Source organism: Streptomyces sp. NPDC059695 (assembly GCF_042733785.1).
Classification (GTDB): domain Bacteria; phylum Actinomycetota; class Actinomycetes; order Streptomycetales; family Streptomycetaceae; genus Streptomyces.
In genome coordinates this window covers 48,960-106,226 of sequence record NZ_JBHWFF010000016.1, presented here as the reverse complement: position 1 = coordinate 106,226, position 57,267 = coordinate 48,960, and the positions used below count along the sequence as shown (strand labels likewise).

The window sequence follows — 57,267 nt, the reverse complement described above, 5'->3', positions numbered from 1 at the left end:
GGGCGACCGCGGCCTCGGCCAGGCCGAGGAGGACGAGCCACAGTCCGAGCAGCCGCGTCAGGGCCCGGGCCGACTCCGTCGGAAGCGCCAGGACCACGATGCCGGCGACGATGCCGAGGATCCCGACGGCCATGACGACGCCGCGGTGCGGCATGTTCTTGGTGGCGATGGCGGAGTAGAGGGTGACGATGCCGGAGACCAGCCACACGGCGCCGACGATCAGCGAGAGCGCGGCGATCGTCTGGAGCGGGTTCCTCAGACACAGCACTCCGCCGAGGACGCACAGGACGGCCACGATCAGGCCGGGCACGCGGTCGCCGCTGTCGCGGCCGAACACGGACACGAAACGGAAGACGCCGATCGCCAGCAGGTAGAGCCCGATCAGCACGGCCACGACGTGCAGGGTGACGTCTGGCCAGACGAGCAGCAGGATGCCGGGTACGAGGGTCGCCAACGCCGCGCCGAGGAGCCAGGTCCAGGAACGGCCGAGACGTGCCAGCTGATCCGCCGGGTCGGCCGCGGGAGTCCCCTGCGGGCCGGCGCCGGGTGCGGAGTCCTGTGGAGTGGTCATGCGTCCTCCTCCCGTCCCCCGGGTCCAGTACAAGTCTGCACCCATCGTCTGGGGGCCGCCTCACCTCGTGAGGAGCGCACGGGGCGAGGCCGGGCACGGACGGGAGGCCCGGACCGGGTGCGCCGGCGCCGGGCCCGGCCGACGCGCACCCGGGGTCGTCCGAACCTAGCGTGGAGGGTGGGAACCGACCGGACGGAGGGTCGCGAGCATGAGCGACGCCATGGACAAGGCCAAGGGCAGGCTCAAGGAGATCGCCGGCAGGATCACCGGTCACGAGCGCCTGGAGGCCGAGGGCAGGACGGACCAGGCGAAGGCCAGGTTCCGCGAGAAGGCGAAGAGCGTGCGGCACCGCGCCGAGGGAATCATGGACTCGCTCAAGCGGGACCGCTCGTAACCCTCGACCGCGCCCTCGGCCGCCACGCCCGGGACCGAAGGGACGGGCGGAACGATCCCGCGCAGCGGAAGGACGGACTCACTCCCGTGTCCCGCCGTGATCCCGAGGACGGCCGCCGGCCCGTCGTACGAAGCCGCCGTTCCACCGGCGACCCGCCGCCGGGCCGGTGGCGCGGGCCCCTCGGCACCTGGCCGGCCGTCGCCCTCACCGTCGCCGTTCTCGTGGCGGCCAACCTGCTGCTGCACACCTGGACCGGCGCCCTCCACCTGCTCGCGGCCGTCGTCGTCTCCGCCGTCCTCCTGGGTGTGCTCCGCTGGGCTGGCGGCACGCCGGCGGACGCGGGACTGGCGGCCGGGACACGGGCCCGCGGCGCCCGGTGGGCGGCCGCCCTGACCGGGATCGTCGCCGCCGTCTATCTCGTCGGAGCGCTGCTCCCGGCCACCCGCCCGCTCTTCGAGGACCGGCGGTACGACGGGATGACCGCGGGCGCGTTGATGGTGCGCGTCTTCGTGGTGGTCCCCGTCGGCACCGTCCTGGTGGAGGAGGTCGCGTTCCGCGGAGTCCTCTACGGGCTGGTGCGCCGGGTCCGCGGGACGGTCTGGGCGACCACCGTGTCGAGCCTGCTGTTCGGCCTCTGGCACGTCCTGCCGTCCCTGGGCCTGGCGACCGCGAAGCCCGCGCTGACCGGCGTCGTCGGAGCGTCTCCGCTCGGCTCCGCGGTCGCGGTCACCGCGGCCGTGCTCTTCACGGCTTCGGCGGGCGTCCTGTTCTGCGAACTGCGCCGCCGCAGCGACAGCCTGCTGGCGCCGATGGGCCTGCACTGGGCGGTGAACGCGCTCGGCTACGTCGCAGGCTTCCTGCTGCGCTGACCGCGGGCCGTGCCGCGCCGCGCGCACGGGATCAGCGGGACGGCTGGATGATCTCGCGCAGCCGGTCCAGGTCCTGTGGGGTGAAGCCCGACGGCCGCATGACGGCGTTCCAGCCGTCGACGTACGCGGCCTTGTACGTGTGACCGTGGCCGTCCGGCACGCCCGTGGAGAACGGGAGGTCCGCGGTCACCTGCCAGAAGGTCACGAAGGGGATCCAGACCATCGCGTCGAGCACGTCGCCGCCGGGAGCCTCACCGATCCAGTCGGGTTCGGACAGGGCCAGGTCGGGGCTCCACCAGACGATCGGATCGGACGGGTGCATGAGGTACAGGACCCGGGTCCCGTTCCACGGCACGTCCGTCGGAGGGATCCCGGTGGCCGGGTCGTCGGTGAACCGCACGGTCCGCCCCTGCCGGTAGACGGGTTCGATCTCCGGGCTTCCCGCGTCGCGGTGGTCGCTGAACTCGCGGAACAGGGTGTTGAAGTTCGGCGGACCGGCGAAGAGGGTGCCGGCCGTGCGGTTGCGCAGGTCGTACTCGCCGCTGAAGGCCGTCTCCGCGCCGAACGACCCCAGGCTCTCGCCGGCCACGAACAGGCGCGGGCGCTGGTCCTGGGGCAGCTTGGACCAGACGTCGTAGACCGCGTCGAAGAGCTCGCGACCGGCCTCGCGCGCCTTCGACTGGTCCACGAGGTAGGAGAGCCACGACGGCAGGTACGAGTACTGCATCGCCACGGTGGCCGAGTCTCCGTCGCCGAGGTACTCGAAGGAGTCCACGGCCGCGGGGTCGACCCAGCCGCTGCCCGTGGTGGTCGTCACGAGCAGGTTGGCGCGGTGGAAGCCGCCGGCGCGTACGAGGTCCGCGACGGCCCGCTCGGCGCGCGCCTCGGTGTCGTCGGCGGTCGCGAGTCCGGCGTAGGAACGCACGGGTTCCTGCGCGGGGCGGTGGGTGAAGGCCCCGATGTCGGCTGCCGTGGGGCCGCTGCCCGTGAAGGCCCGGCCCTGCCTGCCCAGCGAGTCCCACGGCACCAGCGACCCCGGCCCGCCGGAGCGCAGCGTCGACGTGGGCTGGTGCACGCCTTCGGGCGTCTCGGTGTCGCGCACGGAGAACGCCTCGTTGGCCGTGCTCACGAAGCCGGCCAGCAGGACCCCGCTGACGACGGACCACGCCAGACCCGCCACGACGACCCAGCCGACCACCCGGGCCGCGCGCGGTCCGATCCAGCGGCGGAGGAGTCCGGCGAGCCACCGGTACAGCCGCCGGAGTCCCCGGGCCGCCTGCAGCAGCAGCCAGAACACGAGCGCGGCGACGAAGGGGCAGGCGACGGTGGCCAGGACGTTGTAGTCGGTGACCCCCATGAGCCTGCGGATCTCGTGCTGCCAGTACTGGCCGAGACCGAAGGACAGGCCGAACAGGACGACGGCGCTGACGGCCAGGACCCGCCATGACCGGGGGGAGGCGCCGCGGGCCTCCCGGTCGGCGAACGCCCGCCACACGTAGGCCGCGACCACGCCGAGCCCGTACCCGATGGCCGCGCTGATGCCGCAGATCAGCCCCTGGAGGATTCCGCCGCGGGGGAGCAGCGACGGGGTGAAGGAGAGGCAGGCGAGGAGAAGGGCGCTCCAGCAGCCCGGGAGCGTGAGGCGGAGCGAACGACGGCGCGCCCAGAAGCCGGTGGCAGACCCGGCACCGCCGCCCCCCGGCTCACCGGGGCCGGGGGAGCTCTCCGGCTCTTGGGCGGCGGGGGTGTCCCCAGGCTGCCCGGGGCCGGGGAAGTCCTCCGGCTCTCGGGGGGTGGGGGTGTCCTCCGGCTGCCCGGGGCCGGGGGAGTGCTCCGGTTCCTGGGCGGCGGGGGAACGCTCCGGCTCCTCGGGGCCGGGAGCGTCCTCCGGCGGGGGTTCGTGCGGGTCAGGAGCCATGGGTGACCTCCCGGGGAAATGGTCCCAGGGCCGTACGGGCCGCGCCACCCGGACTCGGCCCGCTCGGTGTGCCGGACTCCCGGCCCCTGCCGCGGAAGGGGGTCAGCCGAGGATCCTGCGCTTCTGCTCCTCGAACTCGGCTTCGGTGAGCACGCCCTGCTCCTTGAGGTCGCCGAGCTGCTTGAGCTGGTCGAGCTTGCTCTCCATGCTGTCGGCGGGCTGCGCGGCGGGCGCCGGCGGGGGAGCCGCGGCGGGCGGCGGTTCGGCGGGCTGCTGCTCATAGCCCTGCTGGGCGGCCCATCGTCCCTGCTGGCGGCGCGACACGCGGTTGGACACGGCGGTCGCCGTACCCGCGACGACCGCGGTGCGGGCCACTCCGCGAAGTAGACCTGGCATCGCGTTCTCCTCTCGTGTCCGACGCGAAGGCGCCGGACGGCTTCCGGGCCCGCCGGCTCGGTGGCCGGGGGCAAGGGGGGTCAGGCCGTTTCCTCGGCCGCTTCGAGCGAGGCGAGGAGGGCTTGTACGGGCACGCGCCCGGAGGCGACCAACTGGGCCCCGCCGCGGCGCAGGGCGGTGGCGAACGGCGCGGCCCACACGTTCTCGTAGATCAGCAGTCCGGCGGAGTTGCCGGGCTCCACGGCCTCGGCGGCCTCCTCCAGGTCGTCCTGCCCGAGCAGCCCCGACTGGACGCCCTCGAAGACGGAGAGGTCGAGATTGCCGTCCCCGTCGAAGTCCGCGATCTCCAGCGCGGTCACCGATCCGTCCTCGTCCTTCCTGATGAACATCAGGTCGAGGATCCGGATGATGCCGCGGTCCACCAGATCGACCAGGAGCGGGAAGCCCTCGCCCGTCATGCGGTTGCCGGGGAACTCGACCACCACGTAGTCGATGGGCCCGATCTCGTCGAATTGCTCGGTCACAACGTCACCTCTGATCGTGGACGCCCCCGGTCGCCATTCCAACACCGGACGTCGCGCGGTGCATCCGGTACGGCCCCGCCCGCCCACGACCCGGACGCGTCACGATCCCGGGCCGCACGGACCCGGCGGCGGCACGGGCGGAGCCCCCGCCCGGATGTCCGGGCGGGGGCGCCGTCTCGTCTCACCCCACGGGGGCCGTGCGGGCGAGGGCGTCGCGCGCCGCCTCCTCGGCCAGGGCGCGGTCCTCCGGGACGAGGCCGATGCGGGTGCGGCGGTCGAGGAGGTCGGAGGTGTCGAGGGCGCCCTCGTGACGGACCGCCCAGACCAGTTCGGCGCCGGTGACGGTGTGGCCGGGGACGACGGGCTCGGCGAGCGCGGGATCCGCGAGGCCGAGCGCCTGGACGGCCGGTGCCTCGGAGCCGTAGCGCTGGACCAGACGGGTCGGGACGTCGAGCCCGGCGAGGGTCTGCGGCCGTGCGGCGCCGACGAGGGGCAGCGACGCGGTGCGGCACGGACCCGCGTCCAGGCCGCGGGCGGCCACGGCGGCGTCGACGGCGTCCTGGGCCATGCGGCGGTACGTGGTCAGCTTGCCGCCGACGACGGTGACGATCCCGTCGGCGGAGGTGAGCACGGCGTGCTTGCGGGAGATGTCGGCGGTGCGGCCCGCGGCGTCCTGGGTGTCGAGCAGGGGCCGCAGGCCGGCGAACGCCCCGACCACGTCGGACCGGTGGACGGTGACGTCGAGCGCGGAGCCGAGGACGTCGAGGAGGAAGCCGATGTCGGTCTCGGGGACCTCGGGCACATCGGGGACGTCGCCGTCGACGGGCTCGTCGGTGAGGCCGACGTACACGCGGCCGTCGCCCTGGGGCAGGACCAGGACGAAGCGGTTCGTCTCGCCGGGGATGGGGATGTGCAGACCGGCGGAGAGCGGACCGAGGGTCTCGGAGCGCAGCACGAGATGGGTGCCGCGGGAGGGCCGGAGGCGTACGTCGCCGACGAGGCCGCCCGCCCAGACGCCGGCCGCGTTGATGACGGTACGGGCGCGCAGGCGCAGCTCCTGACCGGTCGTCTCGTCACGGACGAGCGCTCCGTCGCCGTGGAGTTCCAGGGCGCGCGTGCGGGTGAGGATCCGGGCGCCGTGGGCGGCGGCGGTCCGGGCGATCGCCGTGACCAGGCGCGCGTCGTCGGTGAGCCGCCCGTCCCAGGAGAGGAGGCCGCCGCGCAGCCCGACGCGCCGGAGGGCCGGGGCGAGGTGGCGGGTCTCGACGGCGGACAGCGTGCGCGGCTGCGGCAGCGTCCCGCGCGAGGTGCGGGCGCCGACGCGGAGCAGGTCGCCCGCGAGGAACCCGGCGCGGGCGAGGGCGGCCTGGCCGCGGCTGACGAGCGGGGTGAGCGGCAGGACGAACGGCTGGGCGCGCACCAGGTGGGGGGCGGTGCGCTCCATGAGGATGCCGCGCTCGACGGCGCTCTCGTGGGCGACGTCGAGCTGCCCGGACGCGAGGTAGCGCAGTCCGCCGTGGATCAGCTTGGAGCTCCAGCGGGAGGTGCCGAAGGCGAGGTCGTGGGCGTCGATCGCGGCGACGGTGAGCCCACGGGTGGCCGCGTCGAGCGCGGCTCCGGCTCCGGTGATCCCGAGTCCGACGACCAGGACGTCGACGACGGCGTCGCCGTCGGCGAGCTGCTCCAGTTCGCGCCGGCGACGCTCGGCGTCGAGCGAGGATCCGGGGAGGGCGGTGCTGCTCGTGGGGTTCATGGGGTGAGGGTCCTCTCCAGCAGGGTGCGGAGCTCTCCGAGGAAGGCGGCTTCGCTCAGTTCGGGATCGGTCTCGTCGGCCATGGTGCGCAGCGAGAGCGTGAAGGACTGGACGACGAGCAGGAGGGACCGGGCCTGGAGGTCGGGGTGCACCCGGCGCACGGAACCGTCCTCGTGCCCTTCGTCCAGTGCGGTGACGAGCAGCCCGAGCAGGGCGTCCTGGCTGGCTCCCCGCCGGTCGAGCACGTACGGCAGGAGCAGTTCGGGGTCGACGTCGAGGATCTTCCGGAACAGCGGATGGGCCCGGAAGGCGGCGACTCCCGCCACCAGCCCCTCGACGATCCGCTCCCGTTCGGGGCGGTCGTCGTCGGAGGGCGGCATGGCGCCGGCGGCGGCGGCGATCCACTCACGGGTCATCAGGTCGCCGACGAGGGTGCGCACGTCGGGCCAGCGCCGGTACAGCGTCATCCGGGACACGCCGGCCCGCCGGGCGATGTCGGTGAGGGTGGTCCGCCGCACGCCGACGGCGAGTACGCAGTCGCGTGCGGCGTCGAGTACGGGATCTGCGTCCGCATGGTTGTGACGAATGGGCGTCATCTGTCACAGTGTAATGCCAGCGCAGGCCGAGTGGCAGCGCCGTTCGTGAAACAGACCGTGAGGAACCTCTCGAAGTGGACATGTTGTGGAGCGGCTGGGGCGACCCGGCCAAGGCGGCACCCCTGCCCGAATCGGTCACCGGCCTGCTGCGGGACCTGCTCGGCGTCACCCCGCGGGAGAACGGCCCGTCCGTCCTCACCGACATCGACGTACCCGCCCCGGCGCTGACCGGCGAGGCGGACCGTGCGCTGCGCGCCGCCGTCGCCGCACCCGACGGCCTCCGGGACGACGCCGAGAGCCGCATCCGGCACACCCGGGGCAAGTCGACCCCCGACCTCCTGCGCATCCGCGACGGCGAGGTCGACGACATCCCGGCCGCCGTCGTGCTCCCCGCAGGTCACGACGAGGTCCTCGCCGTCCTGCGGGCCTGCGCGGACCACGGCCTCTCCGCCGTCCCGTTCGGCGGCGGCACCTCCGTCGTCGGCGGCCTCGCGCCCACCACGAAGCGGCCGTTCGTCGCACTCGACCTCCGCCGCCTCGACCGGCTCCTCGCCGTCGACGAGGTGTCGCGCACCGCGACCCTGCAGCCCGGACTGCGCGGCCCGCAGTGCGAGGCACTGCTCAACGAGCGGGGCTGGACGCTCGGCCACTTCCCGCAGTCCTTCGAATGGGCCACCGTCGGCGGCTTCGCCGCGGCCCGCTCCAGCGGCCAGGCGTCGGCCGGTTACGGCCGCTTCGACGAGATGGTCCTCGGCCTGACGGTCGCCACCCCCGAAGGCACCCTGGAGACCGGCCGGGCCCCCCGCTCGGCGGCCGGCCCCGACCTGCGCCAGCTCGTCCTCGGCTCCGAGGGCGCCCTCGGCGTGATCACCTCGGTGACCGTGCGGATCCGCCCCCTGCCGCAGAAGCGGATCTACGAAGGCTGGCGCTTCGCCTCCTTCGAAGCCGGCACGGCCGCGCTGCGCCGCCTCGCCCAGGACGGACCGCGACCCACGGTGCTGCGCCTCTCGGACGAGTCCGAGACCTTCATCGGACTGGCGCAGCCGGATGCCATCGGCAGCTCCGAACTCCCCCAGAACCCCGGCTGCATGGCCATCGTCGGCTTCGAGGGCACCGAGGCCGAGACGGCCGCCCGCCGCGCCGCCGCGCGCGAGGTCCTCCTCGCCTGCGACGGCGAGTTCATCGGCGAGGAAGCCGGGGACAAATGGGAGCACGGACGCTACAACGCGCCCTACCTGCGTGACGCGCTGCTGGACGCCGGCGCCTTCGCCGAGACGCTGGAGACCGCGGCCTTCTGGTCCGCCGTTCCCGGCCTGTACGCGGCCGTGCGCGACGCGCTGACCCGGACCCTCACCGAGGCCGGCACCCCGCCGCTCGTCATGTGCCACATCTCGCACACGTACGAGAACGGCGCCTCGCTGTACTTCACCGTCGTCTCCGCACAGGGCGAGGACGCCGTCGCGCACTGGGCGCCGGCGAAGCGGGCGGCCAACGACGCGATCCTCGCGGCCGGCGGCACCATCAGCCACCACCACGGCGTGGGCACCGACCACCGCGACTGGTACGCCCGCGAGATCGGCCCCCTCGGCATCCGCATGCTGCAGGCCGTCAAGGCCGAGATCGACCCGTCGGACGTGCTGAGCCCCGGGATCCTGATCCCGGTCCGCTGAGCACCCCCCGAACGCCCCGAACACCCTCCTCCTCGAACCTCACCTTCTGCCGCCGGAGGCCAGATCCATGCGACAGTTCACCGCCGTCGTCAACCCCACCGCAGGGGGCTCCAGCGGCACGGCGAGCCTGCTCCCGCTGGCCCGGCTGCTGCGGGAGGCGGGCGCGGGGCTCGACACCGTCTACAGCCGCAGCCTGGAACACGCGCAGGACCTCGCCCGGGAGGCGGGAGCGAAGGGGCACGTCGTGCTCGCCGTCGGCGGCGACGGCATGGCCGGCACCGTCGGCGGCGCGCTCAGCGGCACGGACACGGTCTTCGGCCTGGTCCCCGCCGGCCGCGGCAACGACTTCGCGCGCGCCCTGGGGCTTCCCACCGACGCCCCGGGCCTCGCCGAGGTCCTGCTCGACGGCGAACCGCGCGCCGTGGACACCATCCTGGTGGAGTCCGCCCGGCACCGGGGGACCTGCGTCCTCGGCAGCGTGTACGCGGGTGTCGACGCGGTGGCCAACCGCCACGCCAACGCCTCCCGTCTGCTGCGCGGCGCCGCCTCCTACTACGCGGGCGGCCTCCGCGCCGTCGTCGCCTGGAAGCCCGCCGCGTACCGCATCACGATCGACGGGATCCGGCACGAGCGCACCGGCTACACCGTCGTCGCGGCCAACTCCGGCTTCTACGGGTTCGGAAGGAACATCGCACCGGGCGCCCGGGTCGACGACGGCCTCCTCGACGTCGTGGTCATCAAGGAGGCTCCCAAGCGTCTCTTCTTCGCCATGATGAACGAGCTGAAGACGGGCGTACACGTGAGCCGCCCTCAGATCGAGATCCTGCGGGGCAAGGAGGTCCGCATCGAGGCCGACCGGCCCCTGCCGTACGGCGCGGACGGCGAGGTCGACGCGACCCTGCCGGTGACGCTCAAGGCGATGCCCGCGGCGCTCCGCGTACTGGCCTGACCCCCGCGCGGCGTGCGCGACGCCGCACTCGGGATCAGACTGGACAGAGTGAGCAGTCGGACGGAACCGGGTCCACAGCCGCCCCCCGCGCAGACCGACGGGGGACGGCTCCCGAACCAGACAGTGGCACTCGCGGCGATGATGTTCGCGGTGGCGATGACCTTCATCGACCAGACGATCGTCTCCATCGCCGCCCCCGACATCGTGCGCGAACTGGGACTCTCCGGTTCGGGCATGCAGTGGGTGGTCAACGCCTACCTCCTCGCGCTCGCCGCGTTCTTCGCCCTCGGCGGGCGTCTCGCCGACCTGTACGGGCCACGGCGCGTCGTCGTCGTCGGGACCCTCGTCTTCGTCATCGCGTCGGTCCTCTGCGGCTGTGTCCCCTCCGGTGACTACGCCCAGCCCTGGCTCATCACCTTCCGGGCGGTGCAGGGGCTCGGCGCGGCGCTGCTCTTCCCCGCGGCGCTGGCCGTCGTCGTGGCGGTGTTCCCCGTCGAACGGCGGGGCAGGGCCCTCGCCCTGTTCTTCGGGATCTCCGGGGCGCTGACCGCCGTCGGGCCGCTGCTCGGCGGCTGGCTCACCGCCTCGTGGACCTGGCGCGCCGTCTTCTGGGTCAACGTCCCGGTCGCGATCGTCGCCCTGGTCCTCACCGCCCTGGCGCACATCGCGGACCGCCGGCGTCCCGGAACGCTCGACGTGCCCGGTGCGGCCCTCGTCGCCGTCGGCATGGGCCTGAGCGTCCTCGGCTTCCAGCAGGCGTGGTCCTGGGGATGGGGGAGCTGGGCGACCTGGCTGTGCGTCGTCGGCGGCCTCGCGATCCTGTACGTGTTCGTACGGTACGAGCGCGGCGTCCGCCACCCGCTGATCGACCTGCGGGTCTTCCGGGACAAGGCGTTCCGGGCGGACACGGCCGTGCTGTTCTTCGCCATGCTCGCGTTCGTGCCGGTGTTCTTCTTCTCCTCCGTGTACGCCCAGGTGTCCCTCAGCGCCTCGCCCAACCAGGCCGCGCTCTTCCTGCTGTACTTCTTCGTCGGATTCGCGCTCGCCTCCCAGTGGGGAGGCCGGATCCTCGACAAGCGGGGTGCGCGCCCCGCGCTGAAGGCCGGGACGATCGTGGGTGCGGTCGGCTTCGCCCTGTGGGCCAACGAACTGACGAACCTGTCCATGCACGACCAATGGCCGTACGCGGCCCTCGCCGGCGCGGGCATCGGGTTCATCCTGGCCCCGGCGTCGACGGACGCGGTCAACCGGGCCATCGGCGCCTCCTACGGCGAGGTCACCGGCATCACGCAGACCGTGCGCAACTACGCCGCGAGCATCGGCCTCGCGGTGTTCGGCACCCTGTTGTCCCGGGCCATGACCCAGAACGTGACGGAGACGCTCCGGGCGCGGGGCATCGCACCGGCGACCGCGGACCAGGTCGCCCGCGGCATCACCAACTCCGTCTCCGGCCACGGCGACGCCACCCCGCCGACCGGCACCGGCCAGGTCGCCGAAGCGACCCGCGACGCGATGTCGGCGATCCAGGTGGACTTCGCCCAGGCCAACCAGTGGGTCTTCTACGGCATGGCCATCGCCCTCGCCCTCGGCTTCCTGTGCGCCCTCCGCCACCCGGGCGACCGCGCCACCCCGAGGGACCAGGACACCCCGGCCCCGGCGGAGTGAGCGGCGGCCGCCACCGGGCGGCCCGTCGCGGGCGGACTTCCGGCCGATCGGCCGGGGACATCCGCATCCTCCCGTCCACGCCGTTGACCAGCGTCCCCTTTCACGAGGGAGACAGGGCCTTCTGCTCGCAGGCCGAGGAGAACCACCGGCGCACCCCAACGCCAAGGGCCGCGACATCCAGGCCGAGCAGGTGGCCGACGAGGTCGGGGCGATCCTCAACCGGTAGGCGGATCGCCCACCGGCGGGAACGGTGCCCCTCCCGCCGGCCCGCCCCGGCGTCGTGCTTCGGCCCCGGCCGCTCGTCCCCGGACGAATGGCCGGGGACGAGCCCGGTCGGTACCGTCCGGCGCCCGTCGCGCGCCGCCGTCAGATCCCCCCGGGGCGGACCAGTCCCGTCTCGTACGCGTGGACGGCGGCCTGCGTGCGGTCGCGGAGCGAGAGTTTGGAGAGGATCCGGCCCACGTACGTCTTCACGGTCTGCTCGGCGACCACCATCCGGCCGGCGATCTCGGCGTTGGACAGCCCCTGCGCGATGAGGGTGAGCACCTCGGTCTCGCGCTCCGTCAGGGTGCCCACCCGGCTCCGGAGCGGAGAGCGGGGCGTCGGGCTGAGCCGGGAGAACTCGGCGATGAGCCGCTTGGTCAGGTGGGGGGCGAGCAGCGCGTCACCACGTGCCACGACCCTGACGGCCTCGGCGAGTTCCTCGGCGGAGGCGTCCTTCAGCAGGAAGCCGGACGCGCCGGCGCGCAGCGCCTCGTACACGTACTCGTCCAGGTCGAACGTCGTGAGGACGAGGACCTTCACGGTGGCGTCGGCGGACGCGGTGAGGACACGGGTGGCTTCGATGCCACCGGTGCCGGGCATGCGGATGTCCATCAGGACGACGTCGGGGGCGAGTTCGGCGGTCCTGGCGACGGCGTCGGCCCCGTCGACGGCCTGGCCGACCACCCGGATGCCGGGCTCGGCGTCGAGGAGGACGGTGAATCCCTGTCTGACCATCACCTGGTCGTCGGCGATGAGCACCCGGATGTCCCGGCCGGACTCGCCGCCGTCGCTGCCGTGGGTCATGAACCGTCCTTCGTGTGCGCGGGGTCGTGGAGCGGGGCGGGCAGGGTGGCGGTCACGTCCCAGCCGCCGTCCGGGGTGGGCCCGGCCGCGAGTTCCCCGCCCAGCATCGCGGTCCGCTCGCGCATCCCGAGCAGCCCGTGGCCGGGCTCCCGGCCCCCTGCCGGGCGGAGGGAGCCGACCGGACGGGTGGCGGCGGTGTTGGTGATCCGCACGGTCAGTCCGTCGGCATGGTAGTGCGTCGCCACGGCGGCCCGGCCGCCGGGCGCGTGCCGCATGGCGTTGCTCAGGGCCTCCTGGACGATGCGGTACGCGGAGAGTTCGGTCCCCGGGGAGAGCGGCCGGGGTGCCCCGACGGTCTCGGCGGTGACGTCGAGGCCGGTCGCCCGGACGTTGGCGAGGAGTTCACCGAGCCGGTCGAGGGTGGGCTGCGGGGCGTGCCGTACGCCCGCCGCCGCATCGCCCGCCGCCCCGTCGCCGCGCAGGACGCCGAGGACGCGGCGCAGTTCGGTGAGGGCGTCGACCGCGTTCCGGCGGATGCCGGCCAGGTTCTCGCGGAGCTCGGGGGAGGGGTTCTCGACCAGGTGCGGGGCGACCTGGGCCTGGATCGAGATGACGGACATGTGGTGGGCGACGACGTCGTGCAGCTCGCGGGCGATCCGGCCGCGCTCCTCCAGCAGCGCGCGCCGGGCCCGTTCCTCGGCGGTCAGTTCCTCCTGCTCGACGAGCCGGGTGCGCGACACCCGGCTCGCGCGGAGCGAGGCCCCGACGACGGTGGCGGTGGCGAAGGCGGTGGTGCCCGCCCAGAGCGTGGGCGCGTGCGGAACGCCGCCGGGGCTGAGCGCCCCGAGTCCGGTGAGCAGCGTGATGCCGAGGGCCGTCGCCGAGGCGACGGGACGGACGCGGAGGGAGAGCAGCAGCAGCACGAGGGTGTGCAGGACGATGGCTCCGGCGTTCCAGGGCCAGTCTGCGCCGAGGACGGAGGAGGTGACGTTCACGGACACCATGAGCGCGGCCGTGGAGAGCCACCAGCCGGGGGTGGGCCGGGTGAGGGCCAGGAGGGGGGCGGCGCACTGGGCGACGACGAGCGCGGTGACGCCGCCGGGGGTGGGGTCCGTGAACCGCGCGTGGAGGTTCAGGGTCCACACGCCCGACATCACGGTGAGCAGGAGGAGATGGGCGTGCGGCAGCCAGCTGAGCCACCGGTTGCGCGGCAGCGGGTCGCGGCGTCCGGTCCACAGATCCGCCCGCAGGATGCCGGGCACCGCGCGCAGCGCGGCCTCCCACCGTGTGGCGTCCTTCACCGTGTTCCCCCTGGCGTGTACCCGGTCGTCGTCGTGATGGTCGTGCGGCGCGGCGTCGTGCCGCCGGTCCGCGGCCCGAAGATCATCGTGTCGCCCCAGCCTAGGCACGTCGTGCCTCCGTCCGGACGTCGGGCCGTGTCCCGTCCGGCCGGACCCCGCGCGCCGGGCGGCGCGTGGTCCGCTCGTACACGTGGAAGGCGCTCCCGCAGATCACCAGGGCACCCACGAAGAGGGCCGACCACCCGAGCCGGGCGAGGACCCACGCGTACCCGTCCGGGACGGTGTGGAGTCCGGTCACCGGCCCGCGACCGAGGAGCCCCGCGGTGAGGAGTCCGCCGGCGGTGACGGCGATCATCGCGGTCTGGTGCCAGAGGAAGACGGTCATGGCGCACAGGTTCAGCACCGCGACGGCCGCCCAGGCGGCGGGTCGGCGCAGCACCCGGCGGAGCGGACCGAGGAGCAGCAGGGCGCCGCCCGCCTGGGCGAGGCCGAAGGTGACCGCGGCGAGGGTGGGCGGGTTGAGGTTGGAGACGGGGGCGCCGGGCACGCCGACCATGGAGCCGGGGTAGCCGGCGAAGGCCACGAGGAGCCCGGTGGCGGTGGCCCCGCCGAGCAGCAGCGCCCAGGCGGTCCCGCGTGGCACGGGGCCTCGGCGGGCGAGCAGGGCGCCCAGACAGTACGGGACGAGCCAGCCCGCGGGCAGGTTGAGCCAGCCGAGCGCGTCGGGCCCGTCGAAGCCGAAGCGGACCAGGTCGACATGGGCGACGACGGCGAGCGGCCACAGGGGGTGGATCCGGGCGACGAGCGGGGTGGCGGCGGTGAGCGCGGCGAGCACCAGGAGGAACCACAGCGGGGAGAGCACCAGTCTGCCCAGGGTGTGCAGGGTCTGCCAGGGCACCCCGCAGGCGAGCATGACGACCGTCGCCAGGGTCCAGACGGCGAGCAGCGGGACCACCGGCCGGTACAGCCGCCGCATCCGGGCGGAGATCCAGCGCACGTGGCTCTCTCCGCGGGCGCGAGCGGCGGTGTGACCGCGCGCGGCGACGTACCCGCCGACGAGGAAGAAGACGGCGAGAGTCTGGAACACCCAGGACACCGGCGTGAGTTCGGGAAGGTGGACGAGCGGGCTGTCGGCGCGGAGAGCACCACTGTCGGTGACCAGGGCGGTGACGAGCCAGTGCCCGAGGACCACGCCCAGGATGGCGAGCCCGCGAAGGGCGTCGAGGGCACGGTCCCGCCCGGGCGGTGTGCCGGCCTCGACCCGCGCGACGAAGGCATGGAGGGGAGCGGCCGGGGAGACGCGCTCGGGGGTACGTGAGAGGGCACGGAGCCCGCGGGGCTCAGGCACGGCCGGGCTCCCGTCCGTCGGCGATCCGCGCGGTGTTCGCCAGGGGCACGGAACCCGGGACGAGGTAGTCGCTGTGGCCGCCGTCCCCGGCGTCGAAGGCGCGGGCGCCGAAGGCGGGGTCCAAGGGGTCCTCGCCGAAGCCGAGTTCGAAGCCGAGTGCGGAGCCGGGGAGCAGCGGGAGGCGGACGTGCGGGACGTCTCCGATCCAGTCGGCGGTACCGCGTCCGGCCCAGACGGCCGCCCGGGTGTGCAGGTCGGCCACGGTGTCGGAGCCGGTGCCGGGGCTGCCGTGGAGGACGAGAGCGTCGACCGGGAGGCCCGAGGACGCGCGGGCGCAGACCACGGAGCCGTAGGAGTGGCACACCAGGGTGATCCGGGCTCCGGGCTTCGCCGCGCGCAGCTCGCCCACGAAGGCGCGGAGGGCGGGCGCCGCACGCTCGGCGCGGCCGGGGGTGAGGGAGGCCGTGCTGCCGGTGGCGGGGGTGCGGTAGCCGAGCCAGGCGACGACGGCGGCCCGGGCGCCGAGTGCGCTCCGGAGCTCGTGGTGCAGGGCGACGGCGCCCGCGCGGAAGCGCCCGTAGCGGTCGAGATCGGTATCGGCCCCGGGCACGAGCACCGCGATCCGGTCGGCCCGGGCGAGGTCGCCGACGACCTCGGCGCCGCGCCCGCCGTCCCGCCCGTCGAAGGCGAGGAACTGCCGCCCGTCCGCGGCCATGGCGCGCAGCGCGGCGGCCCGTCGGTGCGCCCCGTACTCCTCCGCGCTCCGCTCCGCCGCCCGCACCGCCTGCCGTCCGGCCGCGTACCGCGCGGCGAGCTCGGCGGGCGTCGCCGCGGCCAGGGGCACCGCCGGAGCCGGTGCGGGCGCAGGCACGTCCACGGGCCGCGCGGCCCCCGCGACCGGGACCGCCACGGCGGCGGTGACGAGCGCGGCGAGCAGCGTGCGGCGAAGTCGTCCGCGAGAGGGTGCGCGGCGGGGACCACGCGGGAGGCGCGCCATGGGAGTTCCTTCCGTACGGGGGTTCGATCCGGTACCGAAGCTAGGCAGCCCGGCCTGTGGTCGGCGTCCCGCCATGGAGCCAAATCCATGGGTAGCTCTCAGGTATGACGGGTAGTCCGCTCGCGCCGACGACCGCCGGGGTCGGTGGCCGCGGCGCTGTGGCCGCACCCGGACACGGGCCTGCCCGGCTCCCGCGAGCCGACGAGTGCCAGGGCGAGCTCCACGCCTCTCCCCGACCCGGCACGGGCGCCCCGGCTGGCCGGGGTGAGTCGGCGGCGCGTAGCGTCGCGATCATGGAGACACGCATCGGAGCCCTCACCGACCAGGCCCCCGCGGACCCGGCGGCCACCGATGACATGCTGGCGACGCAGCCGGTCGGCTACTGGACCGGCCTGACCCATGCGGCCGTCACCCGGCATCTGCGGGACGCCCTGGCCAAGGTCGACGTCACGCAGCCGCAGTACTGGGTGCTCAACCGCGTGAACGCCGGTCCCACGCCGCCGAGTCGCGAGGAGACCGTCGCGCAGCTGACGCACCTCGCCGACGGGCCGCACGACATCGCCCGCGTCATCGACCAGCTGCTCCACCGCGCATGGCTGCGCATCGACGACGGGCAGCGCCTGCACCTCACGGAGGCCGGGGAGGCCGCCAGGGCGCGAGTCCGCGACCTGGTGACCGAGGTGCGTGCCGTGGTCCACCGGGGCATCAGCGACGAGGAGTACGTGGCCGCGCTCAAGGTGCTGCGCACGATGGTGGCCAACGTCGAGGGCGACGGGGCCTCCGGCCGTCCCGCCTAGGCTGTTCCCTTCGGGTCTCGCGCGGCTTGCCATACTTGCCGAGTGGAGATGCAGGCCGAGGAGGCGGCGCGGCGTTGGCTGGCTGATCAGGGCGTCAGCCAGGTGCGCGACGGGTGGGTGAGCGACAGGAATCCGGAGGCGTTGCTCACCGCCAACCAAGTGGCGCACTCCTGGGCCGGTGATGTGTTCGCCGACGACCTGCGTGCAGCCGACCAGGTGCGGTTGGCCTTCGGGCTGCTGGACCTCCTCGACGAGTACTGGGTCACGTGCGAGATCCGGTTCGCGAACGAGAGCGCGGAGGGTCCCCTGCCGGCCGACGTGCTGTGGGACGGCTACCGTCAGCGGCTGGAGGCGGACCGGGAATCCGAGGCCGTCACCTACTCGCTGTGGGTGGACTGGTTCGAGGACCACGCCACTTCCGCGACGGCCTTCGCCGAGGTCCTCGGCAACGACATCGACCGGGTGGCGGCCGAGCGATCGGAAGCCCTGCTCCGCCGAGCCCGTCGGGTTCTGGAGTGTTCGGGACCGGTGCGCTGGACGGTGAAGGAGCCGACGTACCGCACCGCCATGCGGCTCCCTGACCTGCACTCGGCCGTCTTCCGCGGCCTCCTGGCGAGCTTCCACGACGTCTACGGCGACCTGGAGCCGGCTGACGCACTGGCCCTCCTCGACCGGCTGGATCTTCCCACGAACACCCAGCACCTCGCCGAACTGCGCCACGTACTCGCCGCGGGGCACAAGAACCGCTACCGCAGCCCTGGTGCCTGGGACGATGCGGTGCGCTCCTGCTCCTGAGTCATGGGCCTGGCATACCGAAGAACGATTCCGGCGAGGTGGAGTCCGGCCAGGCAGATCGTCGCGGTCTTCTCGTAGCGGGTGGCGATGCCCCGGCAGGGCCGGCGCTCGGCCAAGGAACATCCCGTCGGCGGGGACGGGCAGTCGGGCGGGGGCGCCGTCGGCGGAATCGACTTGGCCCGTGCCCGCCCGGGCGATCATGATGGGGGCATGGCTGACCGACGATCCTCAGCGGCACTCCCCGTGGTGCGGCTCCCCGCGTACACGAAGACGGACCAGGAGGAGATACTCGGCGAGAGCGACGACCCCTTCGGTGTCGCCTCGGCGGGGCTGACCTGGCTGCCGAAGGACGAGCACTTCGGCATCAGGCACGAGGGCCGCCTCGTGGCACACGCCGGCCTGCTGCGACTGCCCGTCGCGATCGGCGCGACCAGGACCGAGGTGATGGGCGTCGGCGGAGTGGCCGTCGCGCCCGGCATGCAGGGGCGGGGCCTGGCCCGGCTCGTCGTCGCCGCCGCCCTGGCGCACGCCCGCGGCATGGGACCTCGGCACGCCCTCCTCTTCTGCCGCCCTCCCCTCGTGCCGCTGTACCAGCGCCTCGGCTGGCACCTGCTCGAAGAGGACGTCCTCGTCGAACAGCCCGAAGGCCGCCTGGTGCCCATGCCGCTGCGGACCATGACGACGCCCCTGCATGACGGTGCCCGTCCGGTCTCGGAAGCGGTACGGCTGTTCTCGCTGCCGATGTGACGGGCCCCTCCTCGGGCCTCTCGGTGACGCGTGGGCTTCTCCTGGTGGCACGTCAGCTCTCCTTCGGTGTGCGGGACTTCGACGCGAGCGCGCTCGCCGGCCCCGCGTCCGGAGGTCCCGTACGGGTAAGGTGATCTTGCTGGCAGGGCGCGGTCGGCTATGGGGGATGCGGTGGGGGAGCGGCTTGACTTCGGAATTCTCGGCCCACTCGTGGTCGGCGTCGCGGGGCGGACGCTGCCGCCCGGCGGGGCACGGCAGCGGACGGTGCTGGCCCTCCTCCTGCTGAGCCCGGGGCGCATCGTGCCGCTCGACGTGCTGGTCCACGAGGTGTGGGGCGACCAGCCGCCGGCGACCGCGCGCACCCAGATCGCCATCGTCGTCGCGGCCCTGCGCAAGGCCTTCAGGAGCGAGGGCGCGGCGGACGAGGTCATCGTCACCGCGCATCCCGGCTACCTGCTGCGGGCCGCGGACCACCGGCTCGACAGCACCGTCTTCACCGAGCTCGTCGCCGACGCGGAGCACGCGACCCGTGAGCGGCGCCCCGCCGATGCCGCCCGCCGCTACACCGAGGCGCTCGCACTCTGGCGGGGAGCCGCGCTGGCCGGTGTGTCCGGGCGGCGCGTGGAGGACGAGGCCGCCCGCTGGGAGGAGCTCCGCCTCCACGCGCAGGAGGCACTCACCGGGGTACGACTGGAGCTCGGCCACCATCGCGAGCTGCTGCCCGAACTGGCCTCGTCCGTACGGCAACACCCGCTGCGGGAGCGCGCCCGGCACCAGCTCGTCCTCGCACAGTACCGGTGCGGACGCCGAGCCGAGGCGCTGGAGACCTTCAGGGAGGGGCGGCGCCGGTTCGTCGACGAACTCGGCATGGAACCGGGACGGGAACTCCAGGACCTGCACGACGCCATCCTGCGGGACGACCCGGCATTGACGGCCGGGGCGACGCATCCGGCCGCGCATGTGGCGTCGGGTGCCCCGCACGTGGGGGCATACGCGGCGAGGGCCGTGGAAGGAGGCGTGGCCACGGGCGCGGCGACGCCCCCGGTGGCACCGGAAGTCTCGGCATCACCCGTGTCACCCGCTTCACCCGTATCAGCCGCGCCGTCCGCCTCCCGCCCCGCCGTCCCCTCCGAACTGCCCGCCGACGTACCCGGATTCGCGGGTCGCGAGAAGGAACTCGCCTCCCTCGACGCCCTGGTGGACGCCACCGACGACGACCGGAACGCGCCCTCGGTCGGGTTGATCACGGGCGTCGCGGGCGTGGGCAAGACCGGTCTCGCCGTCCGCTGGGCGCACCGCTCCACCCAGCACTACCCGGACGGCAGGCTCTTCGCCGACCTGCGGGGATACGACGAGCACCACGCCCCGACCGCCGCCGGGGAGATCCTGAGCCGCTTCCTGCGCTCCCTCGGAATGGCCAGTGAGGACGTCCCCGACGGCCTGGAGGACCGGATCGCGCTCTACCGCAGCGTGCTCGCCGACCGACGGGTGCTGCTCGTGCTCGACAACGTCCGGACACCGGAGCAGATACGGCCGCTCCTGGCCGGCGGTGGCGGCTGCACCGTCCTGGTCACCAGCCGCGAGCAGCTGGAACAGCTCGTGACCTGGCCGCCCTCCGCACGGATCCACCTCGGCCTGCTGCCCGAGGACCGCTCCCTGGAGCTGCTCGGCGGCATCGTCGGCGAGGACCGGATCCTCGGCGCGCCCGCCGAGTCGGCCCGCCTGGTCGAGCTGTGCGACCGGCTGCCGCTCGCCCTGCGCATCGCCGCGGCCCGGCTGGCCTCGAAACCGCACTGGACCGTACGGCACCTCGTCGCCCGGCTCGGCGACGAGCGCCGCCGCCTCGACGAGCTCAGCCAGGGCGAGCTGCGGGTCCGGGCCGGTTTCGCGGTCAGCTACCGCTACCTGGATCCGGACGCGGCCCGCCTCTACCGCCTGCTCGGGCTGCTCGCCGTACCGGACTTCACCACGTGGGTCGCGGCCGCGCTCCTGGACTCCGGCGAGATCGAGGCGGAGCGGCTCGTCGAGCACCTGGTGGACGCCCAGTTCCTGGGGGTCGCCGGAGTCGACGCCACCGGGCGGCTGCGGTACCGCTTCCACGACCTGATGCGCCTGTACGCGGGGGAGCTCGCCCGCGCGGAGGAGTCCGAGGCGGACCGATCGGCCGCCTGCGACCGGGTCTTCAGGGCCTACCTGACCATCGCCGAGATCGCCTACCGGCGCGAGCACGGCGGTGACGGCGGCAACCTGCGCGGCGACGTGCGGCGCAGGGACATCGCCCCCGCTCTGGTGGAGGAGCTGCTGCCGGATCCGATGGAGTGGTTCGAGGCGGAGCGGCTCTGCCTCGGCGCGGTCGTGGAGCAGTCGGTGCGCAGCGGTGCGCACGATCTGGCCTGGGACCTCGTCATGTCGATGCGGGTGTTCTTCGAGTCCCGCAACTACCTCGACGACTGGCGGACGAGCAGCGAGCACGCGCTCGCCGCGGCGCGTACCGCGGGCAACCTCAGAGGACAGGCCGCGATGCACTCCCAGCTGGGAGTGATCGGCCTGCGGCAGCGCGACGTACCCGCGGCGCTCACCAGCCACGAGACCGCCTTCGCCCTCTTCACCCAGGCGGGAGACCCGCACGGCCGGGCGCTGGTGCTGAACGACCTCGGCCTCATCGACCGGATCCGGGGGGAGTACGAGCAGGGGGAGAGGCGGCTGCGCGAGGCGCTGGAACTGTGCCGTCAGGTGGGGGACCACTCCATCGCGATCTACTCGCTGCACAGCCTCGCCCAGTACGCCCTCGACGGAGGACGGCTGTCGGAGGCACTGGACCTGAGTCGCGAGGCCGTCGAGGTCGCCGGGACCCTCGACGTCGTCGGGCGCAGCATGGCCCTGGCGACGTACAGACTCGCCGGCACCTATCTCGCCCTGGGGCGGCTCGACGAAGCCGAGGAGGCGTACGGCACGGTCGTCCGGCTCGTCGAGGAGAAGGCCGACCTGATCGGTCTCGCGTACGCGTTGATGGGGCTCGCGGAGACCCGGCTCGCGGCCGGGGCGGGCGAGGCCGCCGAGCGGACGTACCTGGAGGCGCTGGACTTCGCCAGGCGCCGGCAGACCACGCTGCTCGAAGGCCAGATCCGCCTCGGCCTCGGCCGGCTGCATCACGCGTACGCCCGTCCGGAGGAGAGCCGCGTGCAACTGGTCGCCGCACTGGCCGTGTTCCGCGCGATCGGCTCCCCGCCGTGGGAGGAGAAGGCGGCCGACGCGCTGGCCCTGGTGGGCGGCGAGGACAGCGCATGACCGGGCGGTGTACGGCCCGGCAGCGGACCGTGAGGGCCCGGCCGTCGCGGATATCGAGCCGATAGCCACCCCGTTGCACGGACCGATAACCGGTCGATAAGGCCGTTCCCTAACGTCGTCGCAGACGAGAGACCCCCGCGCGCCCCGGCAGCTCCGACAGCTCCGGCGACCTCGCGAGCTCCGACGGTTCCGCGAGCTTCAGAGCTCCGGGGGTTCCACTCGTCCCGACCCTTCTGGAGCCCTCGATGCCGCACACCACCCGCGCGCCCCGCCCGGGAACACACCCGCGAACACGCCCGGTAACACACCCCACCCCCGGAACCCCCTGATGCGGTTCCGGCACCGTGACGGCACCGCCGTCCATCTCGGCCACCTCACCGACGTACGGGAGGCCGGCAGCCTGGACGAGATCGTCGGCGGGCTCGCCGCGCACGCCGAGCCGGTCCGCCGGGCCGCCTCCGTGCCCGTCGTCGGCCTGGGTCTGCGGCTGCCGGCGGACACGGCGGCGGCCCTCGCGGCCGACCCGGGCGCGGTCGCGCGGCTTCGCCGGGAGCTCACCGCCCGAGGCCTGGAGACGGTGACCCTCGACGGCTCGCGCCACCGGACCTTCCACGCCCCCGTGGTCAGGCGGGCGGTGTACTACCCGGACTGGTCCGAACCGGCCCGTCTCGCCCACACCCTCGACCTCGCCCGGATCCTGGCCCGGCTGCTGCCGGACGACGCCGAGCGCGGCTCGGTGTCGACGCTCCCGCTGGCCTGGCGTACCGCCTGGTCACGGACCCGGATGGCTGCGGCGATGCGGCAGCTGGACGCGCTCGCGGCGGGACTGCGGCGGATCGCGGCGGAGACCGGCCGGACCGTCCGCGTCGCGGTCGAGCCCGAGCCGGGCTGCGTCGCCGCGACCACCGGGCAGGCCCTGGAGCTGCTCAAGGACGTCGACCACGACTGGATCGGCCTCTGCCTGGACGCCTGCCACCTCGCCGTCGCCCACGAGGACCCGGGAAGCGCCGTCGCCCGGCTGCGACGGTCCGGGCTCCCGGTGGTGAAGGTCCAGGCGTCCAACGCCCTGCAGGCCGAGGACCCGACGGATCCGCGGGTCCGGGAGGCGCTGGCCGGCTTCGCGGAGCCGCGGTTCCTGCACCAGACCACGGAGGCCGCTTCCCCCGGCGGCGGCGCCCCCGGCGACCGCCCCCCGTCGCTCGGCTCCGACGACCTGGCCACGGCGCTCGCCGGCGCCCTGCCCGGCCGGACACCGTGGCGGATCCACCACCACGTACCGCTGCACGACGAGCCCGCTCCGCCCCTGTCCTCCACCCGGACCGTGCTGACGGACACCTTGCGCGCCCTGTTCGCGGGAGACCGCGCCCTCACCGACCACGTCGAGGTCGAGACCGCCACCTGGTCCGCGCTGCCCGCGCACCACCGGCCGACCTGCGAGGACTCCCTCGCCGGGGCGGTCGCCGCCGAACTGGCGTGGACCGCGGGCGAACTGACCGGCCTCGGCCTGACCCCCGACGGCGGACGGCGGACGACACCCGCCGCACCGCCCTCACCCACCCCCACGGAAAGGATCAGTCACCCATGAGCACCGCACCGCGCACCACAGGCCTCGCACTGCGTCTGGACGGCGTCGTGAAGGAGTACGGGACGGCGGGCCGCGCCGTCCGCGCACTGGACGGCGTCTCGATCGGCATCGAACGCGGTTCGTTCACCGCCGTGATGGGCCCGTCCGGCTCCGGCAAGTCGACCTTCCTGCACTGCGCCGCCGGCCTCGACAGACCATCCGGCGGCTCCGCCTTCATAGGCGACACCGAGCTGGGCGGACTCGACGAGACCCGGCTGACCGAACTGCGGCGCAAGCGCGTCGGCTTCGTCTTCCAGGCCTTCAACCTCATCCCGTCCCTGTCCGTACGGCAGAACGTCGAGCTGCCCCTCCGCCTCGCCGGCGAGCGACTCGATCCCGCCTGGCTCGACGAGATCCTCACCCGCGTGGGCCTGGCCGGACGGGCCTCCCACCGCCCCGCCGAGCTCTCCGGGGGCCAGCAGCAGCGCGTCGCGATCGCCCGGGCCCTGATCACCCGCCCCGACGTCGTGTTCGGCGACGAACCCACCGGCGCTCTCGACACGATGACCGCCAAGGAGATCCTCGCGCTGCTCAGGTCCTGCGTGGACGACACCGGCCAGACCGTGGTCATGGTCACCCACGACCCCGTCGCCGCCTCGTACGCCGACACCGTCCTCTTCCTCGCCGACGGGCGGATCGTCGACCACATGCAGGCCCCCACCGCCGACCGCGTCGCCGAGCGCATGACGCACCTGGGAGCGTGGGCCTGATGCTGCGGTACGCCCTCCAGACCCTGAGCGCCCGCAAGGGCGGATTCACGGGCGCCTTCCTCGCGCTCTTCTGCGCGGCGGCCCTTGTCACGGCCTGCGGAGTCCTCCTGGAGACCGGGCTGCGCGGGACGATCGGCACCGAGCGCCACGCCGGGACCCCGGTGGTCGTCGCCGCCGACCAGAACGTGCACGAGGTCACCGTCGAGCACAAGGGGGACAAGACCAAGACGAAGGAGAAGGCCAAACCGCTCGGCGAGCGCGTCCGGCTGCCCGCCCGCACCGTGACCACGCTGGCCGCGGTGCCCGGCGTCCGGGCCGCGCTGCCGGAGATCACCTTCCCCGCCTCCGCGGTCTCGCCCGAGGGCCGGATCGTCCCCGGCGTCGACGCCAAGCCCTCGTACGGCCACTCCTGGACCTCGGCCCCCCTCACCCCCTTCACCCTGATCCGGGGCGCCGCCCCGGCCCGCCCCGACGAGGTCGTCATCGACCGGGAGCTCGCCGGACGCACCGGCCTGGCCCCCGGCGACCGGCTCACCGTCCAGTCGACGCAGGCCCCGCGGACCTACCGCGTGACCGGCGTCGCGGCACCGTCCGGCGGTGATCTGCGGCAGCAGACCTCGCTGTTCTTCTCGGACGCGGAGGCCGAGCGGCTGTACGGGCACGAGGGCGAGGTCTCCACGGTCGGCGTGCTGCCGGAGCCCGGAGTGGCCACCGCCGAGCTCGCCGCGCGGGTCGGGCGGGCCCTCGAAGGCTCGCGCGCCCGGGTGGTGACCGGCGGCGACCGCGGCCCGGTCGAGTTCCTGGACGCCGCCAACGCCCGGATCAAACTCGTCTCCATGGGAGGAGCCATCGGCGGCACCTCGCTGCTCGTCGCGATCCTCGTCGTCGTGGGCACCTTCGCCCTCACCATCCAGCAGCGTCACCGTGAGCTGGCCCTGCTGCGCGCCGTCGCCGCGACCCCCCGCCAGGTCCGGCGCCTCATCGGACGCGAGGCACTGATCGTCGGACTCCTGGCCGGTGTGCTCGGCTCGCTCGCGGGCCTGCCGCTCGCCTCCTGGCTGCACGGCCGATTCGTCGTCCTGAAGGCGATCCCGGAGACCCTGGACCTCACGTACAGCGTCTTCCCGGTCTTCGCCGCCCTCGGAGCCGCCCTCCTCGGCGCCTGGTCGGCCGCGCGCGTCTCGGCCCGCCGCACCTCCCGCATCCGCCCCGCCGAAGCGCTCTCCGAGGCGGCCATGGAGCACCGCCCCGCTTCCGCGGGCCGGATCGCGGCCGGAGTGGCGGCCCTGGTCGCCGGGACGGTCCTGCTGGCCGTTCTGTCCACCCTGCGCAGCGAGCCCGCGGCGACGCCCGTCACCTTCCTGTCGGTCGTCGTGCTGGCGGTGGCCGTCTCGCTGCTGGGCCCGCTGATCGCCCGCGCCGCCCTGGCCGTCCTCGGCGCCCCGCTCCGGACCTCCCGGGTGGCCGGTCACCTGGCCGCCGCCAACGCCCGCGCCAACACCGGACGCCTGGCCGCGGCGATCACCCCGCTGACCCTGCTGATCGGCATGGCCTGCACGGTCCTCTTCGTCCAGACCACCATGGGCGCGGCGGCCACCGCGCAGGCCCGGACGGGCAGCAAGGCGGACTGGGTCGTGGCCTCGGCCGGTCCGGGCGTGCCCGCCCGGGCCGCCGACACCCTCCGCCGGCTCCCCGGCGTGTCGGCGGTGACCGAGGTCGTCCGCACGTCCGTACGCGTCGGCCTGGTGAAGTACGCGACCCAGGGCGTCTCCACGGACGGTCTGACCCGCACCTGGGACCCGGGCGTCACCGCCGGCAGCCTGGACGGCTTCGGGGCCCGAAGCGTCGCGATGAGCGAGCTCGCCGCCGACGACCTCGGGAAGAAGCCGGGCGACACCCTGAAGCTGACCCTCGGCGACGGCACGGAGACCGAACTCACCGTCGCGGCCGTCTACGAACGCGGCCTGGGCTTCGGCGATCTGACGATGTCCCACGAGCTGGTGTCCCGGCACGTCGACAATCCGCTGGCCTCCAGCCTGCTGGTGAAGACGGAGGCGAACGACCGTCCCGGCCGGGCCGCATTGCAGAAGGCGCTCGGCGCCCTGCCGGGCGTGGCCGTCCTGGACCGCGACGAGGTCGAGGACCTGCGGGCCGAGGTGCAGCAGTCCAACGCCGAGGTGAACTACGTGGCGATGGGCCTGATCATCGCCTTCACCGCCATCGCGGCGGTCAACACCCTGGCCGTCTCGGTCGCCGACCGCGCGCGGGAGTTCGCCCTCCTGCGGCTCGTCGGCACGACGCGCCGCCAGGTGAGGCGCATGCTCCGGATCGAAGCCGCCCTGGTGACACTGATCGCCACCGCACTGGGCACCGGCATCGCGTACGCGGTCCTCACCGCCTTCAGCCTCGGCATGACGGGCTCGGCCGCACCGTCGATGGACCCCTGGACCTACCTGGGCGTCGTCGCCTTCGCCGCCGCGCTCGCCTTCCTCGCGACGCTGCTCCCCGGCCGCCTCGCGCTGGCGGGCCGCCCGGCGGACGTCATCGGCTCGCGGCAGTAGCGGGACGGGCGGAGGGAGGAGCTGTTCGTGGACGGGTCCGGATGCGATCATGATCCTTTGCAGGAGACCGAGTTGGGGGAACAGGTCATGGAGTTCGTGCTGGCGTTGGACGCCGCCGAGGCGACGCTGGAGACGGCGGGCGGCAAGGGAGCGGCCCTCTCCGAGCTCGCGCGCGCCGGGCTGCCGGTACCGGGCGGTTTCCATGTGACGACCGCCGCGTACCAGGAGTTCATCACCGCGACAGGCGTGGCCGACCGCATCCGCGCGGAGCTCGCCGCCCCGTCCGGACCGGATGACGAGAAGGGCACGGGCCCGGGCGCCCGAGGGGCCCGCATCCGGGCGCTCTTCGAGGAGGGTCCGCTGCCCGCAGCCCTGGAGCGGGCCCTCTCGAAGGCCTACGCGGAGCTCGGCGACGGCGCGCGCACGGTCGCCGTGCGGTCGTCGGCCACGGCGGAGGACCTGCCCGACCTGTCCTTCGCCGGCCAGCAGGACACGTATCTGAACATCAGCGGCGAGAGCGCCCTGCTGGCGGCCGTGCGGCGGTGCTGGGCATCGCTGTGGACCGACCGCGCCCTCGCGTACCGCGCGAGGGCGGGCATCGCGCACGAGGACGTCTCGCTCGCCGTGGTCGTGCAGGAGCTGGTCGCCGCGGACGCGGCCGGAGTGATGTTCACCGTCGACCCGCTCGGCGGCCGCGCCGACCGGCTCGTCGTCAACGCCGCCTGGGGGCTGGGCGAAGCCGTCGTCAGCGGACTGGTCACCCCGGACACCCTGGTCGTCGACCGGGCCGGGCCGACCGTCGTGGAGGAACGCATCGCCGTGAAGGAGGTGATGACCGTTCCGACCGCCGACGGCACCGCGGAGCGGCCGGTCCCCGCCGCCCTGCGCGAAGCCCCGGTCCTCACCCCCGCGGAGGCCGCCGAACTCGCCCGGCTCGGACTCGCGATCGAGGAGCTGTACGGCGAGCCGCGCGACGTCGAGTGGGCCCGGGAGGCGGGCGCGTTCCGCATCCTCCAGGCACGGCCCGTCACCACGGTCGCCGCGCCCCGCCCCGAGGTGTGGAACGACAGCACCGGCACGGACTCCCTCTGGACGAGCGCCAACCTCGGCGAGGCCGTCCCGGACGTGATGACGCCCGCGACCTGGTCGTTCGTCAAGGCGTTCATGGGCGACGTCATGGTGGGGGCCGTCCTGGAAGGACGCCCGATGTACGGGAACATCGGCGGCCGCTTCTACATGAACCTCAGCGTCACGGCGACCCTCGCCGCGGCGTTCGGACAGGGCCGCAAGTTCGCCCGGGCCAACGAGCTCGTCTTCGGGCGCCTGCCCGACGGCATGACGATCCCGCTGCTGCCCGCGTCCAGGCCGCGGGTCTGGCGGGAGACGATCGGCGAGGCCTTCGCGGTGATGAGCCGCATCCGCGCGAACGGGAAGCAGCTGCCGGCGTTCCTGGAGGAGGCCCCCGCACACTGCGAGGAACTCCGCGCCCGTGTCGCCGCCGCGGCGACCGCCGGAGACCTGTCGGCCCTGTGGGAGTCGGAGGTGGCACCGTACTTCCGCCGCTGCTGCCACATGCTCCAGGCCGCCACCCGTCAGGGCGGTGACTCCCTCGTCAAGGTACGCGGCACCCTGGAGTCCCTGGTGGGAGAGGCGGACGCCGACCTGATGACCACCGGCCTCGGCGACGAGGGCCGGCTGGCCAGCATGGGACCGCTGCTCGGCCTGGAGCGGCTCGCCCGCGGCGAGACCGACCGCGACACCTACACCCGTTCGTACGGCCATCGCGGGCCGCACGAGTTCGAGGTGTCCCTCCCGCGGCCCGCCGAGGACCCGGGGTGGATCGACCGGCAGCTCGCCGCGCTCGGCACGGTCGAGGAGGACGCGGCCCTGCGGCTCGCGCGGCAGACCACGGCGCGCGCGGAGGCCTGGGAGCGTCTGGCCGCCGCGCACCCGCGGCGGGTGGCGGGCCTGCGCGCGGCGGTGGACACCTGGGCGGCGGCGGCGCGCCTGCGGGAGGCCGCGCGCACCGAGGTCGCCCGCGTCTTCTGGCTGCTCCGGACGTTCGTCCTGCGGGCCGGTGAGGTCAGCGGGGCGGGGGAGGAGCTGTTCTTCCTGTCCCGCGAGGAGATCCTCGGCGTGCTCGACGGCGACCGGACCCCGCTCGCCGCGGTGCCGGCCCGCCGCGCCGCGTACGAGGGCTATCGCGCGCTTCCCACCTACCCGACCCTGATCCGGGGCGCGTTCGACCCGCAGACCTGGGCCGCCGACCCGGACCGGCGGGCCGACCTGTTCGACGCGCACGACACGACACCCGCCACCGACACCGTCGCGGGCTCGCCCGCGTCCGGAGGGGTGGTGGAGGGGATCGCCCGGGTCGTCGCCACCGTGGAGGAGGGGGAGGTCATCCGGCCGGGCGAGATCCTGGTGACCACGGTGACGAACATCGGGTGGACGCCGCTGTTCACGCGGATCTCGGCGATCGTGACGGACGTCGGCGCGAACCTCTCGCACGCCTCGATCGTCGCGCGGGAGCTCGGCATCCCGGCGGTGGTCGGATGCGGCAACGCGACGACCCGGATCCGGACCGGGGACAGGATCCGGGTGGACGGCGGCCGCGGGACGGTGGACGTCCTGGAAGCGACGTCCGCGGCCCCGGAAACCGCCTGACCCCTCGGCCGACGGGCCCTCGCCCCGGCCCGCGCCGGGCCACAGGCCCATGCCTCGGTACACCGATGCCCCGACCCCGCCACCCCACCTACGATCGGACGAACAGACCGGTGCCCCAGCACGCCCAGGCCATGCGCCGTCACTTCCACGAGGCCGCCGCACGGCGCGGCTTCTCGGTCGCCCCGGCGCAGGAGGCCGCCGTCGAACGGCTGGCCGTCCTGGCGGGCGAGCTCGCCCGGCCGGCCTGGACCTTCCCCAGGCCACCGCGCGACCTGTACGTCTGGGGCCCGGTGGGCCGGGGCAAGTCCTGGCTCGTGGACACCTTCTACGAAGGGCTGCCGACGGACCGCAAGCGCCGTCTGCACTTCCACGACTTCTTCCGGAGACTGCACGACGGGGTGACCCGGCCGGGCGCCCGCCACGACGGGCAGAGCGCCGTCGACCGTGCTCTCGACGAGCTCGTCGGAGACAGCCGGATCCTGGTCTTCGACGAGTTCCACGCGCACGACGCCGGCGACGCGATGCTGATCGCACGCCTCTTCCGTACGCTGCTCGACCGCCGCGTCACCCTGGTCACCACCTCCAACTACCCCCCTGCCGGGCTGATGCCCGACCCGCTGTACCACCACCTGTTCGAGCCGACCATCCAGCTCATAGAGCAGCGGATGGACGTCCTGGACGTCTCGGGCCCGGAGGACTTCCGCCGCACGGCGGCGTCCCGGCCGCAGGACGGCCGGCGCCGGTTCGCGACGGGCCTGTGCCTGCCCCCGGGGGACACCGCCCTGGAGGCGCTGGGCCTCACCGCCCCGGCACCCGCTGAGGCCACCACCGTCCCCGCCCACCTCAGGGAACTTCCGGCCCGCGCGGTACGCGGCGGCCTGGTGTGGCTCGCCTTCGAGGCGCTGTGCGAGACCGCGACGGCCGTGCCCGACTACCTCGCCCTCGCCGAACGGTTCGACACACTGGTCCTGGACGGCGTCCCGCCGCTGGCCGAGGCCTCCGCGGACGGGCGGCAGCGGTTCGCGAACCTCGTCGACGTCGCCTGCGACCGTGACATCAGGCTGGTCCTCGTCGGCTCCGACCCCCTGGCCGGCCTCTCCGCCGACGAGACCCTCACCCGCGACCTGGACCGCACCGCCAGCCGTCTCGCGATGCTCGGCCGTCCGAGCTGAATCCGACCGCCGGTCCGCCGCCCGGTTCCCGAGGGGATCCGCAGCCGCTTCGTCGTCGCGGCGGCGGGCGGCATCCTCGTCCTGCTCGGGCTCTGCCCGATGCGGGCCTCGCTCGTCGCGCTGATTCCCCGGCCCGTCCTGGGCGGCGTGGGCATCACGCTGTTCGGCACCATCGCGGCGAGCGGCGTGCAGACCCTCTCCAGGGCCTCCCTGGAGCACGGCGACAACGTCCTCGTCGTCGCCGTCTCGCTCGGCGCCGGCATCACCCGGGCGACCGCGGAAGGGGCCGGGGGCGGGACGGCGTCAGGACGTCCGGACCGTGGGGCCCTCGACGACGAGGTCGCTGTCGAGGGAGGCTCCGCGGTCACGTCAGGTCGAGAAGCTGCCCGTAGATGCCGCCTGAACCGGTCCGCCCGCTTCTACGAGCAGCTGCTGGACCTCGCGTGACGGACGCGGTGGCGCCGCGGTGACGGCCGGGGCGCCCGTGCGCCCCGGCCTCAGTACACGTCGCGGACGTACCGCTTCTCGGCCGCCATCTGCTTGACGTAGGCGGCCGCCTCCTCGTCGCTCATCCCGCCGTGGCGGGCGATGAGTTCGCGCAGGGTCCGGTCGACGTCCTCGGCCATGCGGGTGGCGTCGCCGCAGACGTAGAAGTGGGCGCCGTCCCGGAGCCACGACCAGACGGCGGAGCCGTGCTCGCGCATCCGGTCCTGGACGTAGACCTTGTTGCGCCGGTCGCGGGAGAAGGCGACGTCGAGCCGGTCGAGGTGGCCGGAGGCCACGTGGGCCTCCAGGTCCTCACGGTGGTAGAAGTCGGTGGCCTCGCGCTGCTCCCCGAAGAACAGCCAGTTGCGCCCGGTGTGGCCGCGGGCCAGCCGGTCCTCGAGGAAGCCGACGAAGGGCGCCACGCCCGTGCCGGGGCCGACCATGATCATGGGTGCGGCGGCGTCGGCCGGTGGGCGGAAGTGCGGGGAACGCCGGACGAAGACCTGGACGGGGCCGTCGTCGGCGTGGTCGGCGAGGTAGGCCGAGCAGACGCCGGTGCGGTCCCGGCCGCGGTCGTTCCTGTAGCGGACGACGGAGACGGTGAGCCGGACCTCGCTCGGGTGGGCGAGGGGGCTGGAGGAGATCGAGTACAGGCGCGGCTGCAGCCGTTTGAGGACACCGGTCCACTCGTCGGCGGAAGCACGTACCGGGAAGCCGCCGATCACATCGGCCATCTGCATGCCCCAACTCCATTTCGCCAGCTCGTCCTTGTTGCCGGGACGGAGGAGCCGCCGCAGATCGACGCTCCCTGTGCGGTCGGCCACGAACCTCAGCAGGTCGGGCGTGATGCGCGTGATGTCGAACCGAGTCCGCAGCGCCTCCGCCAGCGGAAGAGGGCCGGGGGCGCCGACGTCGACCGGCTCGTGCGGGTGGAGTCCCGTCAGGGCCAGCCACTCGGCGACCAGGCCGGTGCTGTTGGCCGGCCAGACGCCGAGGGCGTCGCCCGCCTCGTACGCGAGTTCGCCGCCGCGGGTGTCGAAGGCGAACTGACGCACCTCCTTCTGGGAGCCCGGCAGGCTCAGCAGGCGGTTGCCGATGAGGAGGGTGGGGAAGGGCGAGGCCTTCGTGTACGGCGCGGACGGCGCCGTGCCGGAGCCCTTCACCTCCCCGGAGCTCTTCACATCCCCGGACCCGGACCCGGACCCGGACCCGGACCCGGACCCGGACCCGGACCCGGACCCGGACCCGGACCCGGAGCCGGAGCCGGAGCCGGACTCGGCAGTGGCGGTGGAGAGCAGGGGGAGGAGAGCCGTGAGCCAGGCCTCGGAGCTCTCCTCGTGGTCGGGTTCGCAGTCGGTACGGGGGTGGAGGCGGGTGGCGCCGAGTTCGGCGAGGCGCTCGTCGACCCGCCGTCCGTGGCCGCAGAAGTCGTCGTAGGCGGAGTCGCCGAAGGCCAGGACGGAGAAGCGGACGCCGTCCAGGCGCGGGGCGTCGGGGGAGGCCAGGCTCTGCCAGAACGCGGCCCCGTTGTCCGGGGCGTCCCCGTCCCCGAACGTACTCGTCACGACCAGCAGGTCGGTGTCGAGGCCGACCTCCACCAGGTCGACGCTCTCCATGGGGACGAGGGCCGGCGCATGCCCGGCCCCGGCCAGCCGGCCGGCCAGGGCGGCGGCGAAGTCCTCGGCGGTCCCGGTCTGGGAGGCCCAGACGACCAGCAGGCGGCGCGCGGGGGCGGCCCGGGGTCCGCTCCCGGCCGGTCCGGGCGGCGCCGTCGGCGCGACGGACGAGGCCGGGGACGGATCCGGTGCGTCGGCATCCCGGGAGAACATCCCGGCGAGGACACCGTCGACCCACAGACCACGCTCCGGCGCGAAGGGCGCGGACACCGGCAGGACGGGGACCCGGCCGTCGGCGGAAGCGCCGGCCAGCCCGGACAGAAAACCGGCGAGGTAGCGGCGCTCCGGCTCGGTGAAGGGCGGAGGGGCGAGGTCGGCGACGCCGAAGAGACCGGCGAGCGCGGTCACGACGTCCCCGCGCGGCCCGCCGGTCGCGGCAGGGGGCGGGGAGGCGGGCAGCTGCTCATCGGACGACTGCGGCTCCGGGGGCGCGACGCGTAGGGGAGCGGCCGTCTTCGCGAGGGTCACCGCGCACGCCTTGAACTCCGGCTGGAAGGAGGTCGGGTCGACGGCGTCGTGGGTGACGGCGTTGATGCTGAGGTACTCGCCGAACAGGTCGTTCCAGTGGAAGGGGGCGAAGCAGTTCCCGGGCCGGACCCGGTCGGTCACCACGGCGGGCAGCACCGCGCGCCCGCGGCGCGAGGCGATCTCCACGCGGTCGCCCTCGGCCAGGCCGAGCGCGGCCGCGTCCTCGGGGTGGACCTCGACGAAGGGGCCGGAGTCGAGCTTCGTGAGCCTGGCGACCTTCCCCGTCCTGGTCATCGTGTGCCACTGGTGCGGGAGGCGTCCCGTGTTGAGGACGAACGGATAGTCGTCGTCGGGAAGTTCGGCCGCCGGGAGATGAGGGCGGGCGAAGAACCGGGCGCGGCCGCTCGGCGTCGGGAAGGCGAGCCGGGGCCGGGTGCCGTCCGCGCGTTCCAGGAGCGACTGACTGACACCGTCGTTCACGTAGCGGACCGGGTTGCGGTCGGGGCCGTCGGCGTCGGGGGCGGGCCATTGCACCGGGGTGGCGCGCAGCCTCTCGTAGCCGACGCCGCGCAGGTCCCAGCCGGTGCCGGGGTTCCAGGCCTGCTTCAGTTCCTCGAACACCTCCTCCGCGGAGGCGTACGTGAAGCCCTCGGCGAAGCCCATCTCGCAGGCGACGTCGGCGATGAGCCGCCAGTCGGGCAGGGCCTGGCCGGGCGGGTCGACCACGCCCTGGACGAGGGTGAGGTTCCGTTCGGAGTTGACCATGACGCCGTCGGACTCCGCCCACAGCGTGGCGGGCAGGACCACGTCCGCGTAGGCGTTGGTCTCGGTCTCGGCGAACACGTCCTGGGTGATGACGAGTTCCGCGGCCTCCAGCGCGGTGATGACGGTCCTGCGGTTGGCGACGGACGCGACGGGATTGGTGCAGATGATCCAGCAGGCCTTGATGTCCCCGGCCGCCATCCGCTCGAACATCTCGACGGTGCCGCGCCCGACCTCGGTCCGCAGGGATCCCTCCGGTATTCGCCACAGGTCCTCGACGAACGCGCGGTCGGCGTCGACGAGGACCGAACGCTGTCCGGGAAGGCCGGGGCCCATGTAGCCCATCTCCCGTCCGCCCATGGCATTGGGCTGACCCGTCAGCGAGAAGGGCCCGGAGCCGGGGCGGCAGAGGGCGCCGGTGGCCAGGTGCAGGTTGACGAGCGCGTTGGTGTTCCAGGTGCCGTGCGTGGACTGGTTGAGTCCCATGGTCCAGCAGCTCATCCACGCGCCTGCCTCGCCGATCCACCGCGCGGCCGTGCGGAGGTCCGCCTCGGGGATGCCGGTGATCTCGGCGACCCGGGGCGGCGGGTAGTCGGCGAGGAAGGCGGGCATCGCCTCCCACCCCTCGGTGAACTCGGCGACGAACGCCTCGTCGACGTGCCCGTCCTCCACGAGCAGGTGCAGCAGCCCGTTGAGCAGGGCGAGGTCCGTACCCGGCTTGATCTGCAGGAACAGGTCGGCCTTGGCGGCGGTGGCGGTGCGCCGGGGGTCGACGACGATCAGCTTCGCCCCGGCCGACCTCACCCGGTCCATCATCCGCAGGAAGAGGATCGGGTGGCAGTCGGCCATGTTGGCGCCGATGACGAAGAACGCGTCGGCCCGGTCGAAGTCCTGGTACGAGCCGGGGGGACCGTCCGCGCCCAGCGACAGCTTGTAGCCGGACCCGGCGGACGCCATGCACAGCCTGGAGTTCGACTCGATCTGGTTCGTGCGGACGAAGCCCTTGGCCAGCTTGTTCGCCAGGTACTGCGCCTCCAGCGACATCTGGCCGGACACGTAGAAGGACAGCGCGTCGGGTCCGTGCTCGTCCAGGATCGCGCGCAGCCGCCGGGCGACCCCGGTGACGGCGGCGCCGACGTCCGACCGGACCGCCTCGCCGCCCCGCTCCGCGCGGACCAGGGCGGTCGTGGCGCGCCCGGGCGCGGCCAGCATGTCCGCGCTCGTGGCGCCCTTGGTGCAGAGGCGGCCGGCGTTGGCCGGATGGCTCCTGTCACCGGAGGCCTTCACGGCGCGGCGCAGGCCGGTGGCGGGATCACGGGAGACGTCGAGAACGATCCCGCAGCCGACTCCGCAGTACGAGCAGACCGTCCGTACGGCCTCGGCCCCTGAGTCCGGCGACGCCACCGGCACCCCTCCCCCTCGACGAACCAGGTGGGCGGACACCCACGCCTCAGACGGTAGGAAGTCCCGGTTTCCGGACGATCACGTCGCCGTCACGCACGCGGTTACACCACCCGCACCACGGCAGGGGGACGACCGTGAGCACCGGGCCGACGAGGCGCGGTGCCCGTCCCCCGTTCCTGGGACGGCATCGCACGGGGCGCACGCCTGTGGCCTCCCGTGGGGAGCCGGGAGGCAGGCGCGGCCAGGGCTCCCACGGGGGACGCGGAGCGGGGCCGACGGCCACGACCGCGGGGGAGCGGGGCGGAGGGCCGCGTGCGGTTCACCTTGCCACCGGGCCGGTCGGGTACGCCAGAGTCGTGCACGAACCGGCCCGGCACATGCGTCCTCGGGTGCCCGCGGGGACGCGTGCCGGTACGTCATCCCAGCCCCCGTGGGGTGCGGGGCTCCAGCCGGAACCCGAAGCCCAGGGTGCCCGGGTCGAGCGCGGTCGCGCCGCCGTCGACGGTGAGCACCGCACCGTTCACGAAGGAGGCGGCGGGCGACAGGAGCCAGGAGATGGCCTCCGCGACCTCGTGCGGCTCACCGGGCCGCCCGGCGGGCAGGACCCGGGTCACCTCGTCGTACGCCGCTTCCAGGCCGTTCCCGTCGAGGCCCGCCTCCTCGGCGAACCGGTTCATCCGGCGGTCGGCCATGTCGGTGCGCACCCAGCTGGGGCACACGGTGTTGGCGCGCAGCCCGGCGCTGCCGTAGTCGACCGCGAGCGAGCGGCACAGCTGCAGCAGCGCCGCCTTGGAGGTGGCGTACGCGGCGTTCCCGACGCCGTTGCGCAGGGCGGACACCGAGGCCACCGCGACCACCGCGCCGCGGGCGTCGAGCAGGTGCGGCAGAGCGGCTCGCAGCAGCAGGAACGGACCGGTCAGGTTGGTCCGCATGACGTCGTCCCAGTCCTCCTGGGTCACCTCTCCCACCCCGCCGCCCCGCCCGATGCCGGCGTTGAGCACCAGACCGTCGAGCCGCCCGTACGTGCCGAGCACCGTCTCGACGAGCGCGGTCACCGCGGCCGGGTCCCCGATGTCCGACGGCACGGGCAGGGCGCCGGTCTCCTCGGCGACCAGCCGCAGCGGCTCCGGGCGCCGTCCGGACACCGCCACCCTGTGTCCCTCCCGGGTCAGGGACTGCGCGGTCGCCGCCCCGATCCCCGTTCCGCCCCCGGTCACCAGGTACACGCGCTCGTCCGCCATGTCCGCCGCCTCTCCGTGTCTCGTACGCCGTCCGCCGTCCCGATGATCTTAGGCGGGACGCGTGCGGGGCCCATGCCAACCACGCTGCGGAAAAGGGCGGTTGGGGAGCCGTCACGTGTCCCTGCTCCGCCTGCTCGCCCTATCATCGGTCGGGACCGGCACAGGCCCGTGGGCGGAGGGACCGGCATGGCGTCGGTGGACGAAGGACACGCGTGGCTGCTGCTGTGTCCCGGGCTCGGCTCGCGCGCGGGGGGCGGCCGGACACCGGGCCCGGTCACCTCGTCGCTCATCGCCGCCTTCGAGGCGGAGCTCGGACACCGGGCCACGGTCGTCCACGGCAGTCGACTGGTCCTCGGTGTGGAAGGCGGACGGCTCACCCTGGCCGACACCACCGGGCGGAGCCTCGCCGCACCCGCCGTGGCGTACGCCCGTCTGTCGACGCCACGCGTGTCGGCCGACAGGGAGATCACCCTGCTCCGGCATCTGGAGGCGATGGGCACGCGGTTGATCAACCCCGCCGAGGCGGTCCTGGCGGCCGTGAACAAGTTCTGGCACCTCCAGCAGCTCGCCGCGGCCGGCATCCCCGTCCCCGACACCCGTACCCACACCGACGCGCCCCTGGAGGACGTACTCGACGCCGGTGTGCCGGAGCCGTGCGTCGTGAAGGCCGTGCGCGGGCACCGCGGTCGACGGGTCTTCCTCGCCGCCGACGGCACGGCGCTGCGTTCCGTGGCCGGGAGTCTGGACGACCGTCATCCCTATCTCCTCCAGCGGTACGTCGCCCACTCCCACGGCCGGGACCTACGCGTCGTCGTGGTCGACGGCCGGGCCGTGGCCGCGGCCGAGCGCACGGCCGGTGACGGCCGCCTCGTCTCCAACCTGGCGCAGGGCGGGACACACGCCGTCCGCACCGGTCGTCATCCGGCCGCGGAGGCGCTGGCCGTCGCGGCGGCGCAGGCCATCGGTCTCGGCGTCGCCGGCGTCGACCTCCTCTTCGAGGCGGACGGTTCCTTCAGCGTGTGCGAGGTGAACTGCAACCCCACCTGGCGGCCGGACATGCCGGGAATCGCCGAAGCCGTCGCGGTGGCCTGCCGCGACCGCCTCATCGCATCCGGCTGACAGCCCCGGCCGCGCGCACCGCGTCCCCGTCCGGAACGGGCCGTCCCGCCGAGCACCGCCCGATCGGGGACTCAGGTGTGGGGCACGAGGGCCACGGGCACCGGGCTGTGGTGCAGCACCGCGTGGGCCACGCTGCCGATGTGCGCGCCCCGCGCCGATCGACGCGTGCGCCGGCCCACCACCACGAGCGAGGCGTCCCCGGCGGCCCCGACGAGTTCGGGGCCGGCCGATCGGACCGCCACACCGGCGGTGGCCTCGACGTCGGGGTACTTCGCGCGCCAGGGATCCAGCAGGTCCTCCAGCGAACGCCTGATCTCCGGGGCCACGGCAAGGTGGATGTCGGGGACCACGGCGGGTCCCCACCCCGCTGAGAGCGGGAGCTGCAGCGCGTACAGGGCGTGCAGCCCGGTGCGCCGCAGGGCCGCTTCCTCGAAGGCGAAGGCCAGGACGGCGTCCACCGGCTGCCGGACGTCGGTGCCGACGACGACCGGCCCCTGAGGAGGGCGCGCTCCGCCGGCTGCCCGCACCAGTACGACGGGCCGCTCGACGGCACCGGCGACCGACAGGCCCACTGAGCCGATCAGGTAGCCGGCCACGCTGCCGAGGGCCCGTGAGCCGAGAACCAGCAGCTCGCTCTCCTCGGCCGCGGCGACGAGAGCCGGCACGGGATCCGTGGGCAGCACCTCCGTGGTCACCGTGAGTCCGGGGTGGCGCCCGCGCAGCCCGTCGGCGGTGCGCGCGAGCATCTCCTCGGCCCACGCCTCCTCGGTCCTTCCCACCAGGAAGGACACCACGGCCTCCGGCACCGGTTCCTGGACGTGCACCAGACGCAGCCGGGCGTCACGCAGCAGCGCTTCCTCGGCGGCCCACTCCGCGGCGGTCTTCGCCTGTTCCGTGCCGTCCAGGCCGACCAGTATGTTCCGTGTCATGATCGTGTGCCCCCTCGTGGGGTGTGAGAGGCGGGAAGCCTGGCCCCGGACGCGGAACCGGCGAGCGTCACCGCGGCCCCGGGACACTACGAGGGTGGTGCGGACGGCTCCCCGGCGACAAGGGTCGGACGGGGCACTTCGAGAACCGGACAGCCCTGGCAGGGACCCGACGGCGGTGCTTTCCTGGAGGTGAGGGGGTCGCTCCAAGGACCCGGAGAAGCGGCTTCGAGCCGTGCACCGCGCGATACAGGCACCACGTCGGGTCACGACCTGGAAGGTGGTGGACGCGGTGGAATCGCCCCTGGTGGTAGGAGTCGACGGGTCCGACGCGAGCCTCACGGCCGTGGACTGGGCCGTCGACGAGGCGCTACGGCACGGACGCCCCCTGCGGATCGTGCACGCCTCGCTGTGGGAGCGGTACGAGGGGGTCGCGCCGACCTCGGCCACGGACCGGCCCTCGGGCCAGATCTTCGCCGAGAGCGTCGTCGCCACCGCCGCCGGCCGGGTCCGCCTGCGCGCACCCGCTCTCCCCGTGACCACGGACGTCCTCGGCGAGGACGCCTCCACCGCCCTGCTCCGGGAAGGGGAGAGCGCCATGGCCGTGGTCGTCGGGTCCCGGGGACGCGGTGGGTTCGCCGAACTCCTGCTCGGGTCCGTCGGGCTCGTCGTGGCCGCCCGGGCCCACTGCCCGGTCGTCGTCGTGAGGGGGGACCGACAGTCCCTGGAGGCACGCCACGAGCGCGTCCTGCTCGGAGTCGGCGAGCACGACGTGGACTCGCCCGCCGTGCGGTTCGCCTTCCGCGAGGCAGCCGTGCGGGACGCGGAACTCGACGTCGTCCTCGCCTGGCGACGGCCCTCCCGCGCGCCGGGCGGCGGCGGGGGCGACCACGTCGGGGAAGGACCGCCCGGAACGCTCGACAAGGCCCTTGAGGCCGCCGCGTCGGAGCATCCGCGGGTGCGCCTGCGCCGGCACACGGTCGAGGGGCCGGCCGGCAAGGTGCTGACCGAGCGCTCCGCCGCCGCCGACCTGGTGGTCGTCGGGGCCCGCCGCCGGGACGCGCTCGTCGGTCTGGAGCTCGGCAGGGTGGCCCACCGGGTCCTGCACCACGCCGCGTGCCCCGTCGCCGTGGTACCCCACCGGCACCCCTGACGACCGCGTGCCGGCGCCCGCGGACGCGTACGGCGACCGCGGCGGCCGGCATGGGCCGAACGGTCCCGCCCGCCCACGGACCGACCGGCCCCGGGGCCTGTGCCCCGCTCGGCACTGGGCGCTTCCGGCCCGGGGGCGGGACAGTGGAACGAGAGGGCATCTGCCGCCCCGTACACGAGGAGCAGAGCAATGACCGGAGGCAACGTGGAGCGCGGGCACAGCCGGCACCGGGTGAACCGGCAGCGCGGGCACGAGGTGAGCCGGGGCAGGGGCGGCGACTTCCGCGAGCCGGAACGGATCCGGGCACGGGCCCGTCCCATCGGAACGCGACGCGGCACCGCCCCCCTCCGCGGTGCCGTGGAACCGTAGGCCACCCATGTCCCGCCGGGAGTCCCCAGGAGCCGGGGCCGCTGCGCAGCCGAAGGGGCCTTCCGGGCGCGCGGCCCTGGTCTTCGTGCTGGTGAGCGCCCTGATCTGCGGTGTCCTGGCCGCCGGGCTGCTGTGGTACGCCGGTGCCAGGGCCGATCGTGAACTCGCCGTCCACCGTCACCGGGTTCAGGCGACCACCACCGGTCCGGCCAGGGAACCGCCGGCCGCCGCCCGGTTCGGGATGAAGCCGCAGGCCGTCGCGCCGGCGGTGTGGGAGCAGCCCGTCCACGTCCGCCGGTCCGGAAGCATCTACGTCCCGCCCCGGACGCCCCAGGGGCGCGCCGTGCCGATCTGGGTGGACGACGCGGGCGTCCCGGCGCGGCCGCCGGGCAGCGCCGCGGACCGCGCCCTCACCTCCCTCTCGGGAGGTTTCGCGGTGGGAGGCGTCATCGGGGTGACGGGTGCGGGCGTGGTGCTCCTCGTCCGGCGGCGCGCCGAGGGCAGGCGGCTCGCGGCCTGGGAACGGGAGTGGGAACAGGTGGAACCCGTATGGTCCGGGCGTCCCCGCCGGGGCAGCGGCGCGGGGAGCGACGACGACTGACCCTCCCCGCGCCCCTCGAACGGGCCGGCCCCGGGACTCCCTGCCGGCCGTGGCGGTCACCCCGGGCCCGGCCGCGGCCGGCCCCGGGCGGTGAGGTCGCACCGTACGTCCACCACGCCCTCGACCGCCCGGGCCAGACGCGCCGCGAGAGGGATGAGCGCGGTGTCGCGGACCTCGCCGGACAGCGTCACGACACCTGCGTCGACACGGACCTCGACGTTCCGGTCGGAGAGCGGGAACAGGTGCTCGACCACGTCCCGGCGCACCTCGGCGGCGAGGTCGGCGTCCGGGCGGAGGAAGACCTTGAGGAGGTCGGCGCGGCTCACGATCCCCTGGATCGCGCCGCTCGCGTCGACGACCGGCAGCCGCTTGACGTGATGGGCGGCCATCAGGCGCGCGGCCCGGGGCAGCGACGCCTCGGGGGCGACCGTGACGGCGGGCGAGGTCATCAGGTCCCCGGCACGGCGGGAGCCGGCCTTGGCGGTCGCGTCGAGGTGCCGCATCTGCTCGACGAGGCCGAGGCGGTGGTCGTGGAACTCCTCCTTGAGGAGCAGATCCGCCTCGGAGACCACTCCGACCACGCGGCCCCCGCCCTCGACGACGGGCACGGCGGTCACCTTCCACCGGTCCATGGCGGCGACGATCTCCTTGAAGTCCGCGCCGGGCAGCACGGCGACGACCTTCCTGGTCATCACGTCGGCGACGGTGAACGGTCGGGTGGTCATGGCGCCCTCCTCAGCGGACCAGGACGGCTTCTCCCGAGCGGGGGACGACGGCCGTCCAGCCGAGTTCGTGGTCGATGCGGTCGCGCAGGGCGGCGGACGCCGCCGGTTCGCCGTGGACGAGGTAGGTGGTGTGCGGGGGAGGGGCGTCACGCAGCCAGTCGACGATCTGTCCGGCGTCGGCGTGCGCCGAGAAGTGCGGTACGTCGGCGACCTCGGCGCGCACCGGCACGTACGCGCCGAACATCTTCAGCGCCCGCACCCCGTCCACCAGGTCCCGCGCCCGGGTCCCGGCGGCGGCGAAGCCGACGATGACGACCGCGTTGCGCGGATCCGGGAGCAGTCGGTTCAGGTGGTGCAGGACGCGGCCGCCGGTGGCCATCCCGGCCGAGGAGACGATGACGGCGGGGCCGTGCGCGCTGTTGATGTCGATGGACTCCTGCACGGTCCTGGCGGCGAGGAACGGTTCGGGACTCAGCGCGGACCCGCCCCGGGCGAGGACCTCCGGCCGGAGCTCCGCGGACCGCGCCCGTACGGCGTCCCGGTAGACGTCCAGCGCGGCCAGCGCCATGGGGCTGTCCACGTACACGGGGACCGACCGGGGCAGGACGCCGGACTCGCGCAGCCGGCCCAGCTCGTGCAGCACGACCTCGGTGCGGTCGAGCGCGAAGGCGGGGACGACGACGGTGCCACCCCGGGCGAGGGTCCGCGCGATCACGGCGGCGAACTCGGACCTCCCGGAGTCCTGTTCGTGACGACGGTCGCCGTACGTGGACTCCACGAGCAGGACGTCGGCGCCCGAGAACGGCTCGGGCGGCAGCAGCAGCGGGTGTCCGGGCCGTCCGAGATCGCCGGAGACGGCGAGGGTGTGGCCGTCCTCCAGCGTGAGGTGGGCCCACGCCGAGCCGAGGATGTGCCCGCCGTGGTGGAGTCTGAGCGTGGTCCCGGTCATGATCTCCACGTCGGCGCCGACCGGGACGGGGTCGAAGAACGACAGCGTCCTCTCGACGTCCGCGTCGTCGTACAGCGGCTCGGCCGGACGGTGCTTCGACCAGCCGTGCTCGTTCGCGTGCCGGGCGGCCTCGCCCTGGAGCCGGGCGCTGTCGCGCAGCACGATCCCGGCGAGCCGGGCGGTGGGGGCGCTGCTGAGGATCGGCCCCCGGAATCCCTGCCGCACCAGGCGCGGCAGATAGCCGCAGTGGTCCAGATGCGCGTGGGTGACGACCACGGCGTCGACGTCCCCGGCGTCGCGGGCGAACCGCTCCCGGTTGCGCCGCCGCAGAGGCGCGAAACCCTGGAAGAGACCGCAGTCGAGGAGGATCCGCGCATGGTCGCTCTCGACCAGGAACTTGCTTCCCGTGACCGTGCCCACCCCGCCCAGGAAGCTGAGCAGCGCCGGTCGCGGGGGCGTGGGGTTCGGGGCTGCCTCGGGCATGGCCGGCCCTCCTTCGGAAGGTGTCTCCGTCTCCACCCTCGCATCCGGCCGGGCCCGACCGGAGAGTCCGTACGGGTGCATCGGGGGTCCGACCGGCCCATGTGCCGTCCCCGCACCGGGCGGAGCCTGGTGGACGAGGACGCAGAGACGCGCGAAGGAAGTGGGTGGGCGCCATGAAGGCACTCGTCTTCCAGGGACCGGGCCGGACGGCCTGGCAGGACGTACCCGACCCGGGCATCGAGGACCCGGCCGACGTGATCGTGCGGGTCGACGCCGTCACCATCTGCGGCACGGACCTGCACATCCTGAAGGGGGACGTGCCGGAGGTGACCCCCGGCCGGGTCCTCGGACACGAAGCGGTCGGCACGGTGGTCGAGACCGGCGGCGACGTCCGCTCGGTACGGCCCGGGGACCGCGTCCTGGTCTCCTGCATCTCCGCCTGCGGCCGGTGCCGGTTCTGCCGCGAGGGCCGCTACGGACAGTGCCGCGGCGGAGGAGGCTGGATCCTCGGCCACCTCGTCGACGGCACCCAGGCCGAGTACGTCCGCGTGCCCTTCGCCGACCTCTCCGTCCACCCTCTGCCCGACTCGATCGACGGTTCCGACGCCGTCCTGCTCGCCGACATCTTCCCCACCTCCTACGAGGTCGGCGTCCTGAACGGCGGCGTGCGCCCCGGCGACACGGTCGTCGTGGTCGGCGCCGGCCCCATCGGTCTCGCCGCCGTCGTCACCGCCGGGTTCTACAGCCCCGGCCGGGTCGTCGCCGTCGACCTGGCCGAGTCCCGGCTGGCCGCCGCACGCGCCCTCGGCGCGGACGCCACGGTCAACGCCGCCGAGGAGCCGGAACAGCTGGTCGCCGACCTCACCGAGGGCCTCGGCGCCGACGTCGTCATGGAAGCAGTCGGCGTTCCGGAGGCGTTCGAGATGTGCACCCGGATGGTCCGGCCCGGGGGCACGGTCGCCAACATCGGCGTCCACGGCAAGCCCGCGGTGCTGCACCTCGAAGACCTGTGGATCAAGGACGTCACCATCACCACCGGTCTCGTGGACACCTCGTCCACGCCGCTGCTGCTGCGCATGGCGGCTGCCGGCCGGCTCCCGTCCTCGTCCCTGATCACCCACCGGTTCGAGCTGGGGCAGATGGAGGAGGCGTACGACGTCTTCGGACGCGCGGCGGACACCGGCGCCCTCAAGGTCACGCTCGGCAAGGCATAGGGCACGCCGGTGAGCGGCGGCGGCGGCGACGTCCGTCCGGAGCGGACCGCTCCGGGGGACCGTCGCACCCCGGGAACCCGTTCGCTCCGGGCCCTCGTCCTCGACACGGACGGTGTGCTCCTCGACTCCGCCGGTCTGCACGCGGCGGCCTGGAAGAAGGCGCTGGACGCCTGTCTGGACGCCGTGGCGGGCGAGGAGCAGCCGCCCTTCGACGCCGACACCGAGTACCGCAGGTTCGTCGACGGAAGACCCCGCTACGACGGGGCGGCGGCCTTCCTGACCGCGCGGGGCCTCCGACTGCCCACGGGAACGCCCCGGGACGCGCCGGGCTGCGCCACCGTCTGGGCCGTCGCCGCACGCAAGGAGCAGGTCTTCGCCGCCCTCCTCGCTACCGCGGGCGTCCCCGCCTTCGGCGACAGCCGGCCGGCCCTCACGGCCCTGCGCGCGGCGGGCGTGCGGTGCGCGGCCGTGTCGGCCTCCCGGCACGCCCGGGCGCTGATCCGCGCGGCGGGACTCGCGGATCTCCTCGCCGTGATCGTGGACGGCGAGGACGCCGCCCGGCTCGGCCTCGCAGGAAAGCCCGACCCCGCCCTCTTCCTGCGGGCCGCGGCCCTGCTCGGAAGCCGCCCGTACGAGACCGCCGTGGCCGAGGACGCCCTCGCCGGGGTCGAGGCGGGGCGTCGCGGCGGCTTCGGCCTGGTCGTCGGTGTCGACCGCACCGGGCTGCGGAGCAACACGGCCCCGCTGCGGGAGCGGGGCGCCGATCTGGTCGTCCCCGATCTGACGGCACTGGTGCGGCGCGTCCGGGGTGAGCACGGATGAGCGCGGGCTGGACGTGGAGGTACGACCGGTACGACCCGGAACGCGAGCCGCTGGTCGAAGCCCTCTGCACCCTCGGCAACGGCCGGTTCGCCACCCGGGGCTCCGCACCCGAGTGCACGGCCGGAACCACGCACTACCCCGGCACCTATCTGGCCGGCTGCTACGACCGGCTCACCTCGACCGTCGCCGGGCAGCAGGTCGAGAACGAGGACCTCGTCAACCTCCCGAACTGGACGCTGCTGCGCTACCGCTGCCTCCCGGACGACGGTCCCCCCGGCGACTGGCTCACTCCCGAGGCGGAGGAACTGCGCCGCTACGAGGTGCACCTCGACCTGCGTGCGGGAGTCCTCGCACGACGCCTGTTCTACGAGGACGCCCGCGGGCGGGGGCTGCGCGTCAGCCACGTTCGCGTCGTGCACATGGGAGACCCCGGTGTGGCGGCCCAGCGCACCCTGTTCCGCGCCTACGGCTGGAAGGGCGCCGTCGAGGTGCGGTCCGTCCTCGACGGCAACGTCACCAACGGCGGAGTCGAGCGCTACCGGCACCTCGACGGGCGCCATCTCGGCGGCCACCGGACCGGATTCGACTCCGGCGGCGTCGCCTGGATCTCCTGCCGTACCGTCGACCCGGGCATCCGGATCGCCATGGCCGTGCGCACGGTCACCCGCCCCGCCCGGCCCGCGTTGGAGACGGCCGATTCCCTCGGCACCGTGCAGACGTACCGTCTGCCGGTCGTTCCCCGCCGCTCGGCGACGGTCGTGAAGACCCTGGTGCTGCGCACGTCGTTGGACCGGCCCGCCGCCGACCCGCTCGCGGCCGCCACCGACCTGATCACCCGCGCCCCGGCCTTTCCCCGGCTGCTCTCCGCCCACACGGCGGCCTGGCGGCGCGTCTGGGAGCAGGGCGAGCTGCAGGTGCCCGGGGAGGCGGGCCGCATCCTGCGGCTGCACGTGTTCCACCTGCTGCAGACGCTCTCCCCGCACACGGCCGATCTCGACGTGGGCGTGCCCGCGCGCGGACTGCACGGCGAGGCCTACCGGGGGCACGTCTTCTGGGACGAGCTCTTCGTCCTGCCGTATCTCGACCTCCACTTCCCCGAGGTGGCCCGGGCGCTGCTCATGTACCGGTACCGCCGACTGCCGGCTGCGCGCGAGGCCGCTCGGCGAGCCGGTCACGAAGGAGCCATGTACCCGTGGCAGAGCGCGAGTTCGGGCCGGGAGGAGACCCAGGCCCTGCACCTCAACCCGCGCTCGGGGCGCTGGCTGCCCGACCACTCGCGGCTCCAGCGCCATGTGGGCTCCGCCGTCGCGTTCAACGTCTGGCGGTACGCGCAGGCGACCGGGGACCGCGGGTTCCTCCACTCCGAGGGGGCGGAGATCCTCCTGGAGGTCGCCCGGCACTGGGCCGGGGCCGCCGTCTACGACCCGGCCCTGCGGCGCTACCGGATCCGCGGGGTCGTGGGACCGGACGAGTACCACGACGCCTATCCCGATGCCGCGGCCCCGGGCATCGACGACAACGCCTACACCAGCGCGACCGCCGCCTGGGTGCTCGCCCGCGGCCTCGACGTGCTCGGCGAACTGCCCGGGGCCCGCCGCTCCGAGCTCTCGGAGCGGCTGAACCTGGACGACGGGGAGCTCGCGCGCTGGGAGGACGTCTCCCGCCGCCTGTACGTGCCGTTCCACCAGGGCGTCGTGAGCCAGTTCGAGGGATACGGAGACCTGGCGGAGCTCGACTGGGAGGCGTACCGGACCCGGTACGGGGACATCCGCAGACTCGACCGGATCCTGGAGGCCGAGGGCGACACGGTCAACCGCTACCAGGCGTCGAAACAGGCCGACACCCTCATGCTCGGCTATCTCTTCCGGCCCGAGGAGCTGAACGGCCTCTTCGGCCGGCTCGGCTACGCGCTGGACGACGAGACGTGGCGTGCGACCGTCTCGTACTACCTGCGGCGCACCAGCCACGGCTCGACGCTCAGCAGCCTCGTGCACGGCTGGGTGCTGGCGCGGCAGCGGGGCGCCGACGCCTGGCGGTACTGCGAGGAGGCCCTGCTCGCCGACGTGGCAGACGTCCAGGGCGGTACGACCGGGGAGGGCATCCACCTCGGCGCGATGGCCGGCACGATCGACCTCGTCGAACGCGGGATCACCGGCCTGGACACGGTGCCGGGAGGGCTGCGGGTGGCACCGGTCGCCCTGGCGGAGATCCCGCGTTTCACCTTCACCCTGTGCTGCGGCCGTCATCGGGGGGTCCGGCTGCGGATGCTCCCCGGGCGGTTCGCGATTCGGGTTCCCGCCTCGCCCGAGGGCCCGCTCACCATCGAGCGCCCCGGAGGCGGGCGGTTCACCGTCGAACCCGGTCAGGAGCGCTGGTTCCGCCGGTGACCCCCGTCTCCCCGGTGAGCCCCGGTCCCGCGGACGAGAGGAGGTCAGTCGAAGGTGAGCACCTCGTACGCGGGCCGACGCGGCGTGGACCGCCCCTGCGGGCCGTAGCCCAGGCGGAACACCATGTGGACGAAACCGATCGCCGAGCTGGGATCACGTGCGTCGAAACGGAGTTCGGGCCATTCCAGGGGCTGGGACATGAGGGAGGTGGCGAGGCCGTCGAGGGTGGCCCGCAGGAGGACGCGCTGCATCGCCTGACCGGCCCTCAGCCATTCCTCCGGGGTGTCCCCGGTGGTGCCGAGGAGGGCGATCTGCGGCCTCTTCTCGAAGCGTGCCGCGTCACGGCCGGGCACCCGCCGGGGTGAGTCGAAGTCCCTGACCGGCGAGGTCACGTCGTACTGCCGCGGGCCCAGCGCGTACGACGGGATCCCCTCGGTGTCGGGGCCTTCACCGGCCGCACCGGTGCGCGTCCAGGCGGCGATCTCCGCGCGTACGGCGTCGTCCGCCGACTCGAACAGCTCGGAGGCGTGGACGAGACCCATCACGGTGTCCGCGTGCCACTCTCCCGGCACGACCAGCCGGCAGCCTTCGAGCAGCGCCGCGGCCCGGAGGCCGTCGAACACCTCGGTGGGGATCCGTTCCTCCGTGAAGGGGAAGCGGCTGGTGTGCCGCCGTGCCAGGGCGGAGTGGAGCACGCCCAGATCGGCGTCGGCGTCGGCGGGGCCGTCGAGCCGTACGTCGGCGAAGTGCCAGGGGTCACCGGGGGACGGCAGGAGACGCACCACCGGACGCAGGTCCCGGTGCACGGCGGCGACGCGCAGACCGAGCAGGGCCGCGCCGCAGCCGAGGTGGAGGGCACGGTGGTCGGGGTCGCCGCGCGGCATGCCGCGCTCCGGGTCGCCGTGCAGCTCGATGACGCCGGCTTCCGTCCTGGCGACGAACCTCCAGGGCTGTGCGTTGTGCATCGAGGGAGCCGTGACGGCGTCCTCGACCAGCGAGGTCACGAGGGGTCGGATCAGAGCGGTGGGAGACACGGTTCGTCCTGTCTGCGGTGGGTCACCAGGTGATGTCGTGCGGGGTCCGGGCGGGGGACGCGGGCCGGTCGTCCTCGGGGAAGGACAGCCGGTCCACGACGGCGACGACGCCGTCCACGCGTTCGGCGAGTTCGACGAGTGCCAGGGCCTGACCGCGCCGCCGGACGCGGCCGGCGAGTGTCACGACGCCGTCGAGGACGTGCACGTCCACGGCGTCCCCGGGCAGGTCCACGGCCCCCGTGACGACGTCCTCACGGATGCGGCGCCGTATCTCCGCGTCCGGGCGGAGATAGACGGACAGCAGGTCGCGGCGGGTCACGATGCCGACCAGCCGGTCCTCCACGTCGACCACGGGAAGGCGCTCAACCCCGCGACGCACCATCAGCCGTGCCGCGTCCGCCACGGTCTCCTCGGCGTGCACGGTGACGGCGGGCGAGGTCATCAGATCCCGGGCGGTGAGCTCACGGCGGGCCAGGAGGTCGCTCCCGGACACGACTCCGACGACGTGGTCGTCCTCGTCGACCACGGGCACCCCGCTGATCTCGTGCTCGGCGAGCATCTTCGCCACCTCCCGGAACGACGTCGCGGGGACGGCGGAGACCACCCCGTCGGTCATCAGACCGCCGACCTTCATGTGCTTCATCGCCGAGCCTCCCGTTCGAGGGCGAGGGTTCGGAGGGTGCGCCGTCCCGTCTCACCCACCCTCCCTCGCGCGCCCGGGACCGAGGAGGGCCGAACGGGTCCCGCGCCGGGACCGCTTCGGTCCACCGTCGGGACCTGGTCGGTCCACGGCCGGGTCCGGACGGGCTCGCCGGCCCTGAACCACCTCCGGCCCGGCGGGGAGGGGGACCTTCGGCCCCCTCCCTGGACCCAGCGGCCCTCGGGACGTCCGGGAGCGGATGCCAGAGTGGAGGGAAGGGTCCCCGACCCCCGGGAGGAGGAGCCATGGACGGAACCACGGCCCGTCCCGGCCCCGGCAGCGTCGTGGTCGGTGTCGACGGCTCGTCGTCCGCTCGGGCGGCGGCGATGTGGGCGGCGAGGGAGGCGGCCCTGCGGGCCTGCGTCCTCTGCCTCGTCCATGCGGCCGACACGGAGCCACCGGCACCCTTCCTGTCCCAGGCGGAGATCACCGCGAGCCGGCGGGCCGGGCGGGAGCTGCTCGAACGGACCGCCCGGGCGGTCACCGCGCGCCACCCGGAGCTGGCGGTCATCCAGGAGCTCACCGGGGGCACGGCCCCCGACAGCCTGCGCCGCGCCGCCGCCCTGACCGGCACGATCGTCGTCGGACACCGGGGCGTCGGCGGCTTCTCCTCCCTGCTGCTCGGATCGGTCGGTCTCGAGGTCGTGGCCGCCGCGACCACTCCGGTCGTCGTGGTGCGGGGAGCCGCCGAGGCCGCCGAGGCGGGAGCCGTCCTGGCAGCGGTGCGGGACGAGGCCGACCTGGGCTGCGCCCGCGCGGCCGCCCGCGAGGCCGTGCTGCGCAAGGTCGCCCTGCGGCTGCTGCACATCGGGGGCGCGGGGGCGTCCGGTGCCGCACGGGCCGTGCTGCCCGGCGGTGGCGAGGAGACCACCGGTGATCACGTCCGCGCGCTGTCCTCGGTCTCGGACCGCGTACGGGAGGAGTTCCCGGAGCTCACGGTGCGGGAGGACGCCCGGAAGAGCCACAGCGTGCCCGGAGCCCTCGTCGACGCGACGCACCACGCCGACCTCGTCGTCCTCGGAGGCCGGCGGTCGCCCGGATACCTCGGCCCCACCATCGGACGGACCACGCTCGGCCTCCTCCAGCACGCCCACTGCCCCGTGGAGCTCATCCCCAGGCGAGGACCGGGGCAAGGACTCGGGCACGGGCTCCGGCAGGGGCGCGGGCACGGGAGCACCTCCTGACGCGCACCGCCGATCGCCATCACACCGCGGCCGGGACGCACCCCGTCGGGAAGAGCGTCCGGCACATCGGGACTACCGTGAAGGAGAGCCCGTCGTGCGCGGACCGTGCGCGTGACGTGGCCGGACGTGGCCGGAGGTGGCGATGGAGCGGGAGGGCGCACGGCCGACGGGCACCAGGATGCCGCGGCTGCGCCTCGACGAGCTTCTCGACGAGCTCCAGGCGCGCATCGACGACGTACGGGGGACGAGGGACCGCCTCAACGGGCTCCTCGAAGCCGTCATGTCCGTGGGCAGGGAACTCGACCTGCCCCAGGTGCTCCGAGGCATCGTGGAAGCGGCCGTGACCCTCGTGGACGCCGAGTACGGGGCTCTGGGCGTCATCGGCGACGACAAGAGACTGTCCGAGTTCCTCCCCGTCGGCATCGGCGACGGCGTACGGGCGCAGATCGGGGACCTGCCGTCCGGGCACGGGCTGCTCGGCGAGCTGATCCGCCACCCCGAACCCCTGCGGCTCGCCGAGTTGTCCGAGCATCCCGCCTCGTACGGCTTCCCGCCGCACCACCCGCCGATGCACACCTTCCTGGGCGTGCCCGTCCGGGTCCGCGACGAGGTGTTCGGCAACCTCTACCTGACCGAGAAGCGCGGCGGGGTCGGCTTCGACACCGAGGACGAGGCCGTCGTGACGACCCTGGCCGTCGCGGCCGGCATCGCCATCGAGAACGCGCGCCTGTACGAGGAGGGCCGCCTCAGGCAGCGGTGGCTCGCCGCGAGCTCCGAGATGACCAGCGCCCTCCTGTCGGGCGCGGAGGAGACCGAGGTCCTCGACGGGATGCTGGAGCAGGCCGTGGACATCGCGGGCGCCGACCTCGGGGTCTTCTACCTGGTGGGCGCCGGCGGCGAACTGCGCGGTTCGCTCGCCCGCGGCGAGGGAGCCGAGGCCCACCGGGGCGTCGTCCTGCCGACCAGCGAGGGAACCCTGGCGGAGGCAGCCCTCGCGCACGAGGGCCTGCTCACGGTCGTCGACGTCGAGAACGAGCCGCGCATCACGGTGCAGCCCGAACGGTGGGCGGGTCTCGGTCCCGCGGTGGCCGTGACGGTCGGCACCAAGGAGCGGCTGAGCGGGGTGCTCATCCTCGCGCGGCGGCACGGGCGGCCCCCGTTCGCGGGCTCGGAGATCACCGCCCTCCCCGGATTCGCGGGGCAGGCGGCCCTGGCGCTCGAACTGGCCGACCGCCGCCGGGACGCCGAGCAGGTGATCCTGCTGGAGGACCGGGACCGGATCGCCCGCGACCTGCACGACCTCGCCATCCAGCGGCTGTTCGCCACCGGGATGACGCTGCAGAGCGCACGCCGCTTCGTCGAGCACCCGGAGGCCGCGGACCGGTTGACCCGTGCGATCGACGACCTCGACGCCACCATCAAGATCATCAGGTCGACCATCTTCGGTCTCCGGGAACACGACACCTCCGAGACCCCCAAGCTCAGGAACCGGTTGGTCAAGGCGGTGGACGAGGCCTCGACCGCACTCGGATCCGCCCCGGCGCTGCGCATGGAGGGCCTCCTCGACACGGACGTACCCCCCGAGGCGGCCGACGCGGTGATCGCGGTCATCGGGGAAGCGCTCACCAACGTGGCCCGGCACGCGAGGGCCCGCAGGACCGAGGTGTCGGTCGCTGCCGAGGGCGGCGTGCTGGCGGTGACGGTGAGCGACGACGGCACCGGCATCCCCCGGGACGCCGCGCGCAGCGGACTGAGGAACCTCCGGGAAAGGGCCGAACGGCTGGGCGGCACCATGTCGGTCCACGCCGGGGCGGAGCCGGGCGGAGGCACGGTACTGGAGTGGCGGATCCCGCTGCCGGAGGAGCGGGGCTGAGACCCTCTACGGCGCCTCGGAGTCGTGGTCGTGCGCCTGCGCGGCGATGACGGCGGCCTGCACGCGCCGTTCCACGCCGAGCTTTCCGAGCAGACGCGAGATGTGGTTCTTGACGGTCTTCTCCGACAGATAGAGACGTTTGGCGATCTGCCGGTTGGTGAGGCCCTCGCCGATGAGGTCGAGCACGGACCGCTCCCGCTCGGAGAGCGCCGCGAGCCGCTCGTCCTCAGGAGGCTTCACCGTCACGGGATCCCGCAGGGTCCGCATCAGACGGGCGGTGGTGGCGGGATCCAGCATCGACTGCCCGGTGGCCACGGTACGGACCGCGGCGACGAGGTCGGTCCCCTTGATCTGCTTGAGCACGTACCCGGCCGCGCCCGCCATGATCGCGTCGAGCAGGGCGTCCTCGTCGTCGAACGAGGTCAGCATCAGGCAGGCCAGCTCCGGCATGCGGGAGCGGAGTTCCCGGCAGACGGAGATGCCGTCGCCGTCCGGCAGCCGCACGTCGAGCACCGCGACGTCCGGGCGCAGCGCCGGCCCCCGGGCCAGGGCCTGCTCCGCCGTCGCCGCTTCACCGACCACGTCCAGGTCGGGTTCGTCGTCGATCAGGTCACGGAGGCCCCGGCGGACGACCTCGTGGTCGTCGACGAGGAAGACCCGCGTGGGTGTGACGGCTGCCGGCACATCGGACATATGGCGACCCCTGCGGTCGGTGGGCTCGTACCCGCCCCCACAAGGATTGTCCGTCATGCGGCGTCCGCACGGGCGCCGAGCGGGGCGAGCGGGCCGATCCCACGGAAGGTCCGAGCGGGCCGATCGCGAGGAAGGTCCGAGCGGGCCGACCGCCGAGACGGGGGCGAGCGGGCCGACCGCCGGGGAACGGTTTCGGCGGCGGCCCGTGCCCCCGGCCGCGCGTCACCTCGGGATGGGGATGATGCCGAGGGGCTCGGTGGTGGGCTGTGCGGAGCCGCCGGCCGGCTCGACGGTGATGCCGACGGCGACCGCGTCGTCGAGCGGCCCTTCGAGCAGCCGGGTGTCCCGGTCCCCGGTGCCGGGCAGCAGGCCGGCGGGACGGAGGTCGCCGCTCCCGGCCGCGTACCAGAGCTCGTACACCCGTGCGCCGCCGAGGTCCGGCAGGTGGCGTGCGGTGAACACCGCCCGGTCCTGGCTCCGCGAGACGACCACGGCCGCGCTCGCTCCGCCGGGCAGCCTCTCGGTGTGCAGGGAGGCATCCGGTGCCGTGATCACCTCGGCGACGGCCGAACCGCTGTCCCGTGCCCGCTCCTCGGCCTGGACGGCCCTGGCGCGGGCGTCCTCGGCCTCGCGGTGCTGCCACAGGGCGACGCCGCCGAGGGCGACGGCCGCCGCGAGGGATGCGGCCAGGGCCATGTTCCGCACGCGGCCGCGCCGCGGTGAGGGGCGGAGGGTGTGCTCCTGCCGGGTCGTCCGGATCCTGTCGAGGGTTCGCCGCCGCAGCTCCGGGGGCGCGGTGACACGGACGGCACCGGCCAGCCGCGCCGTCGTCTGCCGGAGCTCGTCGACTTCGCGGCGGCACGGGGCGCAGCCCGCGAGGTGGTCCTCGAACGCCGCCTCCTCGTCGGGAGGGAGGGCGTGCAGGACGTACGCGCCCACGGCGTCGTGCGGGTTCTCGGCAGACGTCATGATCCGCCCTCCAGACAGGCACGGAGCTTTCGCAGGGCCGTGCGCATCCTCGACTTCACCGTACCCGGCGGGGTGGACAGGGACTGGGCCACCTCGAGGTAGGTCAGACCCTCGTAGTAGGCGAGCACGAGAGGCACCCGATGGACCCGGCCGAGCCGGGCCAGACAGCGATAGACCCTCCTGCGCTCGTCCCGGCCCTCCACGGCTTCGGCGACCTCGTCGAAGGGGCGCCGCACGGACAGCATCGCCGCCCGCCGCTCCCGGTCGGCGCTCGCCTGGGCCGTACGCACCCGGTCCACGGCCCGGCGGTGGGCGATGGTGAGGACCCAGGCCCGCGCGGTTCCCCTGGCCGGCTCGAAGCGGTCCGCCGTCCGCCAGATCTCGATCATGACATCCTGGGTCACCTCCTCCGCCTGCGCGGCGTTCCGGAGGATCCGGAAGGACAGACCCATCACCGCGTCGGCGAGCGCGTCGTACACACCGGTGAAGGCCTCGTGATCCCCCTGGGCCGAACGGATCAGCAGTTCGTCCACCGCCGTCTCGTTCGCACGTCCCTGCGGCAAGCGCTGCTCACCGTCCTCTGCGTCAGTCGTTCGCCGAGCCTGAGGCGTGGACCTGGTGCCCTGGGTCTTCCCCTGCCCGACTCTGCCCGTCATCCCGTGCCCGTGTCGGGCCGCGGTGGCAATCGGGTGAGGATCCGGCCGACGGGGGACGGGGGGCGGGTCCCCGCGGCCGGGGCCGTCCGCCGCCCGTCGGGGTCGGGGCTCACGCCGGTATCGAGATCGAACACGACGTGCACGGTCTTGCCCCCGAGGGCGGGAACCACCGTGATCCGGCCGCCCAGTCCCCGGATCAAGGGGAATCCCAGGCCGCCGCGCTCGTCGAGCGGGGCCTCCCACGCCGTCTGGGGCAGCTCTTCGCTCCGGTCCGCGACGGCGATGTCCACGAGCGTCCGGTGGACGGTCACCGTGAGCACGCAGGGCCCCCTGGTGTGACGCACGGCGTTCGTGACGAGCTCCGAGACGATCAGTACGGCGTCCGCCGTCCGCTCCGTCCGGCCCTGGATGTCCTCGAACCAGCGTGCGGCGGCGTGGCGGGCGGTGGCCGGAGCCTCCCGGTCGAAGGGCAACGCGATGCTGTGACGTGTCACGGCGGATGCCGACACGGTGGTTGTGGTCATGACCGCCCCCTGGACGGCTCGTGCTCGATGGGTCCTTTCCGAGTGTTCGGAGCCGCACCGCGAACGGATGACCGCCACGGGCACGAAGGGGCCGGGCGCGGGGACGGCGAATTTTCCCTGATCCGGTTCATCCGGGGCGCCCGTGGCTGCGAACCCCCTACGACGCACAGCGGAAGGCGACCGGCGGGTGACCGTCGCAGGAGACGGGATCCCCAGGCCGCCCGATGATTTCTCGGCCGTGCGCGTTCACGTCCATCCGAGCGAAGGAGGTGTGTTCCATGATCACGTTCGTACGAGTCCGCCGCCTGGTGGCGGGTGCGGCGGCGTCCGGTCTGCTGGCCGGCGGCGCCGCGCTCGGCATGTCCGGCGCGGCGGCAGCGGCTCCTGCCGCGCCGTCGGTCGCCGCGACTGCCGTCACGGGTGACCACCGCGACCACCACGACCGGTGCGAGTGGAAGCAGGGCCACTGGGAGAGGCAGTGGGTCAAGGGCCACTGGGAGATGAAGCAGGTCCCGCACAAGAGCTGGCACCGGGGCCATGACGACCAGCACGGGAAGTGGCATCAGGGCTACTGGGACGACGGCCACTCCTCCCGGTGGGTCTATGTCCCGGGCCACTGGGAGCAGCACTGGGTGAAGGGCCACTGGGACTGCCACCAGAAGTGGTGAGCAGCCCCGGGCAGCGGCCCCTGGGCGGGGACCGCCGACGCGTCGTCGACGGTCCCCGCCCTCGCCGTGTCCGGAGCCCGCACTACACGAGCGGGCGATCCGTGGACCTGATCGGTGCGGGGAGTTCGGTGGCTCCGCGGAGGTAGCGGTCCGTCGCGGCGGCGGCCGCCCGGCCCGCCGCTATGGCCCACACCACGAGGGAGGGGCCGCGCCCGGCGTCACCCGCGACGAAGACGCCGGTGGGCGCCGCCTCCGTCGGCCGTGACGTCGAGGACGGCGGAAGTGCCACGAAGTCCGGAGTACGGGCGAAGGTCCCCTCGGCGCCGACCGAGAGACCGAGGGGGCCGACCAGCCCCGGGTCCTGACGCGGGCCCCGGAATCCGAGCGCGAGCAGGACGAGCTGGGCGGGAAGCTCGCGGGTGGTGCCGGGCAGGGGGTTCCGGCCGCCGGGTTCCACCTCGCTGAGCACCAGGGCCCGGACGCGCCCCGACGGGTCGCCGTCGAAGCGGGCCGTGACGGAGGCGAAGGCCCGGGGATCGCCGCCGTCGCGGGCCCGAGCCTCCTCGTGGGCATGGGACGTCCGGAAGATCCTCGGATGCACGAGCGGCCACGGTTCGTCGGCCGTGCGGTCGTGATCCGGCCGGGGGTGGACGTCCACCTGGACGACGGACCTCGCGCCCTGGCGCAGCGCGGTCCCGAGGCAGTCGGATCCCGTATCGCCTCCGCCGATGACGACGACGTCCTTGCCCTGCGCGGAGAGCGACGGAGGCACCGGATCGGACGGCGTGGAGCGGTTGGCGGCGGTCAGGTACTCCATGGCGTGCCGGATCCCGTCCAACCGGCGCCCCTGGCAGCGCATTTCCCTCGGTACGGTCGCGCCGGTGGCGACCACCACGGCGTCGGACTCCGCCCTGATCCGGGCCGCCTCCACGGAGCCGCCCACATCGGCGCCGGGGCGGAACCGCGTGCCCTCCTGCTCCATCTGCGCGATCCGGGAGTCCAGCCGGTCCTTGGACATCTTGAAGTCGGGGATGCCGTAGCGGAGGAGCCCGCCGACACGGTCGGCCCTCTCGTAGACCGTGACGGCGTGCCCGGCGCGGGTCAGCTGCTGGGCGGCGGCGAGTCCCGCCGGGCCGGATCCCACGACCGCGACCGAGTGGCCGGAGGGCCGGGCCGGTGGCAGGGGGCGCACATAGCCACGAGCCCAGGCCTGGTCGGCGATGGCCTGCTCGATGTTCTTGATCGTCACGGGGTCGCCCGTCAACGCGAGGACGCAGGAGTCTTCGCAGGGCGCGGGGCACAGCCGGCCGGTGAAGTCCGGGAAGTTGTTCGTGGCGTGCAGGCGTTCGGCGGCCGCGGCCCAGTCGCCGTGGGCGGCGTACACGTTCCATTCCGGGATCAGGTTGCCGAGCGGGCAACCCCCGTGGCAGAAGGGCACACCGCAGTCCATGCAGCGTCGCGCCTGGTCGGAGACCACCGGGAGCAGCGGCTGGCCCGTGTGCACCTCGGCCCAGTCTCCGACGCGCTCGCCGGGTGGTCTGGACGGTGCGGGTCGCCGCGGTATGCGGAGAAAGCCTGCGGGGTCTGTCATGGTGCCCTCGAAGGGGCTCGTGGGGGACCGGTGAGGGGCGCACCTCATCGTACGTCCGCAGGCGCCGGCCGGACCCTTCCCGGGCGATCCGCGGACGCCGGTCCGGGACCCGCCCCGGATGCTCCCCTGACGGGGGGGCCCCCGCAGGCCCCCCCCGCCGGGCGCGGGGGGCCCGGGGGGGGGGGGCGGCGGCGGGGGGGGCTCGGCGCG

The 57,267-nt window shown here is 74.1% G+C and carries 46 protein-coding genes and 1 pseudogene (1 of these 47 cut by a window edge); 25 read left to right on the top strand and 22 right to left on the bottom strand.

What is annotated here, in order from left to right:
* Positions 1–571, bottom strand: the 5' portion of a protein-coding gene (locus tag ACFV2S_RS21215; protein WP_385561206.1) for an HdeD family acid-resistance protein. The gene continues 68 nt to the left of window position 1, outside the view; only the first 571 of its 639 coding nucleotides appear in the window; it begins with the start codon at positions 569–571; its stop codon lies beyond the left edge, outside the window.
* 208 nt (positions 572–779) lie between these two features.
* Here ACFV2S_RS21215 and ACFV2S_RS21210 point away from each other — a divergent pair, with 208 nt between their 5' ends.
* Complete coding sequence (locus tag ACFV2S_RS21210; protein WP_383799855.1) at positions 780–965, top strand: CsbD family protein; 186 nt, start codon at positions 780–782, stop codon at positions 963–965.
* Between the two features lie 86 nt (positions 966–1,051).
* On the top strand, positions 1,052–1,834 hold the full coding sequence (locus ACFV2S_RS21205) for a CPBP family intramembrane glutamic endopeptidase (RefSeq protein ID WP_385561203.1): 783 nt from the start codon (positions 1,052–1,054) through the stop codon (positions 1,832–1,834).
* 31 nt (positions 1,835–1,865) lie between these two features.
* Here ACFV2S_RS21205 and ACFV2S_RS21200 read toward each other — a convergent pair whose 3' ends face one another.
* The 5 genes from ACFV2S_RS21200 to ACFV2S_RS21180 form a co-directional block, all read right to left on the bottom strand.
* Positions 1,866–3,752 carry an alpha/beta-hydrolase family protein gene (locus ACFV2S_RS21200; RefSeq protein ID WP_385561200.1) on the bottom strand — a complete coding sequence of 629 codons (1,887 nt, stop codon included), beginning with the start codon at positions 3,750–3,752 and terminating at the stop codon, positions 1,866–1,868.
* A gap of 102 nt (positions 3,753–3,854) precedes the next feature.
* Positions 3,855–4,148 (bottom strand): SHOCT domain-containing protein, encoded by a 294-nt coding sequence (locus ACFV2S_RS21195; RefSeq protein WP_383799847.1) that lies wholly within the window; start codon positions 4,146–4,148, stop codon positions 3,855–3,857.
* An 80-nt stretch (positions 4,149–4,228) separates the two neighbouring features.
* Positions 4,229–4,672 carry a DUF6325 family protein gene (locus tag ACFV2S_RS21190; protein WP_383799845.1) on the bottom strand — a complete coding sequence of 148 codons (444 nt, stop codon included), beginning with the start codon at positions 4,670–4,672 and terminating at the stop codon, positions 4,229–4,231.
* A gap of 181 nt (positions 4,673–4,853) precedes the next feature.
* Positions 4,854–6,425 carry a glycerol-3-phosphate dehydrogenase/oxidase gene (locus tag ACFV2S_RS21185; RefSeq protein ID WP_385561196.1) on the bottom strand — a complete coding sequence of 524 codons (1,572 nt, stop codon included), beginning with the start codon at positions 6,423–6,425 and terminating at the stop codon, positions 4,854–4,856.
* Positions 6,422–7,021: a TetR/AcrR family transcriptional regulator gene (locus tag ACFV2S_RS21180; RefSeq protein WP_385561193.1), complete on the bottom strand. Its 600-nt coding sequence runs from the start codon at positions 7,019–7,021 to the stop codon at positions 6,422–6,424. Before ACFV2S_RS21180 ends, ACFV2S_RS21185 begins: the two co-directional genes overlap by 4 nt.
* Positions 7,022–7,095: 74 nt before the next feature.
* On the opposite strand from ACFV2S_RS21180, the gene ACFV2S_RS21175 reads away from it, so the two are divergent.
* From ACFV2S_RS21175 to ACFV2S_RS21165, 3 genes are all read left to right on the top strand, one after another.
* On the top strand, positions 7,096–8,691 hold the full coding sequence (locus ACFV2S_RS21175; RefSeq protein ID WP_385561190.1) for an FAD-binding oxidoreductase: 1,596 nt from the start codon (positions 7,096–7,098) through the stop codon (positions 8,689–8,691).
* A gap of 67 nt (positions 8,692–8,758) precedes the next feature.
* Positions 8,759–9,640, top strand: a complete 882-nt coding sequence (locus ACFV2S_RS21170; RefSeq protein ID WP_385561188.1) for a diacylglycerol/lipid kinase family protein — start codon at positions 8,759–8,761, stop codon at positions 9,638–9,640.
* A 138-nt stretch (positions 9,641–9,778) separates the two neighbouring features.
* Positions 9,779–11,305 carry an MFS transporter gene (locus ACFV2S_RS21165; RefSeq protein ID WP_385561406.1) on the top strand — a complete coding sequence of 509 codons (1,527 nt, stop codon included), beginning with the start codon at positions 9,779–9,781 and terminating at the stop codon, positions 11,303–11,305.
* A 366-nt stretch (positions 11,306–11,671) separates the two neighbouring features.
* Here the strand turns inward: ACFV2S_RS21165 and ACFV2S_RS21160 are convergent, their stop codons facing one another.
* The 4 genes from ACFV2S_RS21160 to ACFV2S_RS21145 all read right to left on the bottom strand — a co-directional run bounded on the left by ACFV2S_RS21160 (position 11,672) and on the right by ACFV2S_RS21145 (position 16,019).
* Positions 11,672–12,373 (bottom strand): response regulator, encoded by a 702-nt coding sequence (locus ACFV2S_RS21160; RefSeq protein WP_385561185.1) that lies wholly within the window; start codon positions 12,371–12,373, stop codon positions 11,672–11,674.
* A complete protein-coding gene (locus ACFV2S_RS21155; protein WP_385561181.1) occupies positions 12,370–13,674 on the bottom strand; it encodes a sensor histidine kinase in 1,305 nt (434 codons plus the stop codon). Before ACFV2S_RS21155 ends, ACFV2S_RS21160 begins: the two co-directional genes overlap by 4 nt.
* Before the next feature lie 100 nt (positions 13,675–13,774).
* Positions 13,775–15,022 (bottom strand): acyltransferase, encoded by a 1,248-nt coding sequence (locus ACFV2S_RS21150; RefSeq protein ID WP_385561178.1) that lies wholly within the window; start codon positions 15,020–15,022, stop codon positions 13,775–13,777.
* Positions 15,015–16,019 (bottom strand): alpha/beta hydrolase, encoded by a 1,005-nt coding sequence (locus ACFV2S_RS21145; protein ID WP_385561175.1) that lies wholly within the window; start codon positions 16,017–16,019, stop codon positions 15,015–15,017. The genes ACFV2S_RS21150 and ACFV2S_RS21145 overlap by 8 nt, the downstream gene beginning before the upstream one ends.
* 293 nt (positions 16,020–16,312) lie before the next feature.
* Between ACFV2S_RS21145 and ACFV2S_RS21140 the strand changes: the two genes are divergently transcribed.
* The 10 genes and pseudogenes from ACFV2S_RS21140 to ACFV2S_RS21095 form a co-directional block, all read left to right on the top strand.
* Positions 16,313–16,816, top strand: coding sequence for a MarR family winged helix-turn-helix transcriptional regulator (locus ACFV2S_RS21140; RefSeq protein ID WP_385561172.1), 504 nt, complete (start codon positions 16,313–16,315; stop codon positions 16,814–16,816).
* Positions 16,817–16,864: 48 nt separating this feature from the next.
* A complete protein-coding gene (locus ACFV2S_RS21135; RefSeq protein WP_385561403.1) occupies positions 16,865–17,611 on the top strand; it encodes a hypothetical protein in 747 nt (248 codons plus the stop codon).
* A 210-nt stretch (positions 17,612–17,821) separates the two neighbouring features.
* On the top strand, positions 17,822–18,358 hold the full coding sequence (locus ACFV2S_RS21130; RefSeq protein ID WP_385561169.1) for a GNAT family N-acetyltransferase: 537 nt from the start codon (positions 17,822–17,824) through the stop codon (positions 18,356–18,358).
* Positions 18,359–18,529: 171 nt separating this feature from the next.
* Positions 18,530–21,646, top strand: a complete 3,117-nt coding sequence (locus tag ACFV2S_RS21125) for a BTAD domain-containing putative transcriptional regulator (RefSeq protein WP_385561166.1) — start codon at positions 18,530–18,532, stop codon at positions 21,644–21,646.
* A 328-nt stretch (positions 21,647–21,974) separates the two neighbouring features.
* On the top strand, positions 21,975–23,231 hold the full coding sequence (eboE, locus tag ACFV2S_RS21120) for a metabolite traffic protein EboE (RefSeq protein ID WP_385561163.1): 1,257 nt from the start codon (positions 21,975–21,977) through the stop codon (positions 23,229–23,231).
* On the top strand, positions 23,228–23,980 hold the full coding sequence (locus ACFV2S_RS21115; protein ID WP_385561159.1) for an ABC transporter ATP-binding protein: 753 nt from the start codon (positions 23,228–23,230) through the stop codon (positions 23,978–23,980). The genes eboE and ACFV2S_RS21115 overlap by 4 nt, the downstream gene beginning before the upstream one ends.
* A complete protein-coding gene (locus tag ACFV2S_RS21110) occupies positions 23,980–26,541 on the top strand; it encodes an FtsX-like permease family protein (protein WP_385561156.1) in 2,562 nt (853 codons plus the stop codon). The genes ACFV2S_RS21115 and ACFV2S_RS21110 overlap by 1 nt, the downstream gene beginning before the upstream one ends.
* Positions 26,542–26,628: 87 nt before the next feature.
* Positions 26,629–29,208, top strand: a complete 2,580-nt coding sequence (locus ACFV2S_RS21105) for a PEP/pyruvate-binding domain-containing protein (protein ID WP_385561153.1) — start codon at positions 26,629–26,631, stop codon at positions 29,206–29,208.
* Between the two features lie 110 nt (positions 29,209–29,318).
* Positions 29,319–30,380, top strand: coding sequence for a cell division protein ZapE (zapE, locus tag ACFV2S_RS21100; RefSeq protein WP_385561150.1), 1,062 nt, complete (start codon positions 29,319–29,321; stop codon positions 30,378–30,380).
* A 36-nt stretch (positions 30,381–30,416) separates the two neighbouring features.
* Positions 30,417–30,659, top strand: a pseudogene (locus ACFV2S_RS21095) (solute carrier family 23 protein); the annotation flags it as partial.
* Positions 30,660–30,877: 218 nt separating this feature from the next.
* On the opposite strand, the gene ACFV2S_RS21090 reads toward ACFV2S_RS21095, so the two are convergent.
* On the bottom strand, positions 30,878–35,176 hold the full coding sequence (locus ACFV2S_RS21090) for a molybdopterin-dependent oxidoreductase (protein WP_385561147.1): 4,299 nt from the start codon (positions 35,174–35,176) through the stop codon (positions 30,878–30,880).
* A 416-nt stretch (positions 35,177–35,592) separates the two neighbouring features.
* Entirely contained in the window at positions 35,593–36,417 is an 825-nt protein-coding gene (locus ACFV2S_RS21085) for an SDR family NAD(P)-dependent oxidoreductase (protein WP_385561144.1), read from the bottom strand.
* 186 nt (positions 36,418–36,603) lie between these two features.
* Between ACFV2S_RS21085 and ACFV2S_RS21080 the strand changes: the two genes are divergently transcribed.
* On the top strand, positions 36,604–37,536 hold the full coding sequence (locus ACFV2S_RS21080) for a RimK family alpha-L-glutamate ligase (RefSeq protein WP_385561141.1): 933 nt from the start codon (positions 36,604–36,606) through the stop codon (positions 37,534–37,536).
* A 71-nt stretch (positions 37,537–37,607) separates the two neighbouring features.
* On the opposite strand, the gene ACFV2S_RS21075 is transcribed toward ACFV2S_RS21080, so the two are convergent.
* Positions 37,608–38,465, bottom strand: coding sequence for a universal stress protein (locus tag ACFV2S_RS21075; RefSeq protein ID WP_385561138.1), 858 nt, complete (start codon positions 38,463–38,465; stop codon positions 37,608–37,610).
* 289 nt (positions 38,466–38,754) lie between these two features.
* On the opposite strand from ACFV2S_RS21075, the gene ACFV2S_RS21070 reads away from it, so the two are divergent.
* The 3 genes from ACFV2S_RS21070 to ACFV2S_RS21060 all read left to right on the top strand — a co-directional run bounded on the left by ACFV2S_RS21070 (position 38,755) and on the right by ACFV2S_RS21060 (position 40,585).
* On the top strand, positions 38,755–39,615 hold the full coding sequence (locus tag ACFV2S_RS21070) for a universal stress protein (RefSeq protein ID WP_385561135.1): 861 nt from the start codon (positions 38,755–38,757) through the stop codon (positions 39,613–39,615).
* 189 nt (positions 39,616–39,804) lie between these two features.
* A complete protein-coding gene (locus tag ACFV2S_RS21065; protein ID WP_385561132.1) occupies positions 39,805–39,984 on the top strand; it encodes a hypothetical protein in 180 nt (59 codons plus the stop codon).
* 85 nt (positions 39,985–40,069) lie between these two features.
* Entirely contained in the window at positions 40,070–40,585 is a 516-nt protein-coding gene (locus ACFV2S_RS21060) for a hypothetical protein (RefSeq protein ID WP_385561129.1), read from the top strand.
* Between the two features lie 56 nt (positions 40,586–40,641).
* Here the strand turns inward: ACFV2S_RS21060 and ACFV2S_RS21055 are convergent, their stop codons facing one another.
* On the bottom strand, positions 40,642–41,310 hold the full coding sequence (locus tag ACFV2S_RS21055; RefSeq protein ID WP_385561126.1) for a CBS domain-containing protein: 669 nt from the start codon (positions 41,308–41,310) through the stop codon (positions 40,642–40,644).
* Between the two features lie 10 nt (positions 41,311–41,320).
* Positions 41,321–42,742, bottom strand: a complete 1,422-nt coding sequence (locus ACFV2S_RS21050) for an MBL fold metallo-hydrolase RNA specificity domain-containing protein (RefSeq protein ID WP_385561123.1) — start codon at positions 42,740–42,742, stop codon at positions 41,321–41,323.
* A 173-nt stretch (positions 42,743–42,915) separates the two neighbouring features.
* Here ACFV2S_RS21050 and ACFV2S_RS21045 point away from each other — a divergent pair, with 173 nt between their 5' ends.
* From ACFV2S_RS21045 to ACFV2S_RS21035, 3 genes are read left to right on the top strand one after another with little or no spacing between them, the layout of a single operon-like run.
* Positions 42,916–43,956, top strand: coding sequence for an alcohol dehydrogenase catalytic domain-containing protein (locus tag ACFV2S_RS21045; protein ID WP_385561120.1), 1,041 nt, complete (start codon positions 42,916–42,918; stop codon positions 43,954–43,956).
* 9 nt (positions 43,957–43,965) lie between these two features.
* Complete coding sequence (locus ACFV2S_RS21040; protein WP_385561117.1) at positions 43,966–44,778, top strand: HAD family hydrolase; 813 nt, start codon at positions 43,966–43,968, stop codon at positions 44,776–44,778.
* Entirely contained in the window at positions 44,775–47,165 is a 2,391-nt protein-coding gene (locus ACFV2S_RS21035) for a glycoside hydrolase family 65 protein (protein WP_385561114.1), read from the top strand. Before ACFV2S_RS21040 ends, ACFV2S_RS21035 begins: the two co-directional genes overlap by 4 nt.
* Before the next feature lie 44 nt (positions 47,166–47,209).
* Here ACFV2S_RS21035 and ACFV2S_RS21030 read toward each other — a convergent pair whose 3' ends face one another.
* Both ACFV2S_RS21030 and ACFV2S_RS21025 read right to left on the bottom strand, forming a co-directional pair.
* Positions 47,210–48,199, bottom strand: a complete 990-nt coding sequence (locus ACFV2S_RS21030) for an Acg family FMN-binding oxidoreductase (RefSeq protein WP_385561111.1) — start codon at positions 48,197–48,199, stop codon at positions 47,210–47,212.
* A 22-nt stretch (positions 48,200–48,221) separates the two neighbouring features.
* Positions 48,222–48,842, bottom strand: a complete 621-nt coding sequence (locus ACFV2S_RS21025) for a CBS domain-containing protein (RefSeq protein WP_385561108.1) — start codon at positions 48,840–48,842, stop codon at positions 48,222–48,224.
* Between the two features lie 302 nt (positions 48,843–49,144).
* On the opposite strand from ACFV2S_RS21025, the gene ACFV2S_RS21020 reads away from it, so the two are divergent.
* Positions 49,145–50,083 carry a universal stress protein gene (locus ACFV2S_RS21020; protein ID WP_385561105.1) on the top strand — a complete coding sequence of 313 codons (939 nt, stop codon included), beginning with the start codon at positions 49,145–49,147 and terminating at the stop codon, positions 50,081–50,083.
* Between the two features lie 142 nt (positions 50,084–50,225).
* Entirely contained in the window at positions 50,226–51,956 is a 1,731-nt protein-coding gene (locus ACFV2S_RS21015; protein WP_385561102.1) for a GAF domain-containing protein, read from the top strand.
* 6 nt (positions 51,957–51,962) lie between these two features.
* On the opposite strand, the gene ACFV2S_RS21010 is transcribed toward ACFV2S_RS21015, so the two are convergent.
* From ACFV2S_RS21010 to ACFV2S_RS20995, 4 genes are all read right to left on the bottom strand, one after another.
* Entirely contained in the window at positions 51,963–52,649 is a 687-nt protein-coding gene (locus ACFV2S_RS21010; RefSeq protein ID WP_385561098.1) for a response regulator, read from the bottom strand.
* A 222-nt stretch (positions 52,650–52,871) separates the two neighbouring features.
* Entirely contained in the window at positions 52,872–53,618 is a 747-nt protein-coding gene (locus tag ACFV2S_RS21005) for an anti-sigma factor domain-containing protein (RefSeq protein WP_385561095.1), read from the bottom strand.
* Positions 53,615–54,181, bottom strand: coding sequence for an ECF RNA polymerase sigma factor SigK (gene sigK / locus ACFV2S_RS21000; protein WP_385561091.1), 567 nt, complete (start codon positions 54,179–54,181; stop codon positions 53,615–53,617). Before sigK ends, ACFV2S_RS21005 begins: the two co-directional genes overlap by 4 nt.
* Before the next feature lie 89 nt (positions 54,182–54,270).
* Positions 54,271–54,798 carry an ATP-binding protein gene (locus tag ACFV2S_RS20995; protein WP_385561089.1) on the bottom strand — a complete coding sequence of 176 codons (528 nt, stop codon included), beginning with the start codon at positions 54,796–54,798 and terminating at the stop codon, positions 54,271–54,273.
* 278 nt (positions 54,799–55,076) lie between these two features.
* Here ACFV2S_RS20995 and ACFV2S_RS20990 point away from each other — a divergent pair, with 278 nt between their 5' ends.
* Positions 55,077–55,466 (top strand): hypothetical protein, encoded by a 390-nt coding sequence (locus ACFV2S_RS20990; protein ID WP_385561086.1) that lies wholly within the window; start codon positions 55,077–55,079, stop codon positions 55,464–55,466.
* Positions 55,467–55,548: 82 nt separating this feature from the next.
* On the opposite strand, the gene ACFV2S_RS20985 is transcribed toward ACFV2S_RS20990, so the two are convergent.
* Complete coding sequence (locus ACFV2S_RS20985) at positions 55,549–57,057, bottom strand: glutamate synthase subunit beta (protein ID WP_385561083.1); 1,509 nt, start codon at positions 57,055–57,057, stop codon at positions 55,549–55,551.
* Between the last annotated feature and the right edge of the window lie 210 nt (positions 57,058–57,267).

Excerpts from the sequence above, each read along its gene's own strand:
- ACFV2S_RS21210 (WP_383799855.1), top strand. The coding sequence starts at position 780 with ATGAGCGACGCCATGGACAAGGCCAAGGGCAGGCTCAAGGAGATCGCC.
- ACFV2S_RS21200 (WP_385561200.1), bottom strand. The coding sequence starts at position 3,752 with ATGGCTCCTGACCCGCACGAACCCCCGCCGGAGGACGCTCCCGGCCCC.
- ACFV2S_RS21195 (WP_383799847.1), bottom strand. The coding sequence starts at position 4,148 with ATGCCAGGTCTACTTCGCGGAGTGGCCCGCACCGCGGTCGTCGCGGGT.
- ACFV2S_RS21185 (WP_385561196.1), bottom strand. The coding sequence starts at position 6,425 with ATGAACCCCACGAGCAGCACCGCCCTCCCCGGATCCTCGCTCGACGCC.
- ACFV2S_RS21180 (WP_385561193.1), bottom strand. The coding sequence starts at position 7,021 with ATGACGCCCATTCGTCACAACCATGCGGACGCAGATCCCGTACTCGAC.
- ACFV2S_RS21170 (WP_385561188.1), top strand. The coding sequence starts at position 8,759 with ATGCGACAGTTCACCGCCGTCGTCAACCCCACCGCAGGGGGCTCCAGC.
- ACFV2S_RS21165 (WP_385561406.1), top strand. The coding sequence starts at position 9,779 with ATGATGTTCGCGGTGGCGATGACCTTCATCGACCAGACGATCGTCTCC.
- ACFV2S_RS21160 (WP_385561185.1), bottom strand. The coding sequence starts at position 12,373 with ATGACCCACGGCAGCGACGGCGGCGAGTCCGGCCGGGACATCCGGGTG.
- ACFV2S_RS21145 (WP_385561175.1), bottom strand. The coding sequence starts at position 16,019 with ATGGCGCGCCTCCCGCGTGGTCCCCGCCGCGCACCCTCTCGCGGACGA.
- ACFV2S_RS21140 (WP_385561172.1), top strand. The coding sequence starts at position 16,313 with ATGGAGACACGCATCGGAGCCCTCACCGACCAGGCCCCCGCGGACCCG.
- ACFV2S_RS21135 (WP_385561403.1), top strand. The coding sequence starts at position 16,865 with ATGCAGGCCGAGGAGGCGGCGCGGCGTTGGCTGGCTGATCAGGGCGTC.
- ACFV2S_RS21130 (WP_385561169.1), top strand. The coding sequence starts at position 17,822 with ATGGCTGACCGACGATCCTCAGCGGCACTCCCCGTGGTGCGGCTCCCC.
- eboE (WP_385561163.1), top strand. The coding sequence starts at position 21,975 with ATGCGGTTCCGGCACCGTGACGGCACCGCCGTCCATCTCGGCCACCTC.
- ACFV2S_RS21115 (WP_385561159.1), top strand. The coding sequence starts at position 23,228 with ATGAGCACCGCACCGCGCACCACAGGCCTCGCACTGCGTCTGGACGGC.
- ACFV2S_RS21110 (WP_385561156.1), top strand. The coding sequence starts at position 23,980 with ATGCTGCGGTACGCCCTCCAGACCCTGAGCGCCCGCAAGGGCGGATTC.
- ACFV2S_RS21105 (WP_385561153.1), top strand. The coding sequence starts at position 26,629 with ATGGAGTTCGTGCTGGCGTTGGACGCCGCCGAGGCGACGCTGGAGACG.
- ACFV2S_RS21085 (WP_385561144.1), bottom strand. The coding sequence starts at position 36,417 with ATGGCGGACGAGCGCGTGTACCTGGTGACCGGGGGCGGAACGGGGATC.
- ACFV2S_RS21080 (WP_385561141.1), top strand. The coding sequence starts at position 36,604 with ATGGCGTCGGTGGACGAAGGACACGCGTGGCTGCTGCTGTGTCCCGGG.
- ACFV2S_RS21075 (WP_385561138.1), bottom strand. The coding sequence starts at position 38,465 with ATGACACGGAACATACTGGTCGGCCTGGACGGCACGGAACAGGCGAAG.
- ACFV2S_RS21065 (WP_385561132.1), top strand. The coding sequence starts at position 39,805 with ATGACCGGAGGCAACGTGGAGCGCGGGCACAGCCGGCACCGGGTGAAC.
- ACFV2S_RS21055 (WP_385561126.1), bottom strand. The coding sequence starts at position 41,310 with ATGACCACCCGACCGTTCACCGTCGCCGACGTGATGACCAGGAAGGTC.
- ACFV2S_RS21050 (WP_385561123.1), bottom strand. The coding sequence starts at position 42,742 with ATGCCCGAGGCAGCCCCGAACCCCACGCCCCCGCGACCGGCGCTGCTC.
- ACFV2S_RS21045 (WP_385561120.1), top strand. The coding sequence starts at position 42,916 with ATGAAGGCACTCGTCTTCCAGGGACCGGGCCGGACGGCCTGGCAGGAC.
- ACFV2S_RS21035 (WP_385561114.1), top strand. The coding sequence starts at position 44,775 with ATGAGCGCGGGCTGGACGTGGAGGTACGACCGGTACGACCCGGAACGC.
- ACFV2S_RS21025 (WP_385561108.1), bottom strand. The coding sequence starts at position 48,842 with ATGAAGCACATGAAGGTCGGCGGTCTGATGACCGACGGGGTGGTCTCC.
- ACFV2S_RS21020 (WP_385561105.1), top strand. The coding sequence starts at position 49,145 with ATGGACGGAACCACGGCCCGTCCCGGCCCCGGCAGCGTCGTGGTCGGT.
- ACFV2S_RS21015 (WP_385561102.1), top strand. The coding sequence starts at position 50,226 with ATGGAGCGGGAGGGCGCACGGCCGACGGGCACCAGGATGCCGCGGCTG.
- ACFV2S_RS21010 (WP_385561098.1), bottom strand. The coding sequence starts at position 52,649 with ATGTCCGATGTGCCGGCAGCCGTCACACCCACGCGGGTCTTCCTCGTC.
- ACFV2S_RS21005 (WP_385561095.1), bottom strand. The coding sequence starts at position 53,618 with ATGACGTCTGCCGAGAACCCGCACGACGCCGTGGGCGCGTACGTCCTG.
- ACFV2S_RS20995 (WP_385561089.1), bottom strand. The coding sequence starts at position 54,798 with ATGACCACAACCACCGTGTCGGCATCCGCCGTGACACGTCACAGCATC.
- ACFV2S_RS20990 (WP_385561086.1), top strand. The coding sequence starts at position 55,077 with ATGATCACGTTCGTACGAGTCCGCCGCCTGGTGGCGGGTGCGGCGGCG.
- ACFV2S_RS20985 (WP_385561083.1), bottom strand. The coding sequence starts at position 57,057 with ATGACAGACCCCGCAGGCTTTCTCCGCATACCGCGGCGACCCGCACCG.